This window comes from Halobacillus sp. 12SKB (assembly GCF_052941655.1).
Genome location: NZ_JBRFWR010000001.1, coordinates 75001 through 132671 on the forward strand (window position 1 = coordinate 75001; position 57671 = coordinate 132671).

A 57671-nucleotide genomic window follows, 5' to 3' on the forward strand; every position below is an offset into this window, starting at 1 on the left:
TCGCGTTTGCTTTCTCTTCCTCCGGGTACTTAGATGTTTCAGTTCCCCGGGTGTGCCTGCCTATACCTATGTATTCAGTATAGGATACTGTTCCATTACGAACAGTGGGTTTCCCCATTCGGAAATCTCCGGGTCAAAGCCTACTTACGGCTCGCCGGAGCATATCGGTGTTAGTCCCGTCCTTCATCGGCTCCTAGTACCAAGGCATCCACCGTGCGCCCTTATTCACTTAACTATCTTCGTGAAAAGACGTTTACAATTTCAATTAGATGTCTTGTCATCAAATGTCTCATCGTTAGATGAAACAATGATTCCTTATCCAGTTTTCAAGGTTCACAAGTTGAAAGATCGTTTGATCTCTCAAAACTGAACAACCAACACAGTACGTTTCCGTAATATCCTTAGAAAGGAGGTGATCCAGCCGCACCTTCCGATACGGCTACCTTGTTACGACTTCACCCCAATCATTGGCCCCACCTTCGGCGGCTGGCTCCAAAAAGGTTACCTCACCGACTTCGGGTGTTGCCAACTCTCGTGGTGTGACGGGCGGTGTGTACAAGGCCCGGGAACGTATTCACCGCGGCATGCTGATCCGCGATTACTAGCGATTCCGGCTTCATGCAGGCGAGTTGCAGCCTGCAATCCGAACTGAGAATGGTTTTATGGGATTTGCTACACCTCGCGGCTTCGCTGCCCTTTGTACCATCCATTGTAGCACGTGTGTAGCCCAGGTCATAAGGGGCATGATGATTTGACGTCATCCCCGCCTTCCTCCGGTTTGTCACCGGCAGTCACCTTAGAGTGCCCAACTGAATGCTGGCAACTAAGATTAGGGGTTGCGCTCGTTGCGGGACTTAACCCAACATCTCACGACACGAGCTGACGACAACCATGCACCACCTGTCACTTGATCCCCGAAGGGAAAGTCCTATCTCTAGGATTGTCCAAGGATGTCAAGACCTGGTAAGGTTCTTCGCGTTGCTTCGAATTAAACCACATGCTCCACCGCTTGTGCGGGCCCCCGTCAATTCCTTTGAGTTTCAGCCTTGCGGCCGTACTCCCCAGGCGGAGTGCTTAATGCGTTAACTTCAGCACTAAGGGGTGGAAGCCCCCTAACACCTAGCACTCATCGTTTACGGCGTGGACTACCAGGGTATCTAATCCTGTTTGCTACCCACGCTTTCGCACCTCAGCGTCAGAAACAGACCAGAGAGTCGCCTTCGCCACTAGTGTTCCTCCACATATCTACGCATTTCACCGCTACACGTGGAATTCCACTCTCCTCTTCTGTCCTCAAGTTCCCCAGTTTCCAATGACCCTCCACGGTTGAGCCGTGGGCTTTCACATCAGACTTAAGGAACCGCCTGCGCGCGCTTTACGCCCAATAATTCCGGACAACGCTTGCCCCCTACGTATTACCGCGGCTGCTGGCACGTAGTTAGCCGGGGCTTCCTCGTTAGGTACCGTCAAGGTACCGCCCTGTTCGAACGGTACTTGTTCTTCCCTAACAACAGAACTTTACGATCCGAAGACCTTCATCGTTCACGCGGCGTTGCTCCGTCAGACTTTCGTCCATTGCGGAAGATTCCCTACTGCTGCCTCCCGTAGGAGTCTGGGCCGTGTCTCAGTCCCAGTGTGGCCGATCACCCTCTCAGGTCGGCTACGCATCGTCGCCTTGGTGAGCCGTTACCTCACCAACTAGCTAATGCGCCGCGGGCCCATCTGTAAGTGATAGCGAGAAGCCATCTTTCAACTTTCCTTCATGCGAAAGAAAGTATTACCCGGCATTAGCCCCGGTTTCCCGGGGTTATTCCGATCTTACAGGCAGGTTGCCCACGTGTTACTCACCCGTCCGCCGCTCGTTCCACGAGCTTCACCCCGAAGGGATCCACTCGCTTCCCGCGCTCGACTTGCATGTATTAGGCACGCCGCCAGCGTTCGTCCTGAGCCAGGATCAAACTCTCCATAAAAGTTAAGTTTGACTTGCTCATTTGCACACCGAATGTGCTTTGTTTCAAATCTCTTCTATAAAGAAGAAATGTTTTGACGTACTGGTTGGTTCGTTCAGTTTTCAAAGATCAAATGTTTTGTTCGCCGCTTAAAAACAGCGACTCAATCATTATATCGCGTTCGGTTGTTTGTGTCAACAACTTTTTGCAATTTATTTTTCTGTGAGCCGTTCGCGGCTTGCCACTCTCTTAATGCGACAAGTAATAATTTATCATGTCTGTTGTTTTGTGTCAACAACTTTTTTCATGATTTTGTTTAGCTCGTTGCCGCTCTCTTAATGCGACGCTTATTAATATAGCATGGTGTGAATTATCCCGTCAATAACTTTTTATAAAAAAGATCCCCTCTCCTGTTTCGAACTCAGAAGAGGGTTTCTTTTACTGATCTACATATTTTTCGACAGGCTTGTATCGTCTATGGAATATTTGCGGTCCCTTTGTATCTTGAGGTACAACTTCAATGACATCATGATCTACAAGATATTCAATCATTGAGGATAAGTCCAAAATGTATTCTTGTATTTCAGGATGCACTTTCAGCTCTCCAAATGACCAAGGCTCTTCTCTTTCACTCATAAGCTGCAGTAAATGCTGCGCACTCGCTCTGGATCTTTTACTAATTGAGTGTTCAACAGCCAGGATCATGAGCTGTATTCTTTTTTCTGTCGGTTCACCACTTTCAATAAGTTCCTGGTAAAGTTTATAGATTTCTGGTTCAATCCGCTTCACCTGGTTCCATACTGTCACTTCTGGATGGAACCCTTTTTCAATTATGGATAACCGTGCTAGATAATGGAGAGAGTTAACCATGCGACTATAAGAATCCAGATACTGCTTGGAATCATACAAATCTTTTGATTCGCTGTAACTACGAATCAACTTAGCAAATTCAATCGCCTTCTTTAAGTTGCGGGTTTGTTGTGGGAACTCCCGCAAATGTTCCTTCAGGATCGTTAGATACTCATTTCTCTCAAAAATGATGTTGCCGTTAATGACCCATTCTACAGCTCGACGATATGAACTTGTATCGATCCAATGCTGAAGAAGCTTTTCATCCACTATATGCATCGCTGCTGATTTATTTTCAAATTCATAATGTTTTACATACCATAATTCCTCCGCGTCCCTAACAATAATGAATAGAATAACATCAAAATTATCTGTTACAGGACTAATCGGTTTCTTCTTTTCTAATATAAGAATACCCAGTGTGTTACTTTGACTGGCTTTTTCTTGATAAATCGGGCGCAATAGATCTTCCATATTCTTTCCCCCACATTCAATTTCCCTTTCTTTGTGTTTATTCGCTATGTTTAGGCAAAATCCTTTTTTCCTATTATATTTGCCTGAAGAAAATATGCTATACTACGTGGTAGATAGTAAGGAGGGACCCTGAGTGGCGTTAAAATACAGCAGCAAAATCAATAAGATTCGTTCCTTTGCTTTCTGGCTGATCTTCCTTGGTATAGGAGTCATGTACATCGGATTGTTATTCAAGGATACGATGTGGGCAATGGCTACATTCATGATATTAGGCGTGGGTTTTGTCGGCCTCAGTACAGTTGTGTACTTCTGGATCGGGATGCTGTCCACGAAAACTGTACAGATTGTTTGTCCATCCTGTAAAAAACCGACCAAGATGCTCGGGCGTGTGGATGCGTGCATGCATTGTGATCAGCCACTGACGATGGACAAGTCTTTAGAAGGAAAAGATTTTGATGAGAAATACAATAAAAAACGGTATCAGAAGGAAACGCAAGGCCAGCAATAAATGACTGGTTAAAAGCGACTTCAATCAAAAAGCTCCACTGCAGATGCAGTGGAGCTTTTCTTTTATAGTTCAGCAATAAAAAACTGAAAGCCTAGCGCTTCCAGTTTTAGTGAGCGTTATTCGATTGGCATTCTGTGCACGTTCCATAGACTTCCATGCGATGATGACTTACATTAAATCCAGTCACCTGTTCAGCTAATGATTCCACTTCGTTCAAACTTGGATAGTGGAAGTCAACGATTTTACCGCATGATTCGCAAATCGCATGATAGTGATCACTTGTATTACAATCAAAGCGGCTTGAAGAATCACCGTAAGTAAGCTCCCGTACGAGTCCGATTTCTCTGAATACACGGAGATTGTTATAAACCGTAGCTACACTCATATTAGGAAATTTACTTTCTAAAGCTTTATAAATTTCATCAGCTGTTGGGTGAGTCATAGAATTCAGCAGGTATTCAAGCACCGCATGACGCTGTGGAGTAATTCGTACACCAGAGCCTTTCAGTGTATCAATGGCATCTTGGAGTCGATGGTCTGACACAGTCATGCACCTCGCTTTCATAAACTGATTCTTGATTTATAATATTATTAAATTAGAATCCTTACAATTAGTGTAACCTCTCCATTAAGGAATTGTCAATATAAAGCACTGCTCAAAAAGTTGGTTTATCATACATCCGGATCTAGAGGTGTCTCAGTTCCTCCAAGTTGATGATTCACATAACGAGCCGCTACGAAGAGAAAATCTGACAGTCGATTCAAATAAGACACCACTAACTGGTTATCTAATTCGTCTTCTAAAGCCACTGTTATCCTCTCTGCCCGGCGAACCACCGTACGAGCAAGGTGAAGAGCAGCAGATGCCTGATGCCCGGAAGGTAAGATGAAATTCTTCAAAGGCTCAAGTGACTGATCCCATTCATCAATTTGTTTTTCCAACTCATCAATATGCTCTTTTTTCAGTTTCCACATGACATCTTTCCCTTTAGGCGTAGCCAGTTCTGCTCCGACATGAAACAAGATCGTCTGGATTTTCTGGAAGGTTTGCAAAAAGGCTTCCTTTTCCGTCCACTCTTCATGATTCAAGTGGCTGAGAGCAAGACCGATCATTGAGTTCGCCTCATCACATGTGCCATACGCCTCTACTCGAATATCATTTTTAGCTACTCGTTGACCATATATTAAAGAAGTTTCCCCTTTATCCCCTGAACGTGTGTAAATTCTCATCCTTAATACCCCCGTTTTGGATCAATAATATTTCTTAATTCCCCTTCTCCACTTATAAAAACAGACAGGTTCTTTTCAAAGAGATCGAACCCTCTCGGAACATACTGAGGAGAGATTCCTGATAAGTGCGGTGTTACCGTTACATTTTCTTCCCGCCACAGCGGGTGGTCTTCAGGTAAGGGTTCCTCCTCAAAGACATCAAGCACAGCATGTGTAATTTCTTTTTGACGCACCGCATTCAGAATCACTTCTGTTGAAACTAAGTCCCCTCTTCCCATATTTAGAAAAATAGAGCGTTTAGGCATTTCTTTAAAGTGTTTCTCCTCAAGTAGATATCTAGTGCCCGGCGTACTCGGGAGCGCAGCTACAACGAAATCAGCTAGAGGAAGGACAAGTTCCAATTGTTGCACCGGGAAAGTCTGGTCGAAATTCGGCTTCTTTTTCCCTGACTTTGATACACCAATCGTTTTCATTTGAAAGGCTTTTGCTAAACGGGCGACTTCCTGCTGAATGGCTCCTGTTCCGAGGAGAATCATTGTCCGTCCGCTTATTTCATTCATTACGGGGCGTCGGCTCCATTCTGCTTTCACTTCTTGTTGCATGAGGGTCTTCGCTTTACGAGAGACTTGCAGCAACATGGAAATCGCGTACTCTGCCATAGGTTGTGCATGAATGCCCCTTACATTCGTCACGAGAATGTCTCTTTTGGCAATTTCTTCAAATGGCATTCTGTCCATTCCTGCAGATAACACCATAATCCATTTCAGTTTCTTGGCTGACTGAATCTTTTCTCTGTCCAAGTCTTCTCCATATGTAATGAAGACGTCCGCTTCCTCAAGATAGTATTTCGCTTCCCCCATTCCATGACAAAAAATGAAAGAAGCCTCGGGAAAACGCGTTTGAAGCCTCAGTTGGATTTCATCCGGGACTCTTTTTATGGCAGAAACAATCTTCATGAAATCAACTCCTTCCCCTTTTCTTCTATATTAGACGATAAAGAAACCATAGTCACTTGTAGACTATGGTTCGGTTGATTTTACGATAAGTTTTCTCTGATATACTCTAGAGCGGATTCGACGTGTCCTTGAACCTTAACTTTTCGGTACTCTTCTGCAAGTTTACCTTCTTTGTCGATGATAAAGGTGGAACGTTCGATGCCATAATATTCTTTTCCGAAGTTCTTCTTCAGTTTCCAAACACCAAACTGTTCAGCCACTTGATGATCCTCATCTGCAAGCAGAAGGAATGGCAGATCATGCTTGTTGATGAATTTTTCATGGGATTCGACTGGATCAGGGCTGACACCTAAGATGACGGCATCGAGATCTTCAAAGCTTTCGTGATGATCACGGAAATCACAAGCCTCCGTCGTGCAACCAGGAGTCATGTCTTTAGGGTAAAAATAAAGGACTACATTCTTCCCTTTATAATCAGAAAGGGACACGGATTCGCCGCTGTTTGCTGGTAGTGTGAAGTCTTGTACTTGTTTTCCTTTTTCAACTGTCATGGTAAGACCCTCCTAAATGGTTTCTACCACTTAGGTTACCTTAAAACTAGACAAACTTCCAACTTCAGCGTTCCTCTTTATGCTTCAACCAAACTTTAGCAACCAGAGCAGCCGGTAATGTATACCCCACCATCGCCTCGGTAATTGCAATCCATTTTCCAATCCCTACAGGTGTCAAATCACCATAGCCGACAGTAAATAAAGTCACACCGCTGAAATACACACTCCTTATCATCTCCTGGGTCCAGTTCTCCTGTAGGAATGGAGTGTCTGCCTTGTACACTTCTACCCCTTGAAGGATCAGCGCAGCATAGATTATCCCAAAGCCAACCATGACAATCGTATATAACATCATCACGGACACAAAGAGTTGAACAGAAAATATTTTGTGTTCGAATTCAAGGGAGTGAAAAATCTGTCTTAGGCTCACTCCAATTAGTGCGAGGGAAAGAGTAGAAATAATGATCGTAATCATAGATATGCCCCTTTTAAAACGAGTAAACAAGCCCTACTTGTTCATATGAATGCAAGGGGTCTTTTATGCCCTGCCTTTCAGCCGAACTGGTTGAAGGTCCATTTTTCAGACAAAACCGGGCGAACGCACAGCCCGCGGATGAAAGTCTGCATAAGATACAGTAAACAATGGAAAGGGGGAATTGTGAATGGGTTACGGATATGGCGGAGGCTTTGCGCTAATCGTTGTTCTTTTCATCCTTCTAATCATCGTTGGTGCAGCATTCCTATACTAAGAACAGCTCGCACTGAGCCCCATGTGCGCTCAGTGTAACTTTCCTCGTAATCGATCGGACTACTGTTTCAACGCTCTAGAGTGAAGGAACCTTTCAAAGAATGCTTTCCGGGTCCATGATCCGGGAAGCACCTTTGTAATATATGATGGACAAGCATGCTACAATAATCTGTGAAAAGGATTGTTTAGGAGGCAAATGATGAATTTCAATAAGTCGGAACACTTATATAATGAAGCAAAAGAACATATCGTCGGGGGCGTCAACTCTCCTTCCCGCGCGTATAAAGGCGTAGGCGGCGGAACTCCTGTTTATATGGACAGGGCTGAAGGGTCCCGTTTCTATGATGTCGACGGAAATGAATATATCGATTACTTAGGTGCATATGGCCCTATTATTACGGGACATGCTCACCCGCATATCACAGAAGCCATAACCACAGCTGCGCAGAATGGTGTACTATACGGAACCCCGACCGTTCTCGAAAACCGCTTTGCTAAAATGCTTAAAGATGCCATTCCTTCACTGGATAAAGTAAGGTTCGTCAATTCCGGTACAGAAGCAGTCATGACAACCATACGAGTTGCCCGCGCCTATACCGGAAGAAACAAAATCATTAAATTCGCCGGATGTTATCACGGTCACTCTGATTTAGTCCTCGTAGCTGCAGGTTCTGGTCCATCAACTTTAGGTACACCGGATTCCGCAGGTGTACCTGCATCGATTGCTCAGGATGTCATTACAGTTCCTTTTAATGATATCGAACCTTTCAAACAAGCGATTGAAAAATTCGGCGACGAAATTGCAGGTGTCCTTGTCGAACCAATAGTAGGAAACTTCGGAATCGTAGAACCTAAACCCGGTTTCCTGCAAGAAGTGAATAAACTGACTCACGATGCCGGAGCTCTTGTTATTTATGATGAAGTCATCACCGCTTTTCGTTTTACATACGGAAGTGCTCAGCAACTGTTAGATATAGAACCTGACATGACAGCGATGGGCAAAATCATCGGTGGCGGACTTCCGATTGGCGCATACGGTGGCCGTGCAGACATTATGGAACAAGTCGCTCCACTGGGACCAGCCTATCAGGCAGGGACGATGGCAGGGAATCCTGCTTCCATGTCTGCTGGAATTGCTTGTCTTGAGGTACTCCAGGAAGAAGGGGTATATGAGGAAATGGACAGGCTTGGCGAACGTTTAGAAGAAGGCATTCTAGCACATGCCGAAGATAACGGCGTACAAATTCAGATCAATCGCTTGAAAGGTGCTTTAACCGTATATTTCACGGATGAAAAAGTCGAAAATTATGAGCAGGCAGAGAATACGGATGGTGATCGATTCGCCCGCTTCTTCAAACTTATGCTCGCTGAAGGAATCAATCTCGCTCCATCGAAATACGAGGCATGGTTCCTGACCACCGCTCATACAGATGAAGATATCGATCAAACATTAAAAGCCGTCGAGAAAACCTTCCGAACCATGGCCAATGATTAGCCTGCCCCTCCCCTGTCCACCAGGGGAGATTTTTTCCGCTGTTTTTTCTGAATATTTTGTTGATTATATAAAATCTTCATGCTATTATATATACATAATTCTGAATATTCCCACGAATTATGATCTTTGTTTCATTTCTTTCCCTTTTCATAGGTTCCAGCTTAGGCTGGTTCCCCTTTGGCTTATGCGGATCGCGCATAAGCTTTTTCTTTTGTTTTCCTCCTTATGAAATGATGTATAATGGGAGCATCCGACTTTTCATTATGAGAGTCTCTTATGGGCGATTTTTGTTCATAAGATATTTTTACGTTTAAAGGATGATGTCTTCCATGAAATTAGGCGCACGTATGATGAAGACAGGGTTAGCTGTAGGGATTGCCCTTTATATTGGGCATTTGATCGGTTTCGTATCCCCTCTACTCGCTGCGATCGCTGTCGTCTTTTCCATTCAACCTTCCATTTATCGTTCCTATCAATCCATCATCGAGCAAGTACAAGGAAACACAATCGGTGCGTTGATTGCTATTGTTGCCGTCTTTACTCTCGGCAACGACCCATTCATCGTAGGGTTTGCAATCATCCTTGTCATTGGATTAACAACGACATTGAAAATGAACGAAAACACGATCGCTCTAGCGGTTGTTGCTGTCATTGCCCTAATGGACTCGACGGACCAAACCTTTTTATACTTCGCAGGTTCCAGGTTCACTTCCATGCTGCTCGGGATCCTTGCGGCATTTATCGTCAACCTTGTCTTTCTTCCACCACGATACGAAACAAGGCTGTTCACGAAAATTGACCGTGCGACCAATGATATTTTGCAATGGCTGAGAGTGACGACAAGGAATTTATCTGATGAACCAGCTCTTAAATATGAAATCACCAGAATTCAGGATGATATGCGTTGGGTTGACCATACCTATCTTCTCTACTCAGAAGAAAGAACGTATTTCAAAGGGAGTCATTTCTCTAAAGGGAGAAAAATGGTGCTTTTCCGTCAATTGATTACAACGACCAAAAAATCTTTCGATGTCCTGAAAGCTTTTTACAGGTTGGAACACAAAATTGAACAAATTCCAGAACAGTTTCAAGATGCTGTTGTACAAGAACTGGATAAACTGATCAACGCACATGAAAAATTAATTCTGAGTCTTAAAGGCCGCATTAAGAACACGCATAAACAATCATTAAGACGGATTGAAGAACCCGACATTCCTATGCTCGTTGAACGACTGATGAGCGTTTACGAAGAAAGCAACAATCCTGATAAACTGGTCTTCCTTCCCCTTGCCTCGCAATTGATGGAGTACCACTATCAGTTGGAGCGGCTCAAGAAGTTACTCAAAAGTTACCAGGCACACCATCAGGATGACTTTATCCAGACATCAGAAAAATAAAAAACACAAGCCGAGTATGTCAGACATACTCGGCTTCTTTTGTCTCCCATAAAAAATAGCTCAAGGTTTAAACCTTGAGCTATTGATTACGTCCCCATATATTCCTGTTTATGATCATCCAGTTCCTGCACTTGATACAGGTCATAATAATGACCTTGTTTCTTCATTAACTCCTGGTGAGAACCGACCTCTACGATTTCCCCGTTCTCAATGTGAACAATTCGGTCCGCATGAGTAATGGTAGAAAGTCTGTGAGCCACGATAAAGGTTGTCCGCTCAGAAGCCAAGCGTTCAAGAGCATTTTGAATAAGGTGCTCACTTTCCAAATCAAGAGCAGAAGTCGCTTCATCCAAAACGAGCAGCGGTGGGTTTTTCAAGAATACCCGCGCTATTGCGACCCTTTGCTTTTGCCCTCCAGATAATTTAACTCCTCTTTCACCGACTAACGTATCATAGCCGTTTGGAAGTTCCATGATGAAGTCATGGGCATTAGCTGCTTTAGCAGCCTCGATCATCTGTTCATCGGTAGCATCCGGGTTTCCCATTCTAATATTCATCGCAATGGATTCACTGAAGAGGATATTATCCTGAAGCACCATTCCGATGTTATCTCTGAGAGATCTGGCTTCAAAGTCTCTAATATCTGTTCCATCAATAGAGATGCTCCCTGCAGTGACATCATAGAAACGAGGGATTAAACTAATCAGCGTCGACTTTCCTCCTCCACTCATCCCGACAAAAGCGATGGTTTCGCCTTGTTTAATGTCCAGGTTGACATTTTTAAGGACAAGTGGGTCCTCTTCATCATATCTAAAGGAAACATCCTCTACTTTGACATCGCCTCTCACATGTTCCATTTTCTTTGCACCCGGTTTATCGACGATGTCATATTTTTCATCCACGAATTCAAAAACCCGATCCATGGAGGCGATGGATTGAGTAAGCACGGTCGCTGAATTGACGAGGCGGCGAAGCGGATTATACACCCGATCCATATAACCGACAAAAGCAACCATTGTACCGACGGTCAGGGAACCTGTAATGACTTGATACCCAGCGAAGGCAATGACTAATAATGGAGCTAGATCTGTAATTGTATTGGTCACAGAATAGGTGTAGGCATTCCAGTTGGTATGGGTGATCGCTTTATCAAGGAAGTTCTTATTCTTCACGTCAAACTGTTCCTGTTCATGATCCTCCAAAGCGAAACTCCTAGTTACAGGAACTCCCTGTACCCGCTCATGCAAATGCCCCTGTACTTCTGCAAGCGCCTGCGAACGATCGCGGGTAAGCTTTCGTAACCTCGCGTAAAAATATTTGACTGCAAATCCGTAAAAAGGAAACAAAGCAATAGATACCAACGTCAACCATGGGTCCATCGTCAACATGATAATGATCGCAATAACAATGGTGATCATATCAAGCCAAATGTTCATAAGGCCTGTAATGACGAAAGTTTTCGTCTGCTCCACATCATGAATAACGCGGGAGATGATTTCGCCCGTTTTCGTTCTAGAATAAAAGCGTAAACTTAAACGTTGGATATGGTCGAAAAGCTTCTCTCTAATATCATATAAAATGTTACTCCCAATCCATTGCGCCAAGTACTGCCTAATATATTCAATCGGCGGTCGCAAAATGAGGAAAATGAGAAACGCTCCTCCTAAAATGAGAAGCAATTGATCCAGTCGTTCCGCCTGAGTCATATCTTCCGCATTGATAATATCATCAATGACATATTTAATAATGAGCGGCATTAACAAAGGGATAGAGAATTTAACAATTCCAATAAGTACAGTGAAAATAATTTTCCCTTTGTAAGGCTGCACAAATCGTAAATACCTTTTTATACTGTCCAAAACAACACCTTCTTTCTAAACCTATCTAACAACAACGAAGCGCACTTTTTATAAGTGCGCAATCGGTCATTATCTATACGTTAAGTACCTTTCATACCACTGATCGATGAATTCCGGAGAAAACGGTCCTTTTCGCTGACGAATCCACCTGATTAAAATATCGATGTTGTTATAGAGGATACGATCCAACACATGAGGATAGTTCATCCGCATTTTATGAAGTTCATATTCGTCTTCATCAAGTATTTTATAGGTCATATCAGGGAAAATTTTCACGTCCAGGTCATAATCAATATATTTGATGGTTTCATCTTCATAAACGAAGGGAGAACTAATGTTGCAGTAGTAATATACTCCATCATTCCTTAACATACCGATAATGTTGAACCAATATTTAGAGTGGAAATAGCAGATGGCCGGTTCTCTGGTGATCCATCTTCTGCCATCACTTTCTGTTACTTCCGTACGGTCATTAGCTCCGATGATCACATGTCTTGTCCCTTTTAATATCGTGGTACTGTCCCAAACTCGGTGTAACTGCCCATTGTGCTTATAGCTCTGGATTTCTATCCGTTTACCTGCTTCTGGGCCGGGCATACAATCCCCCCTTCCCTTTCTATTCCATTTCACCTTCTACCTATTATAACGACAAATGAAGTGGATTGAAAACAATTGGACCAGAGACAGGAGTATCCACCATAACCACCCCCTTTTTCCAGAAAAGCTCCCTATAGTGGAAGACTCAGTATAGAGATGTTTCGGGGTTCGTTGCCAAGTTTGAGCTTCAGGGGTCGCTGGGAAGCTACTCGCTTTCCTGTGGGGGAGTGGCGAGCTTCCTCGGGCTAACGCCCTGCGGGATCTCGCCTATCTCCTTTCTCCCACGGGAGTCTCGCAGCTTCCCAACCACCCCATTCGATATGTACGTGAAACGAACCCCTTACCGAGTATAAGAATCTTTAACAAATCACGATCTATAGTCATAAAGCGCTCTATATTATGCTTTTTAATTTATATTTGGGGTGAATATGCATATTGCATCTCTTTCCTTGCAAGATAAAAGCTCCTTTTTCCGCAAGTGGTTTCGAGACACTTATAAAGGTAAGGGGCGGAGGGAAGGGGCGGAGGGAAACGGTGAGACTCCTACCTTAAGTGTGGAAGCGCCTCGATCAGCGGCGTATGGACTGGACTGAGCTGGCGGAGATAAAGGAAACACGGAGAGCGTAGCGATTCGATGTTGACTTATCCTACAGAAGCGAGGGAAGTCTCACTAGCCGCTAGGCGCCGGAACCGGATAACCAAAAGGACGTGTGGGACAGGTGAGACCCCAAAGGACGAAGTCCGAGGAGGCTCACCGCCCGCCCCATGGAAAGCGAGCTGTTTCCCGGATCCCCTAAATCCACACAAACACCTCGAAATCGAGTCTTCCACAATCCTGCCGTATAGTTGAATAACATGAAAAAAAGTATGTAAATAAAAGAAGCCGCCCGCTAAAGGGGCGACTTCTTCAATCGGGGGATTGATACAGGCTAAAAGGCAGCCTGGCCAACCTACCAACCACTCAGGTTATTTTTTCTTAGCCTGAGATTTTTGGTTCTGCTGCTGTACGTGCTGCGCGTCAGTTTGTTGAGCGAATTCAGCACCGTATTGGGATTTCCCTTGTGCAGCTTGTTGGTTTTGTTGTTTCACGTGGTTAACGTCTGTACCAGCTGCTGTTTTGTTTTGTTTCGGTTGCTTAGCCATGTTTATCACCTCCGCAAAAATTATTGTGTACAGGAGGTGGTCGTTTCATTCCAAAAAACAAAAATTTTTATATAAAAAAACCGCTCCTCGTATTGGGAACGGTTTTAAAATTAATGGGATAATCTCTTCGTACCGATATAACGTTGACTCCAGTAGTTGCTGGACAATGAACTAATTTCAACACCATTTGTAGACCCAGTGTGGATGAAACTGTTATTACCTACATAAATCCCGGCATGGGAAGCACCTGGCTTATAGGTTTCAAAAAACACAAGATCTCCTACCTGACGATTTGAACCACTTACAGCATCCATTCTGCTATCCGCATAGATCGATGCTACCGTACGCGGTATACTTATCCCTTCTTGAGCAAATACGTATTGAAGGAAACCACTGCAATCGAAACCTGCCGGGCTTGTACCTCCCCAGTGATAGGGTGTTCCTATATGCTTTTTCGCCTCGGCTATTAAACCTGTGCTCGAATTCGTATCATTTTTTGTAGAAGTATGTGTTGGAGAAGAAGTGACTTCACCCGAAATCTTTAATTGTTGACCAGAATAAATCACATTGCTGGATAGGTCATTCAGACTCTTAAGATGAGAGACAGACATTCCATATTTTGTAGCAATTAACCATAGGGAATCTCCACTCTTCACAGTATATGTATCTTTGGCTTCTTGTTTAGATTCGGACTTCTGTTCATCAGCTGTTTCTTTTTGATCAGGAGCGGATGGTTTTGTATGACCCGCTTCTCCTGTCACCGTTAATTTTTGCCCGGAATAAATGACGTCACTTGTCAATCCGTTCAATTCTTTCAACTTTGACACAGACACACCATAACGAGTAGCAATGGCCCATAGAGAATCTCCGCTCTTCACTTTATAAGTAGTAGTTGAAACGGTTTCTGTCTTTTCTGAATGTGATTTAGGTGCATCATCAGATCCTTTTTCGACGACCAGGGTTTGTCCTACACGAATAAGGTTTGAGTCAAGTTTGTTCCATGTTTTAATCTCGGATACGGAGGCATCATACTTCGTGCTGATCCTCCACAACGTTTCCCCGGATTTCACCTTATGTAATTCATCAGCAAAAACGGAACTTCCCCACAATGACGCTCCAATCAAAGACCCACAGACAGCGGTGACCACTTTTGTTTTATTCATCTATAAAACCCTCTCATATGTATGGCATTAGTCAAAATGGATAATCGTTATGTTCTATTACTTATTATTCATAAACGACACTGAATTGTAAATAGTCTAAAACTTCAGCAAACGAAGGCGTTTTTTGTCTAATCCTTGTCACATAAAGGGCGGGATAGTTACGTTACATTTACATTACAAGTTTGTTACGTTTCATCAGGTGACTATTTACATGTATGAGGAGGTCAGATGTACATAAAGTATCTAGGAAGGAGGATGGAATGCAATGTATGTGGGACGAGATTTATCCGCTTTATCTATGGAACCAAAACAAGAGTGGCAGGAAAAAGAGCTTGGTTACTTTCACTATGCTCTTTCACAGTCTTCTCCGTATTTGAACTCAGAAGGAATTACCCTGTTACGTGAAATCAATGAGGAGATTAAGCGCCGCGGTGGCTTGGAGCAGCAAGAAGCTACTTGGACCACCGGCACTCATCCTGTCATCGATTAATATGAGGGTGGGCTTTTTGATGGGATACCGGAAATGGAAAGTCATCCATGTCTTCAGGTGCAATGAATTTTGCGCGCTCATGGTCAAGCGTTCCTTCTTTTACAGTAACCTTGATGACTTCCATTTCCCATATCAAATGGGAAAATACATGCTTGATGTGATCTACGGATTCTCCAACTTCTACTTTCAAACCATATTCACCATAAAACCAATGCTCAACCGCGTCATGACCCACGTCTTCAAGAGGGACCATTGGGTACTGCCATAAGGAAGCGAGCAGACCCATGTCCGGTCTTTGCTCGATCAGGACCTCCCCCTTTTCATTTTCCACGAGAAGCAGCAAATATGGAGATTTTTTCTGTTTCTTTTTAGAAGCTTTAACTGGGAGCTCTGTTTCTACTCCTTCATCGAAAGCTCTGCAGTGTTCCTGAACTGGACACAGCATGCAGGAAGGGGTTTTAGGTGTACATACCAGGGCTCCAAGTTCCATCAATCCCTGATTAAAAGAAGAGGGATCCTCTTCTGATATCAATTCACTCACAAGCTCTTCAAAAAGCTTCCTCGTACTTTGTTTGCTAATGTCATCTTCAACATAAAGAATTCTTGATAAGACTCTCATCACATTCCCGTCGACCGCTGGTTCTGGTATATCGTAGGCAATACTTAAGATAGCCCCTCGCGTATAGGGGCCTACGCCTTTGAGGCTGCCTAATTCTTCAGCATCAGCTGGAACAACTCCCCCGTATTCTGAAACAACCTCTTTCACAGCGTTTTGCAAATTTCGCGCACGGGAATAGTATCCTAAGCCTTCCCACGCTTTCAAGACCTCCTGTTCATCTGCCTGAGCTAAAGCGTCAGGTGTAGGAAACTTATCCATAAAATGATTAAAATAGGGAATGACCGTATCAACACGTGTTTGTTGGAGCATAATTTCTGATACCCACACCCGGTAAGGATCTTGATTTTCCCGCCAAGGGAGAATCCGCTGCTCTTCTTTAAACCAATGAATGAGGTCCTTTCTGTAGGATTCCTTGTCGAAGTTATTTAAAATATGTTTAACTCTTTCAGCTCTTTTCATCTTTCTTCACCCTTCGTGATAAACTACTGTTGAAACGTCCGACCTGCCAAAGGAGGTATGAAACTTGGATACAGGCACACATGTCGTCATGGGCGTCGCATTAGGGGGCCTGGCCACGCTTGATCCCGTTGTCAATGCAGACCCTGAGCTTTTTAATGCGGTTCTTATCGGAACAATGATTGGCTCACAGGCGCCCGATTCAGACACGGTACTGAAATTGAGAAATAATGCAGTCTACATCCGGCACCACCGGGGCATCACACATTCTATTCCTGCTGTGATTCTTTGGGGGATCAGCATCCCCAGCATCATTTATCTGTTCACTCCTGAGGTAAACTTTGTGCACCTTTGGCTTTGGACTTTTCTTGCTGTCATACTACATGTGTTCGTTGATATATTTAATGCTTATGGTACCCAAGCGTATCGTCCTATTACAAAAAGATGGGTAGCTTATGGGTTTATCAATACATTCGACCCCTATATTTTCACCCTGCATATTGCAGGCATTGTCGCATGGAATTTAGGGGCAAACCCTGGAACTTTATGGCTGATCTTATATTTTGTCATCGCTCTCTATTACCTGAAAAGGTACTTTGACAAAAGAGAACTTGTTCGTCTGATTCATGAAAACATCAAGGACGTCAAACAGATTGCGACCTCTCCTACCATGAAGCAGAATGTTTGGAGAATTGCGATCACTACTCCTACTCATTATTACGTAGGAAGGGCAGAGAATGGTCATTTAACTATCCTTGATACATTCACCAATAAACCGATCGATTATGATGATCCGGTCATTCAAAAAGCTTTAACCGATCATAACATCAAAGCCTTTTTATCCTTTTCCCCTGTGTATAGGTACGAAATGAGCTACTATGATGAGTACACAGAAGTGAGGTTCATTGATCTCCGCTATCGCTCACGGGGACGTTACCCGTTTGTTGCACTGGCTCAAATTGACGATGAGCATGGAGACAATTTAAAAATTCTTAATTCCTATACAGGATGGGTGTTTACAGAAGAGAAGCTGCAAAACAAAGTAAGCCCGATGTGAAAGGGATCGTTAGTGTAAGGAGAACATAAAGAAGGAGTCTCTCAAGATGAGAGGCTCCTTTTTAAACCATGCGCTTTTTTAATGAAGATACCCTTTTTTCTCAAGCATTTCTTTGTATTTGGGATTTGTTGCTACAAACTCATGAAGCTTCGGGCCGTAATGTTGAATCCACTGCAAAACGATCTGTTCTGTGACTTGTTTCCCTTGATAATCATGACCGGCCTTTGCTCGCGTTGATTCAAAATCCTCCCATAAAAGTTCCACCCATGTGCGCGCCTCATCTATTGTCAGCTCCGGATTCTTCTCGTATAATCTTTCAGCTAACCGCTGGTATATTTCATTCATGTGACCACTCCATATTTGGCAATGTTTACACTGCCATTGTAACACATACGGACTCTAAGAAGGTACATACTAATACTGTCTCTCCATAGAGACTCATGAGGAGGATGACTGATGCGTAATAAGGCAAAGAATTTCCCTAATGTAAAAATGACGCACTCACCAGATGACCAAAGCGAATATCTCGCGAAGCGTCCAAACGGTACGATCAATAGTAAACCTCAAGAAAGAGCGGCTAGATCGAGACACCGTGACGTCAACGATGTAGGGAGGAATTACCATGGGTAAACGTAATTTCAAATCAAAAGCCTCTACCAACTATTCACACCGCAGCATCAAACATTTGAGCAGTCGTGTGAATGGGGAAACAGAACAAACGCAAGCAGACCAAATCACTGAAATCCAAATGCGTAAACGCAACTAAAAATACCGGGCACGTTTAAACGTGCCCGGCTCCTTTATTCTTAAACCACTTTTTGCCCTAACATAGAAATCGGCAGAGCTTCTTCTTCATCGCTGGCTTTCACACCTTTTCTAGTTTTCCTGTATCCCCAGGCAAACACACCGTTCATATATTCAATATAAAACAAATGCTCGGGATCACTTTCTACTTCGTATGTTTCCCCCGCCTTAAAATCACCTGGATTCATCATGTAGGATCTAGCCATAATGATTTTTCGTTCATGAACAGCAAATTCATTTACCATCCCTAATTGTTCCGCCTTTTGCGCTTTTTCCGTCAACTCCGCAATCTCAGAACGTAACTCTTCTTGTGTATATTCACTATATCTTTTTTCCATGTTGTAACCTCCTCTATTCGAGCTCTCTTTACATTCTAGCAGGGTTTGTTCACAATGAATATAAAGCAACACAGATAAGGAGAGATGAGGATGAAGAATGTTTGGATTACTGGAGCCGGAACAGGCTTAGGACGTGCTCTTGCTCGGATTTACGCAAAAAACGATTATAAGGTCTTCCTCTCTGGAAGAACAGCAGAGCACTTACAGGTCACTCAAAACGAGATCCTAAACGAAGGTGGAAAAGCAGAGGTTATTATATGCGATGTAACGGAGCAATCATCCATTCGAGAGGCTGTTAAACAAATCGATTCCTTACATGTATTGATCAACAACGCTGGGATCGGGCATTTCGGAGAGCTTTCCTCCTATACCGAAGAAAATATAGATCAACTGCTCAACACTAACGTCAAAGGGACGGTTCTGACCACACAGCTTGCTGTTCCAATGTTAGAAACTACAGGAGGCCGTGTATTGAACATCATCTCAACCGCTGGTCTACGTGGGAAGAAGAACGAAAGTATATACTGTGCAAGTAAGTTTGCTGTACGCGGATTTACTGAGAGCCTGCATAAAGAATGGGAGGGCTCCCCATTGACCGCGACCGCCGTGTATATGGGTGGTATGAACACCCCATTCTGGAGCGAAACAGACCATGTGGGAAATCCAGAAAGACTAAAAGGGCCAGAAGTTGTAGCTGAGCAAATCTTTGCAGAAGATGACGGTAGAAACGAGATCTTCATCGATCGCTAATTGTAAAGAGGATAAACTCGAATTCATATAAGTATCGTGCGGCTGTTTCGCGCGATACTTTTTTTGGTGCAAATTCTCATGCTCTTTAGTGCGACTCGCTTAACATTTAGCGCGGTTCGTTTATCCTTTGGCGCGATTCGTTTATCCGCACAAAAAAAGGCTTGCCTTATAGGCAAGCCCTTTTTTTCTTGAAGAAATTACTCTCCAAGACCTTCTTCTTTTGCTTTAGCTACTACAGCTTCTACAGCTTCCGCTTCGTCAGAACCTTCCGCTTTGAACGTTACTTCTGCCCCGTTTGGAATCCCAAGGGACATTACGCCCATGATGGACTTCATGTTAACAGATTTACCTTTGTACTCGATGTTTACATCGGATTGGTATTTTCCTGCTACTTGTACAAGTGCTGTTGCTGGACGTGCGTGCACACCGTCAGCTGCTGTAATTTTCATTGTTTGTTCTGCCATGTTAAACTCTCCTCTTTATTCAGTAATTTCAATGATGTCTGGATCATTGTGATTGACTTGACCTGATGCCTTAATATTTACAGACTGACCTTCTTGAAGGTTCGTAAAGACAATTGGCGTTACGATTGATGGAGCATTTTCTTTTACGAAATCCAGATCCACTTCCATCAATGCCTGACCTTGCTTAACTTCGTCTCCTTCAGAAATCTTCGCTGTAAATCCTTCCCCTTTCAATCCGACCGTATCAATTCCGATGTGGATCAGGATTTCCATGCCGTTCTCAGCTTCGAGGCCAATGGCATGTTTTGTAGGGAATACATTTAAGACTTTACCATTAATCGGTGAAACAATATTACCATCTTCCGGCTCAATTGCAAAGCCATCACCCATCATCTTACCAGAGAATACTTGATCCGGAACTTCAGTGATTGGCATGATCTTTCCTTTGATCGGACTTACAAATTTCAGTTCACCTTCAGTGACCGGTGCTTCTGCAGCTTTTTCAGCGTTCTTCATTTCAGAAGCATCTTCTCTTGATCTAGGTGTTTTACCATCCATGATATCTTGCATTTGGCCACGCAAGGTATCAGAAACTGGTCCGAAGATAGCCTGAATGTTGTTCCCGACTTCCATTACACCGGAAGCGCCAAGTTTTTTCAAGCGGTTTTTGTTTACATCGTTTTTATCATTCACAGAGACACGTAGACGTGTGATACATGCATCCAGGTGGGCGATGTTCTTTTGTCCACCCATCGCTTCAAGAATTTCAAATGGAAGATCTCCGACTTCGCCGTCTTCTTCTGCATCTTCTGCTTCATCTTCACGTCCAGGTGTCGCCAGGTTGAACTTGAGGATCGCCCAGCGGAATCCGAAGTAGTAAACCACAGAGAATACGAGACCAACGATGATGACCCACCACCAGTCGGTACGGTTTGGAAGAACACCGAACAGAATAAAGTCAATCAGACCACCAGAGAATGTCTGTCCGATTTTAACTCCAAGAATCTCCATAATCATAAAGGAGAAACCAGCAAATACAGCATGAATCGCGAACAATAGTGGTGCTACGAATAGGAATGAGAATTCAATTGGTTCTGTAATACCTGTCAAGAAAGAAGTCAAGGCTGCAGAAGCCATGATTCCTCCGACCACTTTTTTACGTTCAGGTTTTGCTGTGTGATAAATCGCAAGTGCAGCAGCTGGAAGACCGAACATCATGAATGGGAATTTACCTACCATGAATGTTCCGGCAGTGAATTCAACACCGTCTCTCAACTGTTCGAAGAAAATCGTCTGGTCACCACGGATCACTTCACCGGCAGCATTAGTGTAAGAACCAAATTCAAACCAGAATGGTGAATAGAAAATGTGGTGCAGGCCAAACGGAATCAAGGAACGCTCAATCAAACCAAAGAAGAAAGCGGAAATGGTTTGGTTCCCTTCCAACATCAAGTGGGAAAGAGCATTCAATCCTGTTTGAGCAAATGGCCAGACCCAAAGCATGATAATCCCTAAGAAAAGGGATGTAAAAGCAGTGATAATTGGCACGAAACGCTTCCCGGCAAAGAACCCGAGAAATTGCGGCAATTCGATATTGAAGAACCGGTTATAGAGAGAAGCGGCCAAAATACCGACAATAATACCACCAAACACTCCCGTTTGAAGCGTCGGTATACCGAGGACTTCGGCATAGGCAGGATCTGAGGTCATGTCGGCGTCAACATTTCCTAGTACCCCCATAACCACGTTCATGATCAAATAACCAATGATGGCAGCAAGACCCGCTACCCCGTCTCCTTTCGCTAATCCGATGGCAACACCGACAGCGAAGAGCAACGGTAAATTCGCAAAGACAATTCCCCCGGCTTCAGCCATTACTTGCAGCAATGTTTGAACCCAAGGTGTTCCGAAGAATGGCACTTTATCAACAAAGTTGTCTTGAGCAAAGCTTGTACCAAAAGCTAGAAGAATACCAGCCGCAGGCAAAAGTGCGACAGGAGTCATCAAAGCTTTACCGACTTTTTGCAATGTGCCGAAAGCATTCTTGAACATTATGTTTTCCTCCTTTTTATTTGTGACGCAAGCCTCTGGCCCCATAAAATCCATTTGTCAGAAAAATAAAACGTTTTCAACAAAAAGGGAACGATAAGCGTCCAATTAAGGACGCCGATTATGGATAATAGCTCGACCTGCTATTCAGCAGGACAATAAAAAAGCATGAGCACAAGAGGTGAGTGGGCTCCATAAGGATAGTCCTATCCCTATGATAACCACTTCACCTTCATGTACTCATGCCTGATCGTGTCAGTAACACGTACGTTTTAGGTTTTATGGGTTAAACGCTGCAAATGGATCGTCAAATAAATCGCTTCCGACTCATCTACAGGTTTATTCAGTTGCCGTTGCATCACTTTTATCAGTTTCCATGCTAGATTATAGCACACAGGATATTCTTCTTTCAACATGTTAGCTAAACGAATTTCATCTCCCACGTTTTCATCCTGGTAAACCCGATCAATAGCCCTGTGCAAATGCTGAACAAGCCTATGGTAGTCCACACTCTTTTTATCTATTTGAACGTCCATCGTATCCTCAACCAGCTTAACAAGATGTGTGATGAGCTGGTTATGACGGTTGAGTTCCCTTAATGTCTTGTCTGTTACCGCACTATGAATATGGAGAGCGATGAACCCTACCTCTCCTTCCGGAAATTGAATACCCATTTTATCGTAGATCATCGTCACGACTTCCATCGCGATTTGATATTCCTTCGGATAAAGGGATTCAATTTCAAGTAAGAATGGGTTTGAGAACTGAAGGTCCTTTTTTGCTCGATTGATAGCAAAAGCAAGGTGATCCGTCAGCGCAACGTGAATGTGCTGGTTGAGCTCTTGTCCCATCCGCGATTCAACGTGATGGAGGATATCACTCATGAAGTCAATCAAATTTTCGTCGATGTATGGCAATAAACTCACATATTGCTCTTTTTCCTGTTCATTACTCAGCAAAAATGTCTTGTCGGCTTTTTCGGAAGAAATTTCGTCTCCCTTTTTCCGGTTATAACCGATTCCTTTCCCAATTAATACCACTTCTTCATAAGTTGGGTGGGAAGCAATGACTACATTATTATTGAGCACTTTTTTTATCTTTATCTGCTTTTCCATAATGGTCCCCCACTTAAATAACACTAAAAGCGTTTTCAATCATCTCATAACTTCTATCCTATATTTGATTTGTTTTTTTTACAAGTGGCAGGCTAAGGAATAAGCTTTCCTCTTTGTGTGAAAGCGATTACGTCGTGTACAATCATTTAGGTGCTGGGAAACGACCTGCACGGAGAGGAGATGAATCAATGATTAAACTATTTGTCACAGACCTTGATGGTACCCTTCTTGGAGAAGATCATTATATTAAAAACGAAGATATTGATGCATTGAAGCGATTGGTGGAAGAGGGCCCGCCTCTTGCTGTCGCCTCCGGCCGTATGGACCATGAGATTATCGAGGTTCTAAAGCGCGTAGGTGTAAATGGTCATCGCGTCAGTCAAAATGGAGCGTTTGTGTTCAACGATGAAGATACACAGATCCACGCCAAAACATTTGAATCCGAACTAGCTCAACGAATTATTCAGACGATCGACCAAGAACCGATGATAAAAACAGTCTCTACAGCAGATGAAACGTTCACGAAAGAATCGAACGCCTTCGTGGATATGATTTCTGAGCAGATGTTTCACGAAATCATCGTCAAACCTGAATTGAATGAACAGGTCGGCCAAACGATTATCCCTTCAAAAATCGCGTTGCACGGGAAGGAAGCCGATGTCATGAAAGCTGCTGAAAGAATTAAAGAGACGTTCGGAGAGGAAATTGACAGCTTCATCTCTCATGAAACATGTGTCGATATGATGCCTAAATCGATCAACAAACAAAGCGGTCTCAGGCAGTTAATTGAAGGTCTCGGCATTCAACCTGATGAAATCGCATGTGTCGGAGATTCTTTTAATGACTTGAGCATGTTTGAAATGACTCCATACAGCTATGCCATGTCTACGGCTCATGATCAGGTGAAGGAAAAAGCAAGTGCAGTTGTCGATCATGTGCATGAGGCAATTGAGAACTTGGATAAAAAAGGACTGTTGAGCAAAAAAGAACAAGCGGCTGACGTTTAAGTCAGACGGCTTGTTCTTTTTTTATTCCTTTATATTTTCGTCAATAAAACGGTCAATGAGATCAAATGTGAAACCTTTTCTGTAAAGACCAGACTTAACTTTCTGCTTCAACTCATACCCTTCAGCTTTGGACTGAAATTTGCGAAGCAGTTTTTCCCCCTGATAGACGACCGCTTCCCATTCTGCGTCCTTATCCTCATCTTCCGGTAAATTAGCAATCACTTCCTGGATAACGTCTCCCTGGAACCCTTTTTGCATCAGCGTCTGCTGTACATTTTGAACTTGCTGACGGAAAGATTTCCGACCATCATTCCTCAGTTTCTTTTCAGCAAATTTCATAGCTTTTTCAAATTGCTTATCAAAAGAATAATGCGTGATAGCTTCATCCGCTTTCACTGCAGCTACCCCTTTATCCAATAATTCTTTTTTCAATAGGAGCGGTCCTTTGCTCGAAGTCATGATGCGTGTCCTCACAAGGGAATTCGCGAACTCCTGATCATCCAATAACCGTTCCTTGTTTAACCGTGAAATGATCTCTTCAATATGCTCAGGATCGGTCTCTTTGTCTTTTAAATAATCCCGGATCTCTTTTTCTGAGCGCATACGATAGCTTAAATAATTGATTGCAAGGGTATAGGATTTGTGAAGAGTATCGGTCTGAATCAGCGCGTTAATCAGTGACTCATCAAGTTCCATGTTTTTTTGGAGACGATATTTCACAAGTACGTCTTCATCGACACTGAATCCGTACTCTTCCCCCTTCCCTTTATCCAGGAAGATATTGTATCGACTTTTATGTTTTTTCTGTGTGGTAATTTTCGTAAGTTTAGCCATCCGCTTCACCTCTTTGACCATATTTTATCATGAATTCGGCTGGCGTATCGTCAAACCGAACCAAATGGAGTAAACTATTGACAACCTCACGCAGACAGGAGGAATAAACATGAACATCGCCATTTCAGGAGGTACTGGTTTTGTTGGTACCCAATTAAAAGAAAAGCTCGTACAAGAAGGGCATGACGTGTACATATTGACACGGAGTCCAAAGAAGTACAAAGACACGGATCAAGTGACTTATGTCGGTTGGTTGAAAGAGGAATTCCATCCAGAACAAGAACTCCCTGTTCTTGATGCCATTGTAAACTTAGCAGGAGAATCATTGAATAGTGGACGTTGGACAGAGGAAAGAAAGCAGTCCATATTGGAAAGTAGAATCAAATCGACAGAAGGCGTATTGGATTTAATCGATGCACTTCCGGAAAAACCAGAGGTGCTCGTTAACGCTTCTGCTGTAGGGTATTACGGCCAATCAAAAACCAAAACATTCACAGAAGAAACCACTGAACCCGGAAATGATTTTCTAGCAAATGTCGTGGAGGAATGGGAGGCACGCGCGTCACAAGCAGCCGATAAAGGAGTTCGCACGGTTTATGTCCGCTTCGGCATTATATTAGGGGAAGAAGGCGCGCTCCCGAAAATGATTCTTCCCTATAAAATGATGATTGGCGGCAATTTAGGGTCAGGAGAACAATGGATGTCCTGGATCCATATCGCTGATGTGGTCGGAATTGTTCATTTTGCAATCGAAAATAACAATATTCACGGCCCTTTAAACGGGACAGCGCCCAACCCGAAAAGAAATAAAGATTTTGGGCAGACACTTGGAGAGGTGCTGAATCGCCCCCATTGGATTACAGCTCCTTCCTTTGCTCTTAAAGCGGCACTAGGTGATATGAGTACTCTTCTTTTAGATGGACAATGTGTCATCCCTAAAAAAACGATGGCCTCTGGGTACACCTTTCATTATCCGGAACTTCAACCGGCCCTATCCTCCATCTTAAATAAATAGACGATGTTAAACCTGGGTGGTGATTATTCATATATGTAATGCTTATCAGTCGTCTGGTGAATCATTACGTATGAACATTTTATAGCGGTATGAGAATAATAAGATCCCCTGAACAAGCGAACTAAATCCAAGGAGGACTTTTAATGTTGTACACTGTGATTACGGGAGCAAGTTCTGGAATCGGTTATGAGGCAGCTTTGGCTTTTGCAACACGGGGAAAGAACCTTATCCTGACAGCCAGGCGAGAGAAAAACCTTGAAGAGTTAAAATCGAAAGTCACTGAAATGAATACAGAAATTGACGTGGTCATCATGACAGCAGACCTAGCTGAAAATGAGGAAGTGTATGATTTTTATGAACGAACAAAAGAGTATGAAGTTGAAACCTGGATCAACAATGCCGGTTTCGGAAACTTCGACTCGATTTCACATCAAGAACTTCCTAAAATTGAAAAAATGCTTCGTTTGAATAATGAAGCATTGACGATCCTGACCTCCTTGTATGTGAGAGATTACGCAGAACAACAAGGAACACAATTGATAAATGTTTCTTCAGGTGGAGGATACACCATTGTCGGTGGTGCCGTTACCTATTGCGCAACGAAGTTTTTTGTGAGCGCTTTTACTGAAGGACTTGCTCAGGAGCTTCAAGCTCAAGGAAGCCCTATGCAGGCGAAAGTGCTGGCACCAGCGGCAACAGAAACGGAATTTGTAAAAAGGTCTATGGATGTCAATCAATTCAGCTATGAAGAAAACGTTCCCCAATACCACACAGCTGAAGAGATGGCTCAGTTCATGCTTGATCTTTATGATAGCGATAAGGTGGTAGGTATTGTTGATGGAGAAACCTATGAATTTCACTTGAAAGACCCCCTCTATCCTTACGTAAATAGAAACAGAAAATAAAAAAAAGTCGAGGTCTTGGCTATACAATCCGTCCTGATCAGTTTTAACCATAGGTCTTGTTAAACATTTCTTTTATTCACGCTCACTACACAACATGAAGTCGAGTCTTCACCTATTCATCCATCTTAGACAAGTAAACGGTCAATGAGCAAAGCTTAGCTTTGCTCTTTTTGTTATCCAAAAGGGTTTTTTAAAGTATAATAATTGTATATCGAAGGGAAAGGCTGTATGTCTATGAACACTGTAATAAAGAATGTCAATATCCACCCCATCACATCTCCTTCTATAAAAAATGGATGTGTGCATGTGGTCGATGGAAAAATACACGATTACGGAAAAAGCATGGAGATGCCGAAACAAGCAGAATTTATTGATGGCAAAGGGTTGGATCTTTACCCTGGATTCGTTGATGTTCACACTCACCTTGGCCTTTACGATGAAGGGACCGGCTGGGCCGGCAGTGATGCAAATGAAACGATCGAGGCCGTTACCCCGCACCTGAGAGCCATTGACGGGGCCCACCCTCTCGACCCTGCATTTTTCAACGCGAGGAAAGCTGGCGTTACCACAGCTCATATAATGCCAGGGAGCGCAAATATGATCGGGGGTACAACCTCTGTTATTAAGACGGTGGGCCATACGATCAACGATATGATTCTAAGAGAGACGGCGGGCCTTAAACTCGCTTTAGGGGAAAACCCTAAAAGGATCCACTCCCAGTCTAAAAATGCTTCCATAACCAGACTTGGAATTATGGGGACACTAAGGGAGACCTTCTATGCAGCTATGAAAGACCCAGAACCCGGCCTCCGTGTAAAACCCATTCTTCAAGCATTGAATAAAGAGATACCCGTAAGGATCCATGCCCATAGAGCGGACGACATCATAACAGCCTTACGCCTGGCAGACGAATTTGACCTTGATCTGCGAATTGAACATTGTACAGAAGGACATTTAATAGCGGATCAACTTGCAGGCAGAGAATTACAAGTCTCCGTGGGACCAACATTCACAAGGGCCTCCAAAATCGAGCTTAGAAATAAAACGTGGCAGACATATAAAATCCTGCATGATCACGGAATCCGCGTTTCCATTACGACGGACCACCCTTATACACCGATACAATACTTGAACATATGTGCAGCACTCGCAGCCAGAGAAGGTCTTGAAATCGAGGACGCTCTTCGGGGGATCACCATCACACCAGCTAAGAATCTTGGTGTCGATGACAGGGTCGGTTCAATTGAAAAAGGGAAGGATGCTGACCTTGTATTATGGAGCGGACATCCATTCGAGTACCTCTCTAAACCCATATGGACAATGATTGACGGAAAAATGGTATATTTCCAAGAATAGTGAAGCACTCTAACACCGGAAGGAATTTCCGGTGTTTTTCTATGTTCTCAAAAAACATATTGAGCATAGCAAAAGGTTTGAAAGTTGTACAAAGGGTGTATATGCTTAATATACAAAACTTGTACAAGAGTTTTACAACGCGTTGTAAGAACCCCTATTGTAGAAATTGCCGTTCCAGCGTTCGGCAATGGATATAAAAAAATTAAGGAGTGGGAACATGAAAAAATTATTTTCTTCATTAGCTGCTGTTGTTTTGATTTTGGGAATCTTCGCACCTTCTGTACTGGCTGACAGCCATGATCAGAATGCTATGGTCCGCGTCCTGCACGCATCGCCTGATGCCCCTGCCGTTGATGTTTATTTGAATGATGAAGCTGTTGTGGAAGGTGCAGAATTTAAAGCAGCTACCGATTATTTGGAAGTGCCGGCCGGTGAACATACGGTAGAGATTTATGCAGCTGGAACAAAAGGTGAACAAGATCCTGTCATTTCTACCACGATAAATGTAGAAGCAGGCATGGCTTATACGGCTGCAGCGATTGATAACTTAGAAAACATTCAATTGAAGGCCATCCAAGACTCTATGGAAGCAACGGAAGGTATGGCCAAAGTCCGTGTCGGTCACTTCATTCCTGGTGCACCAGCCGTTGATGTAGGTCCTATTGGTGGAGATGCTTTATTCTCTGGTGCTGAATTCCCAATGGTCACTGATTATATGGAAGTTGATCCAGGTTCCTACGACCTTGAAGTTCGTACGACAGATGGAACACAGTTGATCGACCTTTCAGGTACGAACCTTGAAGCAGGAAAAGTGTACAGTGCTTTCGCTGTTGGCACAGCAGATAACCCAGAAGTATTGCTCCTTCAAGATTCTGCTGCAATGCCGACAATGATGCCTGCGACTGGTTTAGGCGGAACAGCAGATTCCACTTCGAACGCTTGGATGTATGCAGCTCTTCTAGGTGTACTAGCCATGGGTGCTGGCTTTATGCTTACTCGTAAACGTTCAGAAGCGTAAGAATGGTAAGAAGACTTTTCCCTTTAGCCCTGGGTCTCCTCGTATTTTTCATCAGTTTCCATTGGCTGAATGAAGAACCTGCAGAGGAATCCAGGGTTCTTTCTACATCAGAAACCATACGCACCCAGGATGTAGAAGTTAAAAAGGAACCTTTTGTCAACGATCAATCAGAGAAAGCCCCGGTTAAACAAAATTACACGCCGGCTGTTATAGCTTCTTCTGAACAAACTGGCATCACACCTGATCGTATTCATATCCCTTCAATTAATGTGGAAGCTTCAATCATGGCTCTTGGGTACACACCGGAGGGCGGTATGGCGGTTCCAAAATCCTTGATCGATGTCGGGTGGTTTGAACCAGGAACGATGCCCGGAGATCAAGGGAATGCTGTCATTGCAGGACACGTGGATGGCAATAGCGGGCCAGCTGTTTTTTATGACCTTAAAGATTTAAAGCCAGGAGATGAAATTCATGTTTATGGTGATCACATGAAGCTTACCTTTGAAGTAAGCAGAATGGAATCCTATCCTTACGAAGATGCCCCAATCAGGGAAATCTTTGGTCCCACAAATTCACGCGGTTTAAATCTCATCACTTGCACCGGAGCGTATGATAAAGAGGCCTCCACTTATTCAGAGAGATTAGCTGTATTTACTGTTTTAACAGATCGGCAGAAACTATAAAAATTTGTAAAAAAATCCACGTCCATTTTACAAAGTTTTTATTCACTTTTTCCTCGGAGTGGATTATTATAAGTTTAGATGATATTTTATAAGCTTTTGGTGTAGGGAAGGCAAATGGTGCGCCACCAGTATTGACGCTGGTTCTAGTGGGTTCGATTCCCACCCCGAATTTTTGTGAGCAATTGATAAAAATTCGAGGGTGGTCCGAACCGGCCAGTGAACGCCTATTTCCTATGCGTTTGGATCACCCTCCTCATTCAAGGAGGGATTTTTTATGCTAAAAAAGCGTGATTTACATGACGCCCCGGTTTTATTTGAGTTGATGAGCCACCCTGAAGTGTTTCCTTACGTCCGACACAAAGCAGCTTCCAGTGACGAGTTCTACTTTTTAACCAAACAAACTATAGAAGCTGAAGATCGGGGGGAATTGGTATCACGTACCATCCTTGATGAGTGGGGGCAGCCTATTGGCACCATCAATCTTTTTGATGTACAAAACGGAAAAGGTTTTTTAGCAACATGGATCGGCCAGCCTTATTTTGGGAAAGGGTATAATAAAATAGCGAAGGAAGCGTTTTTCGAGGAATTGTTTTTCCAGCTGAATATAGAAGCTGTATTCATGAAAATCAGACGCACTAATGTCCGTTCCATGAAAGCGGCTTTAAAAATCCCTTATGTATCCTGCGGAAATGAGGCTTACCCGGAAGTACTTTCGTGGATCAACCGTACAGACGATGTCTATGACTTGTATGTCATTACAAAAGATCAATATTTGTTTCATTACTACGGAGAACAGAATGAAGAAGAAATGTTGGAAGCATAAGCAACGCTTATGCTTCTTTTCTTTATATGTTATTAACATTATCCACAGGGTTGTGCACAGTGTTAGTAAATGAACCAAACTACTGCTGTGAAGATATTCTTGACTGGAAACATATGTGGGTAAAACACCCCCGACCAATTGTTGATTATGTGGATATCCTATAAATAAACCCACGAATACTACATTCCAGGTGTGGATAATGTATAGGAAGGTAAAGGAGGCACTTTCTTCTCTAATTCTTCTTTAAGAACCCCTTTTAAAGGCACTGAAATCTCAGGAGTTCCATGGACACCAGCAGCGACCTCAAATTTATTAAATACGAGTACGAGGCGTTCATCCTTCACATAAAAAGCGGTATTATCCCTTACACCAGCAAAGGGCTCCTGCAAATACGTATCCGGGTCAGCTTCCAACGCTTTCTTCACTTCCTTATTTAATCGATCGATATATACAAGGTCTTTCAATTTCTTTATCTCCCCTCCTCTGTCATCTTGAAAATTGATGGAGGTGACGGTTGAATTATAGCGATTTCCTCTGGATATATGGGAGGTCATCACTACAGAATAAAAGGTCTTTTCTTTAAATACTGCTGTTTCTTCATAATAAAGGTAAGGGACTCCCATCATTTCCCCTGCCCCTCTCTTTACGTCTCTCAATGTATCTTCAAGCTTCTGTACGATTTGAAAATTAACGGTATCTTGCAGACCTTTACTTTCCAAATGCTCAAACCTCGGATAATCGACATGGACTTCCCAATCTTCCGTAACCTTATCTTTATGGACGATTTTATATTCACTTTCAGCCGTAACCGACTGCCCTGACACCAAAAGTGTTCCAAAAATAAACAAAACGATTGAAAAGCGCTTCAATGAGCATCCCTCCTGTACCTTTTAGTTTGACCTAAATCATAAAAACTAAAGGGATGTTTTCAACATTATTGCCTTTTTCCATGCGTAGTGTTCTTCGAGAATTAAACGTAAACAAAAAAAGAGACGGGTGCAAATACCCGCCTCTTCCTCAATTATTCAAGGAAACTTGTGTCAACCAAACCAGTCAAGTCCGGCTTTTCTTTCAAAAATTCAAGATCATAAGAAGAATCAGCGAACTTCTGAAGATGTTCTTCATTCACATCATACGTGAAATCGATACGCTCCCAGGCACGGTCGATGACTTCTTTGGATAGTTCTTGATCGGTGATGTCTTTAATTTTATCAATAGCGATCTGTTTCGCTTCCTCTGGGTTTTCATTTATGAAGTCTGTCGCTTTTTTGTGAGCTTCTACAATGCTTTCCACCATATCAGGATTCTCATCCACAAGTTTTTGAGAAGTAACGAACACGGCTGCTGGCAAGGTTTCCCCAAAAGCAACATCCGGAGTGTCGACAAGGACTTTACCGCTTCCTTGTTCCTCTATAGAAGATGCCCAAGGTTCAGGGACAGTCGCCACATCAACATTTTTCGTCTCAAACAAACTTGCATAAGTCGCTGGTTTTCCTGTGACATGTTTCATTTCTCCATCAATGCGGTCGGAAGTCAATCCGAATTCCTCTTTCATCATCGTTTCAAATTGTACATCGTGTGTACAACCTACCCTCGGAGAAACAAATGTCTTCCCTGCCAGGTCTTCCGGAGACTCAATATCTGCTCCTTCTCTAGCCATAATCACTGTACCGCCTGTTGATCCTGCAGCCACAACATTAATTTCGGCTCCACTTGTAAAGTGATTCATCGCTGGACCGGGTCCTACAAGCCCTCCTTGGATGTCACCTGTTTCGATCGCTGTCATAAACGAGGATCCATCCGGGAAGTATTGGTAATTCACTTTTGTTCCGTCCGGCAATGTTTCAGAATACAAATCCTTCGTTTCAGCTACCATACCCGCTACGTGGTTGATATTCGGGAAGTAACCAATGGTAATTTCTTCGGTCGTGCCACCATCATCAGAATTCGCTCCTGCATCACTACCGCATGCAGCAAGCACCAGACTCATGACAGCAAGAGCAACAATGGATAACCATTTTTTCATATTCTCCTCATCTCCTATCTATGATTTCAATAATCCCCAGCGTTTCCTTACATTTCTTTCTAATTTAGAAAAGACAATTTGATCGACGACTGCACCAATGACACCAATGATAATGATAATAGCAATCACTTGATCCATGCGTGCATAATCCTGAGCGTACCTTAAAGAGTACCCCAATCCAGGACCATTGCTTAACAACTCACCAGCCATAAGGGCTCTCCAACTGAAGGCCCAGGCTAGCCTGAGACCTGTCATAAAATACGGGATGCTCGATGGAACTTCCACTCTGAAAAAAAGAGGAATGCCATTGGTACCCATCGTCCGCGCAGCACGGACCAAATGTGGTGGAACACTATAAATAGCGGTCCGTACATTTAAAGCCATGACGAACGTACCTCCAAGTACCACGACAAATACAACGGCAAATTCAGAAAAACCGAAAAGCATAATGGCAAGTGGCACCCATACAATGCTAGGAATACTCTGTAAGGCAATCAGGTACATCCCTGCCGTTTCATCTGCCTGTTTCGATTTCCCAAGCAGAACCCCAATAACGGTCCCGAACAATATAGCAAGGGACAAACCCATGAATAAATGACGAAAACTCGCGCCCAATGCTTTAATAAAATCACCATCAGCAAATCCTTCATACAAAGCGATGCCCACTTTGATTGGTGATGGGAAGACGATATCTTCAAAGACACCGATAGAATACACCAACTGCCATAAACCTAAAACGACAACTAAAAAACCAATTCTCTTAATAGCTAGCTTCATGATGAAGTTCTTCCTTCAAAACTTTATTGATTTCACCTTCCAAGAGATCCATGACCTTCCGCTCAAGTTCGATAACCCTTTCATCATCCCTCTTCCTGGGCCGAGGAAGGTCGACGGTAAAGTCAGCGATGATCCGCCCTGGTCGTGTTCCCATGACGACCACCCGATCAGATAATTTGATTGCTTCCTGAATGCTGTGAGTAACGAACAGAATCGTCTTTTGCGTCTCCTGCCAGATTTTCATCAGTTCTTCATGAAGAATATGTCTCGTTTGTTCATCAAGCGCGCCAAACGGCTCATCCATGAGTAACACTTTAGGATCCATGGCAAGCGCTCTTGCAATCGCTACCCGCTGCTGCATTCCACCAGAAAGCTCATGGGTGTAATTTTCTTTAAACCTGCTGAGGTGAACCATCTGTAAGAAACGGTCCACCCTCTCCTCCGCCTCTTTCTTTGACCCGTGCCCTTTTAACGGAAAAAGGACATTTTCCTTTACATTCAGCCATGGAAAAAGCGACGGTTGTTGAAAGACCATCCCCCGGTCGGGTCCAGCTTTCTTAATTTCTTCTCCCTCCAACCGGATAGCGCCGGATGTGACACCTTCCAGGCCTGCAACCATTGAAAGGAGCGTTGATTTCCCACATCCGGACGGTCCTAGAAGTGAGACAAATTGATTTTCTTCAATATTCAAATCGATTCCAGAAAAGACTTCAAAACCATCTTTCCCTTTACCATTAAAGGTCTTCCCAACTTGATCTATGGATAAAAACAATGCGTCACACCCTTATGATTATAATTCCTATAGAAATAGTATGTTTTAATTATATGTTTTAGATTATACAGATGTTCGGAATTGTGTGTCAACGATTAGATAGCAATCTTTTCTAATCGCTCCGCCCTATGTGTTAGGATGAAAAGGAAAGGTGGGATTTCCATGGATCAACTAATGTTTATTCAGACCGGAATGGGGACAGATGTCCACGGTCAAAATGTCACAAAAGCCGCTGTACGTGCAATCAAAAATGCTATCCATACAAACTCCATGCCAGGGATCCGCTCGGTTTTACCAGAACAATCCCTGGATAATATGAAGATTAATGTCAAGCTTGCTCTTCCATGCGACTTCGATCAACTCGACCATGAAGAAGTGAAAAAAGCCATCCCTTACGGTGAGGTGAACATTGAAGTGATGGAAGGCGGAATGTTGACAACAAGCGGAATTGTACTAGAAGAAAAAGAAGATAAGAATGACTTGATGTATATCGTGAACGCAGCCATCGAAGTAGGATATTAATAAAAAAGCCTGAGAGTATCGCCATACCCTCAGGCTTTTTCCATCAGTACGTATCTTCCGCTTCGTCCTGACTATCCATATACTTATCGTAATGTTCATTACGTTGAAAACTAACATCATCTGCACCTGTGTAACCATTCATATCTGTAGAAACAAATGGTTCGAACTCCTCTACATAACCTACGCCATCCTCGTTGTCCATCAAAGATGAATCATCATACGTCATACTGCTCTGGTTGAAGGATGCCACTTGTTCATACGCATTCTGTTCATTGTATTCCGGATCATCATGGTTCCGTCCATAATTCGCTTCTAAATCTGAAAGTACATCTTCTTCTACTGGACGATCCATGGAAATATCCTGGTTGGAGGACGCCGACGCAATCGTTCTTGCTGTTGGAATAGCTTCCAATCGTTCTTTAGGAATCTGCTCCCCCGTTTCCTCACAAATTCCATATGTTCCTTTGTCCATTTGCTTAAGGGAATATTGGATATCGGACAATTCTTCTTTTAAATGTCCCAGCAAAGCAATATCCTTTTCTCTTTCGTACAACTCGGTTCCAGAATCCGCCGGGTGGTTATCATATTGTGACAATTCCCCTGAGGCCATATCACTTGCAAAACCACGTTCCAACCCGTACTGGTCATTGTCCATTAAGCGCTGCTCAATTTCCCTTTTTCGCTCTTCCAGTTGTTTTTTATAATGTGTATAATCCATATGCTTTTCCACTCCTGATTGAATTTCCTTTTTAGTGTGGCTCAGGCGCGAATGACCTATGCAAGAGGAGAGATATTAAACTAAATGGCAGGATTGTGGAAGACTTGATTTCGAGATGTTTGTGTGGATTTAGGGGCTCCGGGAAAAGGTTCGCTTTCCGTGGGCGAGTGATGAGCCTCCTTAAGCTAACGCTCTGCGGGGTCTCATCTACCACGCACTTCCCACAGGAGTCTCACCGTTTCCCTCCGCCCCTTTACCAAATGAGGTTCTCGAAATTCCTCTTATAGTAACCTGCATAATAGTGTTGTGAAATCCTGCTTAATCTGCATCGGTATAGGATTCTTAACTACAAAAGCTCTTATTACTGGAAGGTAGTTTCGAGAATGTCTTACGAAAAGTGGGCGGAGGGGAATGGCGAGACTCCTAATATAAGTGTGCAGGCGTCTCGATCAGCGGCGTATGGACTGGACTGAGCTGGCGGAGATAAAGGAAACACGGAGAACGAAGTGATTCGATGTTGACTTATCGTACAGAAGCGAGGGAAGTCTCACTAGCCGCTAGGCGCCGGAACCGGATACCTAGGGGGAAAAAAGTGCAGGGTGAGACCCCACAGGACGAAGTCCGAGGAGGCTCAAAGAATAGTTGAAGTTCGATTAAGTTCGGCACGTCCTGTGCCAACATCGAACGACCCCACCTCGTGTGGGGCCCCGCGGAAAGCGAGCTATTCCCCGCAGTCCCATCCACTCAACAAAAGTCTCGAAACTGAGTCTACAACAAACGGGAGCTTTTGTGAAAGAAAAAGGAGCACTGGTGGAGTGCTCCTTTTTGGGGATTATTTTCTTAAGGCTTGGAGAAAATCTTCTTTAAGGTCTTCAATATCTTCAAGCCCGATGGATACACGGACGAGGCCATCTGTGATACCAAGTTCAGCTCGCCGCTCTTTTGGAATAGAAGCGTGAGTCATCATCGCAGGAACTGAGATAAGGCTTTCGACGGCTCCAAGGCTTTCTGCCAAAGTGAAATATTTTACATTGCGGAGAACTTGATCCGCTTTCTCTCCACTGCCGACATCAAAGCTGATCATACCACCGTTACCACGCGCTTGTTTTTGATGAACCTCGCTTCCTCTATGATCGTCCAGGCCTGGATAATAAATGTCTGTCACTTCCGGAAGATCTTGGAGAAACTCTACGAACTGCCTTGTATTCTCCTCAATTTCTTCCATGCGGATCCCGAGTGTTTTGATTCCTCTCATAAGAAGCCATGAATCCTGGGGTCCCAAAACACCACCCGTAGAGTTCAGCACAAAGTGGACATCCTCTGCCAGCTGCTCACTGTTCACAACAACGAGACCAGCTACGACGTCACTATGTCCTCCTAAATATTTGGTTGCACTGTGCAAGACGATATCGGCGCCAAATTCAATCGGATTCTGCCAATATGGCGTGCTGAAAGTATTATCAACAATAAACGTCAAATCTTTTTCCTTCGCTAAAGCAGACACCTTTTCTAAATCTGTCACTTTAAGCAAAGGGTTTGTAGGGGTTTCGACGTAAATTGCTCTTGTGCGATCTGTAATCGCTGACTGGATATTATCCAAATCGCTGGTATCAACAAAACTTGCTTCTAGTCCAAAGCGGTTGATGATCTTAGATACAAGACGGTACGTCCCCCCGTACACATCATCGGTGAAAATCACATGATCTCCATGATTAAAAGTCATTAATACGGCTGTAATGGCTGCCATACCTGATCCGAAAGCGAAACCTTTATGGCCACCTTCCAAGTCCTTGATCAATTCCTCCAATGCAAAACGTGTCGGGTTTCCCGTTCTTGAATATTCATACCCGCGGTGCTGACCGACTCCATCTTGTTTGTAGGTACTTACCTGATAAATGGGTACACTGACAGCTCCAGTCTTTTCATCACCCGTGATTCCCCCATGGATCAGCTGTGTTTTTTTTCTCATGTCATCACTCCTCATATATGCCTTGACTTAAATATCGCTCACTACTGTCAGGAAAGATGGTTACAATTTTTGCTCCTGGCTGTGCCCTTTCAGCTTCTCTCCACGCAGCTTCAAAGGCTGCTCCCGATGAACTGGCTACGAGCAAACCTTCATTTAAAGCCAGCTCTTTTACACGGCGGAAAGCAATCTCATCTGATATGGTATGAATCGCATCAAAATAATCAGGATTCATGTAAAAAGGGAGAAACTCCATCCCTATCCCTTCTGTACGATGCGGGCCAGGGTCTCCCCCGTTTAATATGGAGCCCTCCGGTTCAACAATCACGGTTTTGACATTCTCCATTCGCTCTTTTAAATAACGGGAAGTTCCCATAAATGTCCCACCTGTACCTGCACCAGCGACGAAAATATCCACTTCTCCATTCATATCGTGAAAGATCTCCGGACCAAGAGTTTCGTAATAAGCGTCTGGGTTCGCTTGATTATGAAACTGCTGCGGACTGAAGGAATCAGGAATTTCCTCAGCCAGTAAATTCGCTTTCTCTATGGCTCCCTTCATTCCTTTTTCAGTAGGAGTGTTTACGACTTGAGCTCCTAAAGCTCTCATCAAGGTTTGTTTTTCCTGACTGAACTTCTCTGGTGTCACAAAAATGACGGTGATTCCTTTTCCGATCGCAGCAAGGGCGAGGCCAATGCCTGTATTTCCTGCCGTGGGTTCAATAATGGTTCCCCCCGGTTTTAACAATCCACGTTCTACCGCATCCTCAATCAGTTTTAAACCCAGACGGTCTTTGATGCTACCGCCTGGGTTCATGAATTCAAGCTTAGCGAAGATTCTAGCTTGATTCGGGATTTCGGAATGAGTGAGTTCGATCATCGGTGTCTGACCAATCAATGATTGTATGTTCTTCACGTAACCCATCGCATTCTCAACTCCCGTTATTTATTGAAAAACTTCCGTCCATTCCTCACGTTTTTCAAGTAATTCTTTTGCCAGTTTCTGAGCTCCTTCCAGGCTGTGGCTCGCAGCAAATCCGCACTGAACTTCGTTGCATGCAGGAACTTCGTCTGCTTCCAAAACATCCTGAAGAGTCTTCTCGATTACATTAAGCACGTTATCATAGCTGTCGTCGTTGAGGATGGCAATATAGAAACCTGTTTGGCAGCCCATCGGTCCAATGTCGACAATGCGGTCATGGTGATTCCGGCTGTTTTCCGCCATCAAGTGCTCAAGAGAATGAAGGGCTGGCATTTCCATATGTTCCTGGTTCGGCTGCTTGATACGAAGGTCGTATTTGTAAATTTTATCTCCCTTTTCTCCTTCAGTTACTCCTACTAGTCGTACATACGGGGCGCTCACTTTCGTGTGGTCAAGATTAAAACTTTCAACGTTCATTTTTGGCATGTGATCATTCTCCTTTTTTTGCCTGAATGAGCCAGGCGTATTTGTTCAGCTGTTCAAAAGTTACATCGAATCCGTTAAGGACAAACATCTCTCTTAGTTCTTCTAGAAATGGGTAGTATTCTTCCTGCAAATCCTGCGCTAAATTTAAAAATCCTTGTCTCTCCGCAGTTTTGATCAACTGTTGCTTATGTTCCTTGTCTTTAAAGATCGTGTCTATAAAAACTACCTTCCCATCATCTTCGAGACGATCTCGGAAGCTCTGGATGGCTTCAACTTTCTCGCTACTCGTCAGGTGATGAAAAGCAAATGAACTAATGATGGATCGGATCGGTGTAAGAAGTTTCGGATACTCGAGAAAGTTCCCATCATAGATAGCAGCTTCGGGACATTTCACTTTAGCAATCCTCCGCATTTCAGAGGAAGGTTCAATGCCAAGAACGACCTTATTTTGGTCGATGACCTTTCTCGTTAGATTCGCTGTACCTACTCCGAATTCCATAACCGGGGAAACGGAAAGCTTGGCTAAGCGCCCCAACATTTCATCGTACCCTTCAAACACTTCGCGATATTCCGGATCCTTACCAGCTACTGTATCGTCATATGAACTCGCCCATTGATTGAATAGGTCGACAAATTCCATCCCCATAAAGTTCATCTCTCCTCATTATTTATAATTCCAATGAGTTAACTCGGAATTATGTTTATAATGTATCATATTTCACAACTCTCCTCAATGTTATTGTTTTTTTGCAGTAATTTTCTAAATTAACTCACAAAAAACCAGAGTCTAGAGAGGACTCTGGTTTTTGGCTTACCTTCTTCGTTTTTTGTAGCGTGATGGTTTCTCTTCTTCTTTTTCTCTTTTTCCCGGAGAAAGCTTCTCCAAAGATCGTCTTTCTAACTTTTGTTTGATATGCTGTTCAATTTGTTTAAGAGCGGGCTTATCTTTAGGCGCGGCAAAAGTAATCGCCAACCCCTTACCTCCCGCTCTCCCTGTTCTGCCGATTCGGTGGATATAGCTTTCAGGGTCTTGTGGGATATCATAGTTGAACACGTGGGTGATTCCTTCCACATCAAGCCCCCTCGCCGCCACGTCCGTAGCTACAAGGTACTGAATTTTCGCATCACGAAAACGCTGCATGACCTTTTCTCTTTTGGCTTGAGATAGGTCTCCGTGGAGCTCATCAGATTCATAACCTTTGGCCATCAGTGCGTCATTCAGTTTTTTCGCTCGGCGCTTTGTCCTACAGAAAATGACCGCAAGAAATGGTCTGTGTTCACTCATAATCTGAATTAGAGCGTCTTGTTTTGCTCGATCGGTCGTTTCATATAACAGTTGTTTAATGTTAGAGACCGTCACTTTTTCCTCTTTTACTTCAATCCGCTTTGGATTATCTGTAATTTTTTTTGCTAAAGAATGGACTTGTGATGTGATGGTTGCTGAAAACAACATCGTTTGCCTTTCTGTCCCACACTGGCTAATTATATCCTGTACATCAGGCAGAAACCCTGCTTCCAACATTTGATCGGCTTCATCAATGACCAGTTGATGAATGTGGTTCAAATCAACCGTTTCTCGTCTTAAATGATCCAATAAACGTCCTGGTGTAGCAATAACTACATGGGCCTTCCCGTTCAATTTGTTCGCTTGTTTAGCTACGTCCTGACCACCGTACACAGCTAAAACATGGGTGTCCTCATTTTTAAGCTTGTTCACTTCATGCGTAATCTGTAAAGCCAATTCCCTCGTCGGGGTGACAATCACTGCTTGAACAGCCTCCGAGGACGGATCTACTTTTTCTAAAATAGGCAAAACGAAGGCGAACGTCTTCCCTGTTCCCGTCTGAGCTTGGGCTATCATATCTTTTCCATCCATAAGGGGTGGAATAGCCTGCTCCTGTACAGGTGTCGGTGACGTAATCCCCTGCCGCTTCAGTTTTTCAGTCAACTCTCTTGATATTCCTAATTTTTCAAATGGCTTCATATATTTTTCACTACTTTCTATAAAATTAAAACCCGTCATTCATTCCACATAAGCTCCCTTTATTTTAAAACTCAGTTTCGAGACGATTGTGTGGTTCTGGGGGCTCCCGGAAAATATACTTGTCAAGCAAGCATTCTGATCCTGAAAGTTCGATATAGAGATTTTTTTAAACAAAGAGCCGCGGTTTGGAAGTTGTTCTACCCTGTATGTGGGTTCCACTTCTCACAACCATACAAGTTGATTTTCCAGAAGTGGTTTCGAGACACTGATATAGCTAAGGGGCGGAGGGGAATGGCGAGACTCCTGCGGGAAAAAAGTGCAGGGTGAGACCCCACAGGACGCAGTCCGAGGAGGCTCACCGCGCTCCCGCGGAAAGCGAGTTATTCCCCGTAGCCCCCATCCACTCAACAAACGTCTCGAAATCAAGTCTTCCACAAACCTGCCAGTTAGTTGAATAAGGCCATTCCTTTATTGTACCTGAAAAAAAGTGACTATGTTGGGATTCATTAAAATTGGTCGAGAGATGATTGTTCATCAAACCAACCATTTTCCATATAGTTATAAAAAGGACTGTAAAAAAAGGGGGCCTCTTATGGACGTTAAAGTAAGAAGTGGTGACACGTTATGGTACTACTCCAACCTTTTCAACGTACCGTTAGATTTAATCATAGATTCGAATCCACAAGCGGGACCATCTTCCCTTCAAATTGGACAAACGATTCGCATACCAGGATATGAAACAAGCCAATACCGGGTACAATCCGGAGATACCTTTTGGAAAATTGCCAGCGAGCGTCGAATCTCCCTGGATGCAATCGCATTATTAAATCCTTCCGTCAATCCTAGAATGCTTCAAATCGAGGAGGTTTTATCCCTTCCCGTCCAAGTGACCTTTCGAGTCGTCGATGGAAACCGCCCTTATAACTTCAATGTACTAACTACTGATTTGAATGAACTTTACGAACTATATCCTTTTGTCAGAAGAGAGACGATCGGGAATAGTGTGATGGGAAAAGAACTTGTTGAACTTCAAATCGGGCGCGGACCGAAAGTGGTGCATTGGAACGGTTCTTTCCATGCGAATGAATGGATTACGACAGCAGTGATCATGCAATTTTTGAATGACTACTTGCTGGCACTAACAAATAAAGAGACCATCCGCGGCTTAGAAATCAATCCTTTTTATAATGAAGTGACACTCTCTATTGTTCCCATGGTCGATCCTGATGGTGTTGATCTCGTTTTGAACGGACCACCTGACGGGGAGTTTGGGGAGATGGCATTAAGTATCAATGATGGCAATACTGATTTCTCCGAGTGGAAAGCCAATATCCGGGGCGTAGATTTGAACAACCAATACCCTGCCAAATGGGAAGTGGATGCTGCAAGGAAGCCGACATCTCCTGCTCCAAGAGATTTTCCAGGCTATCAACCACTAACGGAGCCTGAAACGGTTGCGATGGCTGAGCTTGCGGGGGCGCGTAACTTTGAAAAAATGCTTGCTTTCCACACGCAGGGAGAAGTGATCTATTGGGGATACGAAGGGCTTGAACCTCCTCGGTCCATGACGATCGTCAATGAGTTTGAACGAGTGAGCGGCTACAAACCCATCCGTTTTGTAGATAGTTTTTCCGGCTATAAGGACTGGTTTATCCAGGAGTTTCGACAACCAGGATTCACGGTAGAATTAGGATTGGGGGTAAACCCTCTCCCCCTTGAACAGTTCGATGAAATCTATCAGGAAACGATGGGAATCTTTTTGGCAAGCTTGTATATGTAATGGAGCATTCATTGAAAAACCCCTGCGACCTTATACATTTCCGCAGGGGTACCTTGTTTTTAGAAGTCTTTTTTGTCCATATGACCATTGTGCTCTTTAATCACTTGTATCGCTCGATCGTACTCCTCTTCCTTAATTGAAAAATGAAGCACATGTGTTAAATGCTTTTTGTCAGATAGCGCGCTGTCCCGATCATGTTTAGGCGAGACGACCTCTGTGAAATTGAAGGTCCCTCCGCCTGAATTTGTCGATCCTGCTACAGGGACAACAGGAGTCATATCTACATCCTCAGGGATCGCTTCTACTGTATCCTGATCGACCGATAAAGATTGCAACGATGCCTTTGCACTTTCCGCATCATTTTCTGTGGAAAAGTAAGCTTGAACTGTTTTTGCCATACGATCATCCCTCTCTATAAAAGGTGGTATGGATATAGTATCCTTCCCTGCTCCTTTTCAAACCTTAGATGACCCTCTTGAGGACATAACAAAAGAACACCCTTCATCAAGAAAGATGTTCTTTTGCCAGTTGTATTTGCTTGTGCACTTGATCGAACCCTGTTCCACCTTCACTGTTTCGTGCAGCTACGACTTGATTGGGGTTCAACTTTTCATATATATCCGCTTCAAAGAGTGGAGAAAAGTCCTGGTATTCTTCCAATGTCAAATCCAACAAGTATTTTTCCTGTTGAATAGAGTACAGTACAATTTTCCCAATCACTTCATGGGCTTCTCTGAAAGGCATACCTTTGACAGCCAGATAATCCGCGATATCTGTGGCATTCGAATAGTCTTCATTTACAGCATTCTTCATCTGATCCCCTTTCACCTGCATCGATGCAAGCATAGGCGCCAACAACGACAATGCCCCTTCTAATGTCTCAACCGTATCGAACATTCCCTCTTTGTCTTCCTGCATATCTTTGTTGTAAGCGAGAGGCAGTCCTTTCAGCAATGTCAGCAATCCCATCAAATGACCGTAAATTCTTCCTGTCTTTCCTCGAAGGAGTTCAGGTACATCAGGGTTTTTCTTCTGAGGCATGATGCTTGAACCTGTGCAAAAGGCATCATCTAATTCTACAAATTGGAACTCCTGACTCCCCCACAAAATCAGCTCTTCAGACAAACGTGAAATGTGTGTAATCATAATAGAAGAAACAGATAAAAACTCAAGAATGAAATCACGATCACTGACAGCATCCAATGAATTCGGATAAGGCTGATCGAACCCTAAAGCATCGGATGTCATTTGTCTGTCAATCGGATAAGGCGTCCCCGCAAGAGCCGCTGCCCCAAGCGGGGACCAGTTGATCCGCTTCAAACTATCCTGCAAACGCTCCTTATCTCTTTCAAACATCCAAAAGTAAGCCATTAAATGGTGACCAAACGAGACGGGCTGAGCACGCTGCAAGTGGGTGTACCCTGGTAGAATCGTCTCCACATGATTTTCCGCCTGTTCCACGAGAGAAGATTGAACGGCTTCTACAAGCTCCATCAATCCTTTCGTTTTTTCACGTAAATAAAGGTGCATATCGGTGGCCACTTGATCGTTCCTGCTTCTCCCGGTATGCAGCTTTCCACCAACAGGTCCAATCTCATCAATGAGCAATTTTTCTATATTCATGTGAATATCTTCATGCTCCACAGAAAAGATGACGTCCCCATTCTTCACTTTCTCTTGAATCGTAAGTAGCCCTTCCTTGATTTGCATCACTTCGTTCATTTGAATAATGTCACAGGCACCAAGCATTTCCACATGAGCGATACTACCTTCGATATCCTGAAGCGCAAGTTTTTGATCAAAGTTGATGGAAGAGGTGTACTCTTCCACCAATTTATTTGTAGGCTTTGTAAACCGACCGCCCCACAGTTTAGTCATGCTGGCTCACCACCGCTTGATCCAGTAACTTCTCTCCTTTATGAACGTCCGCATGGACTTTCGTCGGCAATCCCCACAACTTAATGAATCCGACAGCGGCATTGTGATCAAATGCATCTTCTTTGGAATAAGTGGAAAGCTCTTCGTTATACAGACTGACCGGTGATTTCTTACCAATCACTGTATGATGTCCCTTGAACAACTTCACTTTAACGGTTCCAGTGACCACTTGCTGCGTAGAATCAATGAATGCGGATAAAGCCGGTTGTAGTGGTGAATACCATAGACCGTCGTATATAATTTTGGAAAGCTGCTGATCAACATTGGCTTTGTATTGAGATACTTCTCTTGTTTGGGTCAAAAATTCCAATTCTTTGTGGGCATTGATCAAAATCATAGCTGCTGGGTTTTCATACACTTCTCTCGATTTAATACCTACAAGGCGATTTTCTGTATGATCAATTCTGCCAACCCCGTGCTTGCCTCCAAGTTCGTTCAAGTACTCAATTAAAGGAACAAGCTCCATTTTTTCTCCGTTCAGTGCGACAGGCTTTCCTTCTATGAAATCAATTTCAATGGTCTCTGGTTGATCAGGCGTCTTTTCAATCGGATTGGTCCAGGCATACGCCGCTTCCGGAGCTTCTTTCCAAGGATCCTCAAGTACACCCGCTTCACAGGCACGCCCCCAGATGTTTGCATCGATGGAGAATGGATTTTCAAGATTGACTGGAACCGGAATTCCTTTTTCTTCAGCGTAAATGATTTGCTCATCACGTGTCATTCCCCATTCACGAACTGGAGCGATGACTTCAAGGTCAGGATTCAATGCTTGTATAGAAACTTCAAAGCGAACCTGGTCATTCCCCTTTCCAGTACAGCCGTGAGCGACAGCAACTGCTCCCTCCTGTTCTGCAACTTCAACGAGCAGTTTAGAGATGAGCGGACGTGAAAGAGCAGAAGATAATGGATACTTTCCTTCATAAAGAGCATTTGCTTTAAGAGCCGGCATCAAATATTCTTCAGCTAAAATTTCCTTGGCATCCACCATAATTGCCTTGATTGCTCCTACATCCAGTGCCTTTTTACGAATGGTTTCCAAGTCTTTTCCTTCACCGACGTCCAATCCTAAAGCGATGACATCATACCCATACTTTTCTTGGATCCACTTAATAGAAATCGATGTATCCAATCCACCGGAATAAGCTAATACTACTTTTGGTTTTGTCATATGAATAACCTCCTCAATTATTGTCCATAAAAAAATCCGTCTCCTACCTGGGGTAAGAGACGGATTTTGAATCATCCGCGGTGCCACTCTCATTGTCTGTATGTCAGACCAACTCGAAGCTGATAACGGGTGCTCCCGGTTCTGGCTACTCTTTTCACCGAACATCTCAGAAGTGCGTTTCCGTATCAACTGTCACCAGGCTTCCACCGCCCCCGGCTCGCTGTCGATCAGCTTCATACGTACTCTCTTCGTCCACGAATGTATTTTTATAATGAATTGTTTATAATTATACAAAATCATATGCAGAAGTCAACACAATAAACACATTCTTCGTAAAAGTTTTTTAGATTCCCATTTTCATAACCCCTTCTTCCACTATTGCTCCCTATTCTTGAAGACTCAGTTTCGAGATGTTTGTGTGGTTCTGGGGGCTCCGGGAAAAGGTTCGCTTTCCATGGGGCGGGCGGTGAGCCTCCTCAGGCTACGCCTTCCGGGGTCTCACCTGTCCCACACGTCCCATAGGAGTCTCACCGTTTCCCTCCGCCCCTTTACTTTATAAGTGTCTCGAAACCACTTCTAAAAGGGACAGCTAGTATGGTTGAAGGAAGTGGATGATTAGAACACATGTATTCATAAGTAAGGTTCCTATTCTTCTCCCCCGGGCGGGCATATAGTGTGTTGTATCAAGCATTCGCGTATCCTAAACGTCAATGGGATAGAGTTTATATCATTCACTACTCATAACCATACAAGTGATTTTTTAAGTAGTGGTTTCGAGAACCTTACTTGGTTAAGGGGCGGAGGGGAATGGCGAGACTCCTAACTTAAGTGTGCAGGCGCCTTGATCAGCGGCGTATGGACTGGACTGAGCTGGCGGAGATAAAGGAAACACGAAGAACGGAGGGATTCGATGTTGACTTATCGTACAGAAGCGAGGGAAGTCTCACTAGCCGCTAGGCGCCGGAACCGGATATCGAAGAGGAAAAAAGTGCTTGGTGAGACCCCACAGGACGCAGTCCGAGGAGGCTCACCGCGCTCCCGCGGAAAGCGAGCTATTCCCCGCAGCCCCCATACTCTCAACAAAAGTCTAGAAACTGAGTCTTCAAGAAACCTGCCAAATTGTTTAACAGAGCTGATGTGGTAAATTGTATAGGCGAGGGTTTCCAGAGGCATATTGTCGTGTTAAGATGAGTAGGGTAAATTAAATAAAGTCTGCTTCAGGGCAGGAGAGGTTCTAGCGACACCCTCTATAAAAAACTAAGGATGGAACTGTACCTTGCCTTAGGTGCGGTTTTTTTAATGGTTTTGGGTGTGTAGAATTCTCTTTTTCGATGATGAAAGGAGAATTTTTTTATGGAAAAAAATAATAAAGCTGTGGTTGTATTCAGCGGCGGCCAGGACAGTACGACCTGTTTGTTCTGGGCACTGAAAAAGTTCGAATCTGTTGACGTCGTTACTTTTGATTACAACCAACGTCATAAAGAAGAAATCGAAGTGGCGAAAGAAATTGCTGAAGATCAGAAGGTGCGTCATCATATCCTTGATATGTCTTTACTCAACCAACTCGCCCCTAATGCTTTAACTAGAGATGATATTGAAGTGAAAGATGGCGAAGATGGTGAACTTCCTTCTACCTTTGTCCCGGGAAGGAATCTATTATTCTTGTCTTTTGCCACTATTCTCGCTCGTCAAATCGGCGCAAAACATATTGTTACAGGCGTTTGCGAAACAGACTTCAGTGGATATCCAGACTGTCGTGATGTTTTTGTTAAATCCTTGAATGTCACACTGAATTTATCGATGGATGATGAATTTGTCATTCACACTCCACTCATGTGGCTCGATAAAGCAGAAACATGGGAAATGGCTGATGATTTGGATGCCTTTGAATACGTGCGTGAGAAAACGTTGACTTGCTATAACGGGATACGCGGTGATGGCTGTGGGGAATGTCCCGCTTGTGAACTTCGAAGCAATGGCCTTCATACTTATGTCGCTAAAAAAGAGGTGAACGAATAATGTTTGGGTTTACCATTGTAGAAAACTTGCAGAAAATCGATCAGGACATCAAGCGTCACGAGTTAAAGTACCACCAAAAGCGTGTACTCGTCAGTAAAGAATTCACCTTTGATGCGGCCCACCACTTGCATTGTTATGAAGGGAAATGTAAAAACCTTCATGGACATACGTATAAAGTGATCTTTGGTGTCAGCGGATTTGTTGATGATATTGGGCTTGTCATCGACTTCGGTGACATTAAGAAAATCTGGAAAGAACAGATCGAAGTCCACCTCGATCACAGGTATTTGAACGATACACTTCCAAAAATGAATACCACAGCTGAGAATATGGTCGTTTGGATTTATGAAAAAATGGAAGAAGCTTTGAAAAACGATCCGAATCAGTGTCGAGTTGAATTTGTAAAACTTTACGAAACACCGACAAGTTTTGCGGAAGCAAGACGGGAGTGGATGACAAATGAATAAATTCCCTGTCCTCGAAATCTTTGGCCCTACCATCCAAGGTGAAGGAATGGTTGTCGGGAGAAAAACGATGTTTGTCCGTACGGCCGGATGTGATTACAGTTGCGCTTGGTGCGATTCCGCATTTACATGGGATGGAAGCGCTAAGCATGACATTGAGAGGTTGACGTCTGAAGAAATTTTAGACCGCCTTTTGGACATTGGTGGAGAACAATTCGACCATGTCACGATATCAGGTGGCAACCCTGCTCTTTTAAAAAATCTGCATGAGCTCATCGTTCCTCTCCATGAAAGAGGCATCGAGGTAGCACTTGAAACACAGGGAAGCCGTTGGCAGGAATGGTTCACTCAAATTGATGATCTGACCATATCCCCAAAACCACCCAGCTCCGGAATGAAGACGGATTGGAACGTTCTCGATGATATCTTAAACCGCCTGGAAGCCGCTGACCGACTTCAGAACACAAGTTTAAAAGTGGTTATTTTTAATGAAGAGGACTTGACTTATGCCGAAAAAGTCCATGAGCGTTACCCTAATGTCCCCTTCTTTTTACAGGTGGGAAATGATGATTTGGAAGAAAATGAAGCAGGAACATTGGCCAGTCACCTTCTCGACCAATACGAATGGCTCATCGACCAAGTTGTTGCCTCATCCAAGCTGAATAAAGTTCGCGTCCTCCCACAAGTTCACGCACTTGTCTGGGGTAATAAGCGAGGGGTATAAAAGAAAAAAAGCCTGACAGCATATCACATGCTTTCAGGCTTTTTTTCATCCACGTTTCTTACTGTCATAATGACCCTTCACTACTACAGCCGCATGGACCGCTCCTGGAACATAAAAAATTAGAGTTAGAATCAAATTCAATAGGGCTTTTAGTGGTTTCCCTGTAAACAAAACAGCTAAAGGTGGTAGAAATATGACTAAAATATACAACATGACTCAATCACCCTTTCTCTTGCTTCCTTTCAGTTTTCCCTTTTGCAAGAGTTTGAACACTCCCTGATTGTCTTCTTCTCTGATTCCATATCGTGATTTCCAGTGCCGCTATGCAGATAAGAAGCCATGCGAGGCCAAATAACATACCTCCAACGACATCCGTGAAAAAGTGCACCCCGAGGTAAACACGGGAAAGGCCGACAAGTGCAATTAACAATCCCAGCGCTATATTTATTGCCCATTTCCTAGGCTTCTTCAACGGGCTGATGACGATTAAGTAAATGAGAAATCCGTAAAATACAAAAGAACCTGTCGTATGTCCACTCGGAAAGCTGAAACCAGTTCCATCATATTCTGCCAGCACTTCTGGACGTTGGCGCTCGAAAGTAACTTTCAGCAGTTTAGTTAAGGAGCTAATCCCGATCATGACAATGGCAAAATAAATTCCTACCCACCGGCTGAATGGAGAAAAAAACAATAAAAAGATAAGCAGTGCCACAGATGCTATCGATATGAATAAAACGGATCCCAAATCCGTAATCCATCCCCAAAACGTATCCATCCACGGGGTAGTGATCGACCTCACTACATCTGTCGCTGCCTGATCCACAACGAATTTTTCCTGTTCTAGGACTTCTGCCGCAAGTTCAGTAAAGAAATAAACGGCTCCACCTACCAATACGAAGCCCGCCAAGATGAGAATAATAGACGCTTTTGAAAGGTCTGAAAGCTTCGTTCCTGAAAACAACATCACAATTCCTCCTGACTGCCAATCACTCTTAATTCAACCCTTCCCCTAATCTCTATAGGTTAACCTTGAAATACTAGCTTCAATACTCTATAACCCCAAATCATGTGCCTCTAAAGTAAGGACCGCTCACATTGCTTCTACAAGTATTCCATTCATGTAACCACTGTTTTTTAGCAGTTTTCATATATCTTCTTCCATCCATCGACATTTCATCCTTTTCATAGAGGTTTTTCAAAAATAAAACTCGGATGCTACCCTCCGCATCCGAGTTTTATTTTTTTATGCTGTTTTCTCTTTCTTCATTAATTCTTTTCGCTTTTTCCGTTCATCCACCTTCGTCAGAATGGATACCACCAGAGCGATAACGAATAAACCAGAAAAGAAAATGAGGCTGTTCTCATAGCTTCCTGTCGTATCTTTCATCCATGCCGCAAAGATGGGACCGGCAAGTCCAGCAGCCGCCCATGCTGTTAAAATATATCCATGAATGGCACCAAGTTCTTTTGTACCAAATAAGTCTCCGATAAAAGCAGGAATTGTAGCAAAGCCGCCACCATAACAAGTGTAAATAATAGAAAAAGCAATAACGAAAATCCAAGTCGCCGTTGTCCAAGGCAGAACGAGGAATAATCCGATTTGAAGAACAAAGAAAGTAATATACGTATTTGCACGACCTATATAGTCGGATGCACTTGCCCAACCGATCCTTCCGAGTCCATTAAAAATGCCCATCACACCAACGAGAGTGGCGGCAGTAGCTGTCGATACCCCGACACTTTCCTCCAACAACGGTTTAGCGGCGGAAATAACAGCTATTCCACACGTAACATTAATGAATAACATCGTCCAAAGGTAATAAAAACGCTTTGTCTTTAACGCTTCTTTTGCACGCAGGTTTGCTAAATCTTGATTCTCCGTATCCGTCTCTTTATTCGGATCATAACCTTTAGGTGTCCAACCTTCAGGAGGGCGGGACATGTAAAGGGATGAGCCGATCATAACGACAAAATAACTGATCCCTAAAATATAAAAGGTGGCTGCAATGCCAACTGAATTAATAAGAACGTCCATCAATGGACTTGCTATAGCGGCTGCAAAACCAAACCCCATAATCGCCATCCCTGTTGCTAGACCTCTACGGTCAGGGAACCATTTGACTAATGTAGAAACAGGTGCAATATAACCTACACCTAAACCTATCCCTCCAAGAACCCCGTAAAATATGTACAGCATCCATAAAGACCCTGCGCTTACAGCGATCCCTGATCCAGCCACACCAATTCCGAAAAAGATGGCAGCTGTGATCCCGGCCACCCTCGGCCCATATTTTTCCACGAACCACCCTAAAAAGGCTGCAGATAATCCTAAGAATAAAATTGCAATACTGAAGGTCAATTGTACTTGACTTGCTGACCAGCCAAACTCTTCACTAAGTGGGCCTGTAAAGTTACTCCAGGCATAAACAGAGCCGATAGAAATATGAATCCCCACCGCTCCTAAAGCGATCAACCACCTGTTCTTCACTTTTCGTTCTGACATTTTTTCACCTCTTCTCCTTTAATTACCATTCTTTTTCCTTTAACCTCAATTTCTAAACAAAATTCCATTTATTATGACACATTCTGTCCATATTCTGTCTCGCTTGAAATATTTCCTGGACAATAAAAAAACACCCCCTATTCAGGAAGTGTCCATTAAGTATAAGCTCCCGTATGTGGAAGACTCAGTTTCAAGATGTTTTCTGGATTCGTTGCCCATGTTGAGCGCCAGGGGTGGCTGGGAGATACGACCCCCTTTAACAAGTTGGATTGTTATCCGCTATTCCGATGGTTAAAAGGTTAAAACACTCAGTATATCATTCTTTCAGGGTTCAAATACCTGGCCGTGGAATTTTCAACCTTATACTCCCATCAAACTGAATAGCTGATTATTCGGGAAGTGGCTTCGAGAAACTAATATAGAAAGGGGCGGAGGGGAATGACGAGACTCTTAACTCAAGTGTGCAGGCGCCTTGACCAGCGGGGTATGGACTGGACTGAGCTGGCGGAGATAAAGGATACACGAAGAACAGAGTGGATTCGATGTTGACTTATCTTAAAGAAGCGAGGGAAGTCTCACTAGCTGCTAGGCGCCGGAACCGGATAGGGAAGAGGAAAAGAGTGCTAGGTGAGACCCCGCAAGGCGTAGCCTGAGGAGGCTCAAAAGAATAGAGGAAGTTCGATTAAGTTCGGCACGTCCTGTGCCAACATCGAACGACTCCACTTCGTGTGGGGCCCCGCGGAAAGCGAGTTATTCCCCGCAGCCCCATCCACTCAATAAAAGTCTCGAAATCAAGTCGTTGAAGATTATCTTCCCAGAAAGTTCTCTTTCTAAATCCAGCGTTGTTTTTTCCGATAGGATTTTACGTCTCTGTAATTTTTACGTCCTTCTTCATTCATACCTAAATAATGTTCCTGTACTTCCTGGTTCGAAAGCAGCTCTGATACACGAGCTTCCAAAACAGAGCGTCCATCTTCAATGATATATCCATAATCAGCGATGGAGAGCGCTACATTGGCATTTTGCTCAACGACAAGAATGGACACCCCTTCCTCTTCATTGATCTGTTTAATGTTTTGAAAGATTTCCTTGACGAGAAGCGGTGCAATTCCAAGAGATGGCTCGTCCAACAACAATAACTTTGGTTTCGCCATTATTCCTCTGCCAATTGCGAGCATTTGTTGTTCGCCTCCTGAGAGCAACCCAGCATGACGGGAACGTAACGTTTTCAACTTTGGAAAATAATGATAGACACGCTCCATATCTTTCTTTATATTCCTTCGATCTTTCCTTGTGTGTGCCCCTGCTGTTAAGTTTTCCTCGACCGTGAGATGAGTGAAAACTCTCCGTCCCTCCATACTTTGAAAAATGCCTTTTTGAACAATTTTATCCGGACTCATTGAGGTGATGTCTTCCTCTTGATACGTAATTTTCCCTTTCGTCACTTGACCGTTATCTCCCCCAAGCAAACCCGAGATCGCCTTCAGTGTCGTAGATTTCCCCGCCCCATTACTTCCTAACAGAGCAACAATATCTCCATCCGGCACCTCGATCGACATTCCTTTTAAGACTAGAATCATCTTCGAATACACGACTTCTATATTATCGACTCTTAACAAGCTGATTCACCTTCCTTTTGAAAAATGGGGCCTCTTTACGAGACCCCACCCTCTTTTAGTCTTCATAACTGAAATAATCCGTGATGACTTCAAATTTCCCATCCTTAACCTCTGCTAGACGAACTTGGTTCGTTCCGGCATGGTTGTCTTCTGAGAAAGTGACAGGAGCGGCCAGACCACCGAGATCCATGTCTTTAATTTGTTCGATTCCTTTCCTGATCCCTTCTCCATTCAACTCTTCAGCATTCCCTATACCCTCAGCCATAATCTTAGCGGTTACCCAACCTTGTACGAATTTTTGACTGACATCTTCAAGACTTTCTCCTTCAGACTCCAGGTACTCTTTCATTTCAGCCAGTCCTTCCAAGTCTTCATATGGAAAAGCGTGGGTAACAACGCCTAACATTCCTTCTGCCGCGTCCCCTGCAATTTCTACCACCCCTTCTCCAGTCGCCCAGTTCAAACCGATGAATTGTGTATCAATGCCAAGGGTCTGAGCTTCACGTAAAATCGTGGCTGTTGCTCCCCACGTTTGCTGAATAATTGCATAATCCGGAGCTGCTTCCTGCATATTCAACATTTGTGACTGCGCTTCTGTAGCCGTCACAGGAATGACTTGTTCATCCACCACTTCGACGCCAACTTCGGCCGCGTAGGCTTTAATGTCTTCAATTGGGGAACGTCCGAACGCTGTATCGTTATAAAGAAGGGCAAGCGTTGGATTTTCTCCCTCGTGATTCTCCTTGATCCATTTCACAACAGCTCGTCCCTGGTCAGAGTATGTAGCTGCTGTTAAAAAGTTGTATGGACTTTCCTCTAAATTTTTCAGATTTTCTGAGTAAGAAGCAGAGAAGTAAGGAAGTTGATCATTGGCGACTTGCTGGCGGAGTGCTTCTGTATCCGCCGTCCCCCATCCAAGGATCGCCGATACATTGTCTTTATCACGTAACTCTTGATACAATCGCTGACCTTTTGCCATGTCATAGGCGTAATCGTCACCAATCAGTTCAACTTGAACGCCATCAATGCCACCCTGACTATTCAAGTACTCATAGTAAGCTTTCTCACCTTCGGAATACGGAGTCCCGACATCCCCCGTTCCGCCTGTAATATCAAAAAGCGCTCCAATTTTTACGGTATTGCCATCAGAAGCTTCTGCATCTCCACCAGCCGCTCCTTCATCTCCACTACAAGCAGCCATTATCCCCACCAAAAATATGAAACACAACAAAAGCATCGTCGACTTTACGTACGTTTTAATCAAATTCTCGACTCCCTTTCTATTTGTTTTATAGTTTTGAGTAAAGAGTGCAGAACCCTCCCTCGACTTACTAATAAGAAAATGGCCAAACTTTGAAGTAATTTTTGATATTACTCCATATATGTGCCAGCCCGCCTGGTTCAAAGATAAGAAACAGGATGATCGCTGCACCAAAGGCAAGTTCCTGGAAAGCCGCTAACGTGTTTTGCATATCCGGCATATAGACAGCGATATAATCCATGACAAAACCAAGGCCCACAGGCAAAAGCGTTATGAATATGGCTCCAAGGATGGACCCAAGGATACTCCCGAGACCACCAACAAGAATCATGGCCAAGTATTGAATTGATACTGTGATGCTGTATAGTTCCGGGCTGACAATCATCGTATAATGAGCAAGTAATGCGCCAGCGATCCCAACAAAAAAGGAGCTGATGGCGAAGGAAAGCACTTTGTAAGTGAACAAGTTAACACCCATAATTTCCGCCGCTACGTCACGATCACGGACAGCTAAAAAGGCTCTACCCGTCCGGCTGCGGAATAAGTTCAGAGCATAAACAATCGTAAAAAGCAGAATGATGAGGCACAAATAGTAGTAACTGCTTGCAGACATAAAGGAAAACGATCCAATGGATGGTCGTTGAAGGACCATACCAGAAGTCCCACCTGTTAAACCTGTCCACCTGCTAATGATAAACAAAATGATGAACTGTGCCGCTAAAGTCGCAATCGCCAGATAAAGCCCTTTCAATCTTAGGGACGGAATCCCGAACAGGGCCCCCACTGAAGCTGTAATAAGACCTGCAACAGGCAAAGCCACCCAAAAGCTCAAGCCTAACGTACTTGTTAGAATAGCAGATGTATAACCACCTACACCTAAGAAGGCTCCAACCCCGATGGATATTTGTCCAGTGAAGCCTGTCAAAATGTTCAATCCAATGGCTCCTATGGAAGCAATTGCACATAAAGTTGCAAGACCGATCACGTAATTATCAGCCAGCAAAGGGAACAGGAAGGCTAGAATGGCAAGTCCAAGCATCCTGATTTTCACCCGTTTGATTGAAAAAATAGCCATATCCTTTTCGTACTTGGTTTTGTAATTGCCACATTCCATGACAAATGGATTTTTCAAATCCTCACACCCTTTCCATTCCACCTCTTCCAAAGAGGCCATAAGGCTTAATCATTAATATTAAGATAACGACAATGAACGGGAACACTTCCTTCAATCCTCCTCCTACAAGGGGATCGATGTATCCACCCGCCATACTTTGCAATATGCCGATAATAAACCCACCAACAATGGCTCCAGGGATACTATCCAGCCCTCCCAGTATCACCACGGGCAGAACCGTAAGGCCAATCACGCTCATCGTTGCATTCACTCCGTTAATATTCCCAAGCAGTACTCCTCCAACAGCTGCGACGATACAAGCAATCGCCCAGGTGATAGCAAATACTCGTTTCACATTGATCCCCATACTGGCGGCTGCCTGAAGGTCATCGGCAACAGCACGCATCGCTACTCCCATTTTTGAAAATTTAAAGAAGATAGTAAAAGCAAGGAGCAGAGCCATAACAATAATGAACGACCATAAATAAACGGGTGTAATAAGGACTTCACCAAAAGTCACAGGGGTGTTCGGGAAGAGGTTTGGATACACGCGCGTCTGGTGTCCCCATACCATATGGACCAACCCTGCGAGCAAGTTACCGAGACCAATTGTCGCCATAATGACAGAAATGGTCGGCGCATTCAGTAACGGTCTTAGTACGACTCTCTCAACCAATAATCCAAGTACACCACATACGCCCAGGGTAACCGCAAGGGCCACTAGAAAAGGCAGCTTCAAGGCAGTGACGAGTGTTAAACAAATATACGAACCGATAAGTACGAATTCTCCATTTGCCAGATTCAGAGCATCGCTAGCTTTATAGATCAGGACGAACCCTAATGCTACGAGCGCATAAATACTTCCTACTACGATTCCACTGACCAGCATTTGCATAAAGAAAGTCAACTCAAGCCACCCCCTGTGATCGATCCAATAAGATGACGGGCACGATTTCCCCCTCGTTCGTTTCTTCAGATGTTAGATTTGATAGGGTATCAAACTGTCCGGCATCGTTATATAACGCAGCTAAATAACGTTTATAATTTTTTTCCACATTTCTTCTTACCGTTTTCTGTGTAGACGTCATCTCACCTTCACTAAGTCGCAACTCTTCAGGAAGGATGACGAACCGTTTGATGCGACTTTCTTCAGGTAAGGATGCCATCATTTCAACAACTTCATCCTTTATGAGGTCAATGACCTCTGGATGCATCGTCAAATCCCGATAGCTTGTATAGGAGATTTGATTTTTCTCTGCCCAACGCCCTACGCTTGCCCGATGGATGGTGAGCATGGCCGTCAGATAAGAGCGACCTTCACCGAAGACTACAGCTTCTTGTAAATAATGACTCTTACGAAGCTCAGTTTCTATCTCACTGGAGGATTGTCCAACCGTCGAATCCAAAGCCAATCGCTCTTCCATTCTTCCGCGGATTTCCATTTCCCCAGTATCAAGGATTTGGCCGTAATCTCCTGTGGAAAATTCCGTAACCGGATGGCCTCCTAAATAACCAGCAAAAACCTGAAGACCTTCGACTTGCACTTCTCCCCTGGAAGCTATATTCATAGATAGGCCCGGCAATGGTTTCCCCGCACCTGCCGGCGACCATTCATAATCCCTCTGAATAGAAGCGTACCCTGTAGTTTCAGTCATTCCATACGTTTGTTTCACGTTTACCCCCAACCCTTGGAAAAACTCAAAAGCATCCCTATTTAACCTGCCGCCGGTCACATAAGCTCTTTTCAAACGCGAAAGTCCTAAATGGTCGCGTATAGCACTGTACATGAAAAAGTCATTCAAAGAGTAACTCACCTTCGATAAAAAAGAGACCGAACGGTTGCTCAATTTTGCTCGTGCGTATTTTTCTATACCAGATTCAGTAAGTTCATATATTTTTTTCTTCAAACGTGTGGAATCATTTATTCGAATTTGGAAGCGGGTCAACATGTTTTCATATGTCCGTGGAGGTGCTTGAATTAAGTGAGGTCCAATTTCTCTTAGATCATTTAAAATGGTGGAAGGTTCTTCAGGAAAATTAATGGTCATTCCTCTCGTCAGGGAGAGTCCGACCGCCATCACTTGTTCACAAATCCAAGCGAGAGACAAGAAGGATAAGTAGTCGTCATCGGCTTTTACAGCATCTACTTCATGAATAGATAAAGCCGTTTGAATCAGGTTGGTATGTGTGAAGGTCGCAGCTTTTG

General features: G+C 43.6%; 59 protein-coding genes, 2 rRNA genes, 1 riboswitch and 1 other annotated feature (2 of these 63 only partly in view). Of the genes, 21 read left to right on the forward strand and 40 right to left on the reverse strand.

Translation table 11 applies throughout. The features are described from left to right. The 3 genes from ACQ4XT_RS00385 to ACQ4XT_RS00395 form a co-directional block, all read right to left on the reverse strand. Positions 1-235, reverse strand: a 23S ribosomal RNA gene (locus ACQ4XT_RS00385); it reaches 2681 nt to the left of the window's first position. A gap of 170 nt (positions 236-405) precedes the next feature. Next, positions 406-1970, reverse strand: a 16S ribosomal RNA gene (locus ACQ4XT_RS00390). The 16S and 23S rRNA genes sit together here, the layout of an rRNA operon. A gap of 417 nt (positions 1971-2387) precedes the next feature. Continuing rightward, positions 2388-3272 (reverse strand): nucleotidyltransferase-like protein, encoded by an 885-nt coding sequence (locus ACQ4XT_RS00395; RefSeq protein ID WP_446852011.1) that lies wholly within the window; start codon positions 3270-3272, stop codon positions 2388-2390. Between the two features lie 133 nt (positions 3273-3405). On the opposite strand from ACQ4XT_RS00395, the gene ACQ4XT_RS00400 reads away from it, so the two are divergent. Beyond that, positions 3406-3780, forward strand: coding sequence for a YgzB family protein (locus tag ACQ4XT_RS00400; RefSeq protein ID WP_446852012.1), 375 nt, complete (start codon positions 3406-3408; stop codon positions 3778-3780). A gap of 106 nt (positions 3781-3886) precedes the next feature. On the opposite strand, the gene perR is transcribed toward ACQ4XT_RS00400, so the two are convergent. The 5 genes from perR to ACQ4XT_RS00425 all read right to left on the reverse strand — a co-directional run bounded on the left by perR (position 3887) and on the right by ACQ4XT_RS00425 (position 6992). After that, positions 3887-4330: a peroxide-responsive transcriptional repressor PerR gene (gene perR, locus ACQ4XT_RS00405; protein WP_089653921.1), complete on the reverse strand. Its 444-nt coding sequence runs from the start codon at positions 4328-4330 to the stop codon at positions 3887-3889. Positions 4331-4452: 122 nt separating this feature from the next. Beyond that, entirely contained in the window at positions 4453-5010 is a 558-nt protein-coding gene (locus ACQ4XT_RS00410) for a cob(I)yrinic acid a,c-diamide adenosyltransferase (RefSeq protein WP_446852013.1), read from the reverse strand. Between the two features lie 2 nt (positions 5011-5012). Continuing rightward, complete coding sequence (locus ACQ4XT_RS00415; protein ID WP_446852014.1) at positions 5013-5966, reverse strand: D-2-hydroxyacid dehydrogenase; 954 nt, start codon at positions 5964-5966, stop codon at positions 5013-5015. 80 nt (positions 5967-6046) lie between these two features. After that, positions 6047-6517, reverse strand: a complete 471-nt coding sequence (bcp, locus tag ACQ4XT_RS00420) for a thioredoxin-dependent thiol peroxidase (RefSeq protein ID WP_089653776.1) — start codon at positions 6515-6517, stop codon at positions 6047-6049. Positions 6518-6581: 64 nt separating this feature from the next. Continuing rightward, complete coding sequence (locus tag ACQ4XT_RS00425; RefSeq protein WP_446852015.1) at positions 6582-6992, reverse strand: potassium channel family protein; 411 nt, start codon at positions 6990-6992, stop codon at positions 6582-6584. Between the two features lie 187 nt (positions 6993-7179). Between ACQ4XT_RS00425 and ACQ4XT_RS00430 the strand changes: the two genes are divergently transcribed. The 3 genes from ACQ4XT_RS00430 to ACQ4XT_RS00440 all read left to right on the forward strand — a co-directional run bounded on the left by ACQ4XT_RS00430 (position 7180) and on the right by ACQ4XT_RS00440 (position 10157). Continuing rightward, positions 7180-7266: a YjcZ family sporulation protein gene (locus ACQ4XT_RS00430; protein WP_085030712.1), complete on the forward strand. Its 87-nt coding sequence runs from the start codon at positions 7180-7182 to the stop codon at positions 7264-7266. 198 nt (positions 7267-7464) lie between these two features. Beyond that, positions 7465-8760, forward strand: a complete 1296-nt coding sequence (locus ACQ4XT_RS00435) for a glutamate-1-semialdehyde 2,1-aminomutase (protein ID WP_446852016.1) — start codon at positions 7465-7467, stop codon at positions 8758-8760. A 329-nt stretch (positions 8761-9089) separates the two neighbouring features. Next, a complete protein-coding gene (locus ACQ4XT_RS00440) occupies positions 9090-10157 on the forward strand; it encodes an FUSC family protein (protein ID WP_446852017.1) in 1068 nt (355 codons plus the stop codon). An 86-nt stretch (positions 10158-10243) separates the two neighbouring features. On the opposite strand, the gene ACQ4XT_RS00445 is transcribed toward ACQ4XT_RS00440, so the two are convergent. The 4 genes from ACQ4XT_RS00445 to ACQ4XT_RS00460 form a co-directional block, all read right to left on the reverse strand. After that, positions 10244-12016: an ABC transporter ATP-binding protein gene (locus ACQ4XT_RS00445; protein ID WP_446852018.1), complete on the reverse strand. Its 1773-nt coding sequence runs from the start codon at positions 12014-12016 to the stop codon at positions 10244-10246. A 69-nt stretch (positions 12017-12085) separates the two neighbouring features. Next, a complete protein-coding gene (ntdP, locus tag ACQ4XT_RS00450; RefSeq protein WP_446852019.1) occupies positions 12086-12613 on the reverse strand; it encodes a nucleoside tri-diphosphate phosphatase in 528 nt (175 codons plus the stop codon). A 966-nt stretch (positions 12614-13579) separates the two neighbouring features. Then, entirely contained in the window at positions 13580-13756 is a 177-nt protein-coding gene (locus ACQ4XT_RS00455) for a gamma-type small acid-soluble spore protein (protein WP_089653790.1), read from the reverse strand. Positions 13757-13866: 110 nt separating this feature from the next. Next, entirely contained in the window at positions 13867-14919 is a 1053-nt protein-coding gene (locus ACQ4XT_RS00460; protein WP_446852020.1) for a C40 family peptidase, read from the reverse strand. A 265-nt stretch (positions 14920-15184) separates the two neighbouring features. Here ACQ4XT_RS00460 and yfhS point away from each other — a divergent pair, with 265 nt between their 5' ends. Next, positions 15185-15409 carry a mother cell protein YfhS gene (gene yfhS, locus ACQ4XT_RS00465; protein ID WP_446852021.1) on the forward strand — a complete coding sequence of 75 codons (225 nt, stop codon included), beginning with the start codon at positions 15185-15187 and terminating at the stop codon, positions 15407-15409. On the opposite strand, the gene mutY is transcribed toward yfhS, so the two are convergent. After that, positions 15399-16487 (reverse strand): A/G-specific adenine glycosylase, encoded by a 1089-nt coding sequence (gene mutY / locus ACQ4XT_RS00470; RefSeq protein WP_446852022.1) that lies wholly within the window; start codon positions 16485-16487, stop codon positions 15399-15401. The genes yfhS and mutY overlap by 11 nt on opposite strands. 64 nt (positions 16488-16551) lie before the next feature. Here mutY and ACQ4XT_RS00475 point away from each other — a divergent pair, with 64 nt between their 5' ends. After that, the gene (locus ACQ4XT_RS00475; RefSeq protein ID WP_446852023.1) at positions 16552-17541 is read left to right on the forward strand and encodes a metal-dependent hydrolase; all 990 of its coding nucleotides are present in this window, start codon (positions 16552-16554) and stop codon (positions 17539-17541) included. 78 nt (positions 17542-17619) lie between these two features. Here the strand turns inward: ACQ4XT_RS00475 and ACQ4XT_RS00480 are convergent, their stop codons facing one another. Further along, on the reverse strand, positions 17620-17886 hold the full coding sequence (locus tag ACQ4XT_RS00480; RefSeq protein ID WP_446852024.1) for a YfhJ family protein: 267 nt from the start codon (positions 17884-17886) through the stop codon (positions 17620-17622). Between the two features lie 111 nt (positions 17887-17997). On the opposite strand from ACQ4XT_RS00480, the gene sspK reads away from it, so the two are divergent. After that, positions 17998-18171 (forward strand): small acid-soluble spore protein K, encoded by a 174-nt coding sequence (gene sspK, locus ACQ4XT_RS00485; RefSeq protein ID WP_446852025.1) that lies wholly within the window; start codon positions 17998-18000, stop codon positions 18169-18171. After that, positions 18164-18307 carry a YpzG family protein gene (locus ACQ4XT_RS00490; RefSeq protein ID WP_226587603.1) on the forward strand — a complete coding sequence of 48 codons (144 nt, stop codon included), beginning with the start codon at positions 18164-18166 and terminating at the stop codon, positions 18305-18307. Before sspK ends, ACQ4XT_RS00490 begins: the two co-directional genes overlap by 8 nt. Before the next feature lie 40 nt (positions 18308-18347). On the opposite strand, the gene ACQ4XT_RS00495 is transcribed toward ACQ4XT_RS00490, so the two are convergent. Next, positions 18348-18683, reverse strand: coding sequence for a YfhH family protein (locus tag ACQ4XT_RS00495; RefSeq protein ID WP_446852026.1), 336 nt, complete (start codon positions 18681-18683; stop codon positions 18348-18350). Between the two features lie 90 nt (positions 18684-18773). Between ACQ4XT_RS00495 and ACQ4XT_RS00500 the strand changes: the two genes are divergently transcribed. Next, positions 18774-19433: an SDR family NAD(P)-dependent oxidoreductase gene (locus ACQ4XT_RS00500; protein WP_446852027.1), complete on the forward strand. Its 660-nt coding sequence runs from the start codon at positions 18774-18776 to the stop codon at positions 19431-19433. Positions 19434-19630: 197 nt separating this feature from the next. Here ACQ4XT_RS00500 and ACQ4XT_RS00505 read toward each other — a convergent pair whose 3' ends face one another. The 3 genes from ACQ4XT_RS00505 to glcT all read right to left on the reverse strand — a co-directional run bounded on the left by ACQ4XT_RS00505 (position 19631) and on the right by glcT (position 23061). Further along, positions 19631-19897: a phosphocarrier protein HPr gene (locus ACQ4XT_RS00505; protein ID WP_089653809.1), complete on the reverse strand. Its 267-nt coding sequence runs from the start codon at positions 19895-19897 to the stop codon at positions 19631-19633. 15 nt (positions 19898-19912) lie between these two features. Beyond that, positions 19913-21949, reverse strand: coding sequence for a glucose-specific PTS transporter subunit IIBC (ptsG, locus tag ACQ4XT_RS00510; protein WP_446852028.1), 2037 nt, complete (start codon positions 21947-21949; stop codon positions 19913-19915). Between the two features lie 269 nt (positions 21950-22218). Beyond that, positions 22219-23061 (reverse strand): glucose PTS transporter transcription antiterminator GlcT, encoded by an 843-nt coding sequence (gene glcT, locus ACQ4XT_RS00515; protein WP_446852029.1) that lies wholly within the window; start codon positions 23059-23061, stop codon positions 22219-22221. Positions 23062-23249: 188 nt separating this feature from the next. On the opposite strand from glcT, the gene ACQ4XT_RS00520 reads away from it, so the two are divergent. After that, on the forward strand, positions 23250-24068 hold the full coding sequence (locus tag ACQ4XT_RS00520) for an HAD family hydrolase (RefSeq protein ID WP_446852030.1): 819 nt from the start codon (positions 23250-23252) through the stop codon (positions 24066-24068). A 21-nt stretch (positions 24069-24089) separates the two neighbouring features. On the opposite strand, the gene recX is transcribed toward ACQ4XT_RS00520, so the two are convergent. Continuing rightward, a complete protein-coding gene (gene recX, locus ACQ4XT_RS00525; RefSeq protein WP_446852031.1) occupies positions 24090-24902 on the reverse strand; it encodes a recombination regulator RecX in 813 nt (270 codons plus the stop codon). Between the two features lie 109 nt (positions 24903-25011). Here recX and ACQ4XT_RS00530 point away from each other — a divergent pair, with 109 nt between their 5' ends. The 6 genes from ACQ4XT_RS00530 to ACQ4XT_RS00555 all read left to right on the forward strand — a co-directional run bounded on the left by ACQ4XT_RS00530 (position 25012) and on the right by ACQ4XT_RS00555 (position 30702). Then, the gene (locus ACQ4XT_RS00530; RefSeq protein WP_446852032.1) at positions 25012-25917 is read left to right on the forward strand and encodes a TIGR01777 family oxidoreductase; all 906 of its coding nucleotides are present in this window, start codon (positions 25012-25014) and stop codon (positions 25915-25917) included. 143 nt (positions 25918-26060) lie between these two features. Continuing rightward, positions 26061-26822 (forward strand): SDR family NAD(P)-dependent oxidoreductase, encoded by a 762-nt coding sequence (locus tag ACQ4XT_RS00535; protein ID WP_446852033.1) that lies wholly within the window; start codon positions 26061-26063, stop codon positions 26820-26822. Positions 26823-27056: 234 nt separating this feature from the next. Further along, a complete protein-coding gene (locus ACQ4XT_RS00540) occupies positions 27057-28178 on the forward strand; it encodes an amidohydrolase (protein ID WP_446852034.1) in 1122 nt (373 codons plus the stop codon). 217 nt (positions 28179-28395) lie between these two features. Then, positions 28396-29196 (forward strand): DUF4397 domain-containing protein, encoded by an 801-nt coding sequence (locus ACQ4XT_RS00545; RefSeq protein ID WP_446852035.1) that lies wholly within the window; start codon positions 28396-28398, stop codon positions 29194-29196. A 2-nt stretch (positions 29197-29198) separates the two neighbouring features. Then, a complete protein-coding gene (locus ACQ4XT_RS00550) occupies positions 29199-29879 on the forward strand; it encodes a class F sortase (protein ID WP_446852036.1) in 681 nt (226 codons plus the stop codon). Positions 29880-30153: 274 nt separating this feature from the next. Further along, on the forward strand, positions 30154-30702 hold the full coding sequence (locus ACQ4XT_RS00555; protein WP_446852037.1) for a GNAT family N-acetyltransferase: 549 nt from the start codon (positions 30154-30156) through the stop codon (positions 30700-30702). Positions 30703-30881: 179 nt separating this feature from the next. On the opposite strand, the gene ACQ4XT_RS00560 is transcribed toward ACQ4XT_RS00555, so the two are convergent. The 4 genes from ACQ4XT_RS00560 to ACQ4XT_RS00575 form a co-directional block, all read right to left on the reverse strand. Next, entirely contained in the window at positions 30882-31571 is a 690-nt protein-coding gene (locus ACQ4XT_RS00560; protein ID WP_446852038.1) for an RsiV family protein, read from the reverse strand. A 152-nt stretch (positions 31572-31723) separates the two neighbouring features. After that, on the reverse strand, positions 31724-32728 hold the full coding sequence (locus ACQ4XT_RS00565) for an ABC transporter substrate-binding protein (protein WP_446852039.1): 1005 nt from the start codon (positions 32726-32728) through the stop codon (positions 31724-31726). 18 nt (positions 32729-32746) lie between these two features. Then, entirely contained in the window at positions 32747-33505 is a 759-nt protein-coding gene (locus ACQ4XT_RS00570; RefSeq protein ID WP_446852040.1) for an ABC transporter permease, read from the reverse strand. After that, a complete protein-coding gene (locus ACQ4XT_RS00575) occupies positions 33489-34277 on the reverse strand; it encodes an ABC transporter ATP-binding protein (RefSeq protein WP_446852041.1) in 789 nt (262 codons plus the stop codon). The genes ACQ4XT_RS00570 and ACQ4XT_RS00575 overlap by 17 nt, the downstream gene beginning before the upstream one ends. A 162-nt stretch (positions 34278-34439) precedes the next feature. On the opposite strand from ACQ4XT_RS00575, the gene ACQ4XT_RS00580 reads away from it, so the two are divergent. Further along, complete coding sequence (locus ACQ4XT_RS00580; protein WP_220585610.1) at positions 34440-34799, forward strand: Lin0512 family protein; 360 nt, start codon at positions 34440-34442, stop codon at positions 34797-34799. A 43-nt stretch (positions 34800-34842) separates the two neighbouring features. On the opposite strand, the gene ACQ4XT_RS00585 is transcribed toward ACQ4XT_RS00580, so the two are convergent. The 6 genes from ACQ4XT_RS00585 to ACQ4XT_RS00610 form a co-directional block, all read right to left on the reverse strand. Next, positions 34843-35517 carry a TraR/DksA C4-type zinc finger protein gene (locus ACQ4XT_RS00585; protein WP_446852042.1) on the reverse strand — a complete coding sequence of 225 codons (675 nt, stop codon included), beginning with the start codon at positions 35515-35517 and terminating at the stop codon, positions 34843-34845. An 832-nt stretch (positions 35518-36349) separates the two neighbouring features. Continuing rightward, positions 36350-37486 (reverse strand): bifunctional cystathionine gamma-lyase/homocysteine desulfhydrase, encoded by a 1137-nt coding sequence (locus ACQ4XT_RS00590; RefSeq protein ID WP_446852043.1) that lies wholly within the window; start codon positions 37484-37486, stop codon positions 36350-36352. A gap of 4 nt (positions 37487-37490) precedes the next feature. Next, on the reverse strand, positions 37491-38408 hold the full coding sequence (locus ACQ4XT_RS00595; RefSeq protein ID WP_446852044.1) for a PLP-dependent cysteine synthase family protein: 918 nt from the start codon (positions 38406-38408) through the stop codon (positions 37491-37493). A gap of 21 nt (positions 38409-38429) precedes the next feature. Next, on the reverse strand, positions 38430-38891 hold the full coding sequence (locus ACQ4XT_RS00600) for an S-ribosylhomocysteine lyase (protein ID WP_226587645.1): 462 nt from the start codon (positions 38889-38891) through the stop codon (positions 38430-38432). Between the two features lie 4 nt (positions 38892-38895). After that, the gene (locus tag ACQ4XT_RS00605) at positions 38896-39537 is read right to left on the reverse strand and encodes a class I SAM-dependent DNA methyltransferase (RefSeq protein ID WP_446852045.1); all 642 of its coding nucleotides are present in this window, start codon (positions 39535-39537) and stop codon (positions 38896-38898) included. 165 nt (positions 39538-39702) lie between these two features. After that, the gene (locus ACQ4XT_RS00610; protein ID WP_446855530.1) at positions 39703-40875 is read right to left on the reverse strand and encodes a DEAD/DEAH box helicase; all 1173 of its coding nucleotides are present in this window, start codon (positions 40873-40875) and stop codon (positions 39703-39705) included. A gap of 592 nt (positions 40876-41467) precedes the next feature. Between ACQ4XT_RS00610 and ACQ4XT_RS00615 the strand changes: the two genes are divergently transcribed. Further along, positions 41468-42655, forward strand: a complete 1188-nt coding sequence (locus ACQ4XT_RS00615; RefSeq protein WP_446852046.1) for a M14 family metallopeptidase — start codon at positions 41468-41470, stop codon at positions 42653-42655. A 59-nt stretch (positions 42656-42714) separates the two neighbouring features. Here the strand turns inward: ACQ4XT_RS00615 and ACQ4XT_RS00620 are convergent, their stop codons facing one another. From ACQ4XT_RS00620 to ACQ4XT_RS00630, 3 genes are all read right to left on the reverse strand, one after another. Next, the gene (locus ACQ4XT_RS00620; protein WP_220585616.1) at positions 42715-43053 is read right to left on the reverse strand and encodes a hypothetical protein; all 339 of its coding nucleotides are present in this window, start codon (positions 43051-43053) and stop codon (positions 42715-42717) included. Positions 43054-43159: 106 nt separating this feature from the next. Then, positions 43160-44533, reverse strand: a complete 1374-nt coding sequence (argH, locus tag ACQ4XT_RS00625) for an argininosuccinate lyase (protein ID WP_446852047.1) — start codon at positions 44531-44533, stop codon at positions 43160-43162. After that, positions 44526-45761, reverse strand: a complete 1236-nt coding sequence (locus ACQ4XT_RS00630) for an argininosuccinate synthase (protein WP_446852048.1) — start codon at positions 45759-45761, stop codon at positions 44526-44528. Before ACQ4XT_RS00630 ends, argH begins: the two co-directional genes overlap by 8 nt. A 52-nt stretch (positions 45762-45813) precedes the next feature. Next, positions 45814-46025 (reverse strand) — a binding site (T-box leader). 958 nt (positions 46026-46983) lie between these two features. Beyond that, positions 46984-47028, forward strand: a riboswitch (PreQ1 riboswitch). Between the two features lie 86 nt (positions 47029-47114). On the opposite strand from ACQ4XT_RS00630, the gene queC reads away from it, so the two are divergent. Genes queC through queE form a run of 3 tightly spaced genes read left to right on the forward strand, consistent with a single transcriptional unit; the run spans position 47115 to position 48968 of the window. Beyond that, positions 47115-47780, forward strand: a complete 666-nt coding sequence (gene queC, locus ACQ4XT_RS00635; protein WP_446852049.1) for a 7-cyano-7-deazaguanine synthase QueC — start codon at positions 47115-47117, stop codon at positions 47778-47780. Beyond that, a complete protein-coding gene (gene queD / locus ACQ4XT_RS00640; RefSeq protein WP_446852050.1) occupies positions 47780-48247 on the forward strand; it encodes a 6-carboxytetrahydropterin synthase QueD in 468 nt (155 codons plus the stop codon). The genes queC and queD overlap by 1 nt, the downstream gene beginning before the upstream one ends. Further along, on the forward strand, positions 48240-48968 hold the full coding sequence (queE, locus tag ACQ4XT_RS00645; protein WP_446852051.1) for a 7-carboxy-7-deazaguanine synthase QueE: 729 nt from the start codon (positions 48240-48242) through the stop codon (positions 48966-48968). Before queD ends, queE begins: the two co-directional genes overlap by 8 nt. Before the next feature lie 45 nt (positions 48969-49013). Here queE and ACQ4XT_RS00650 read toward each other — a convergent pair whose 3' ends face one another. The 8 genes from ACQ4XT_RS00650 to ACQ4XT_RS00685 all read right to left on the reverse strand — a co-directional run. Then, complete coding sequence (locus tag ACQ4XT_RS00650; RefSeq protein WP_146818851.1) at positions 49014-49181, reverse strand: YqaE/Pmp3 family membrane protein; 168 nt, start codon at positions 49179-49181, stop codon at positions 49014-49016. Positions 49182-49188: 7 nt separating this feature from the next. Continuing rightward, positions 49189-49932, reverse strand: coding sequence for a phosphatase PAP2 family protein (locus ACQ4XT_RS00655; protein ID WP_446852052.1), 744 nt, complete (start codon positions 49930-49932; stop codon positions 49189-49191). 279 nt (positions 49933-50211) lie between these two features. Beyond that, positions 50212-51471 (reverse strand): L-lactate MFS transporter, encoded by a 1260-nt coding sequence (locus ACQ4XT_RS00660; RefSeq protein WP_446852053.1) that lies wholly within the window; start codon positions 51469-51471, stop codon positions 50212-50214. An 830-nt stretch (positions 51472-52301) separates the two neighbouring features. Further along, positions 52302-53090 (reverse strand): ABC transporter ATP-binding protein, encoded by a 789-nt coding sequence (locus ACQ4XT_RS00665; RefSeq protein ID WP_446852054.1) that lies wholly within the window; start codon positions 53088-53090, stop codon positions 52302-52304. A gap of 55 nt (positions 53091-53145) precedes the next feature. Continuing rightward, positions 53146-54327 carry an ABC transporter substrate-binding protein gene (locus ACQ4XT_RS00670; RefSeq protein WP_446855532.1) on the reverse strand — a complete coding sequence of 394 codons (1182 nt, stop codon included), beginning with the start codon at positions 54325-54327 and terminating at the stop codon, positions 53146-53148. Positions 54328-54421: 94 nt separating this feature from the next. Next, entirely contained in the window at positions 54422-55483 is a 1062-nt protein-coding gene (locus tag ACQ4XT_RS00675; protein ID WP_446852055.1) for a branched-chain amino acid ABC transporter permease, read from the reverse strand. Positions 55484-55487: 4 nt separating this feature from the next. Continuing rightward, entirely contained in the window at positions 55488-56372 is an 885-nt protein-coding gene (locus ACQ4XT_RS00680) for a branched-chain amino acid ABC transporter permease (protein ID WP_226587671.1), read from the reverse strand. Between the two features lies 1 nt (position 56373). Next, positions 56374-57671, reverse strand: the 3' portion of a protein-coding gene (locus ACQ4XT_RS00685; RefSeq protein WP_446852056.1) for an AMP-binding protein. 586 nt of this gene lie beyond the right edge of the window; only the last 1298 of its 1884 coding nucleotides appear in the window; the start codon falls outside the window, past its right edge — the gene reads right to left on this strand; its stop codon occupies positions 56374-56376.

Coding starts and splice junctions, on each gene's coding strand:
- ACQ4XT_RS00460 (WP_446852020.1), bottom strand. CDS start 14,919: ATGAATAAAACAAAAGTGGTCACCGCTGTCTGTGGGTCTTTGATTGGA.
- ACQ4XT_RS00565 (WP_446852039.1), bottom strand. CDS start 32,728: ATGAAAAAATGGTTATCCATTGTTGCTCTTGCTGTCATGAGTCTGGTG.
- ACQ4XT_RS00415 (WP_446852014.1), bottom strand. CDS start 5,966: ATGAAGATTGTTTCTGCCATAAAAAGAGTCCCGGATGAAATCCAACTG.
- yfhS (WP_446852021.1), top strand. CDS start 15,185: ATGTATGTGGGACGAGATTTATCCGCTTTATCTATGGAACCAAAACAA.
- ACQ4XT_RS00410 (WP_446852013.1), bottom strand. CDS start 5,010: ATGAGAATTTACACACGTTCAGGGGATAAAGGGGAAACTTCTTTAATA.
- ACQ4XT_RS00630 (WP_446852048.1), bottom strand. CDS start 45,761: ATGACAAAACCAAAAGTAGTATTAGCTTATTCCGGTGGATTGGATACA.
- bcp (WP_089653776.1), bottom strand. CDS start 6,517: ATGACAGTTGAAAAAGGAAAACAAGTACAAGACTTCACACTACCAGCA.
- ACQ4XT_RS00455 (WP_089653790.1), bottom strand. CDS start 13,756: ATGGCTAAGCAACCGAAACAAAACAAAACAGCAGCTGGTACAGACGTT.
- glcT (WP_446852029.1), bottom strand. CDS start 23,061: ATGGAAAAGCAGATAAAGATAAAAAAAGTGCTCAATAATAATGTAGTC.
- ACQ4XT_RS00670 (WP_446855532.1), bottom strand. CDS start 54,327: ATGCTTTTGTTGTGTTTCATATTTTTGGTGGGGATAATGGCTGCTTGT.
- ptsG (WP_446852028.1), bottom strand. CDS start 21,949: ATGTTCAAGAATGCTTTCGGCACATTGCAAAAAGTCGGTAAAGCTTTG.
- ACQ4XT_RS00600 (WP_226587645.1), bottom strand. CDS start 38,891: ATGCCAAAAATGAACGTTGAAAGTTTTAATCTTGACCACACGAAAGTG.
- queD (WP_446852050.1), top strand. CDS start 47,780: ATGTTTGGGTTTACCATTGTAGAAAACTTGCAGAAAATCGATCAGGAC.
- ACQ4XT_RS00620 (WP_220585616.1), bottom strand. CDS start 43,053: ATGGCAAAAACAGTTCAAGCTTACTTTTCCACAGAAAATGATGCGGAA.
- ACQ4XT_RS00495 (WP_446852026.1), bottom strand. CDS start 18,683: ATGGAAAAAAGATATAGTGAATATACACAAGAAGAGTTACGTTCTGAG.
- ACQ4XT_RS00650 (WP_146818851.1), bottom strand. CDS start 49,181: ATGTTGTATATTTTAGTCATATTTCTACCACCTTTAGCTGTTTTGTTT.
- ACQ4XT_RS00615 (WP_446852046.1), top strand. CDS start 41,468: ATGGACGTTAAAGTAAGAAGTGGTGACACGTTATGGTACTACTCCAAC.
- ACQ4XT_RS00520 (WP_446852030.1), top strand. CDS start 23,250: ATGATTAAACTATTTGTCACAGACCTTGATGGTACCCTTCTTGGAGAA.
- ACQ4XT_RS00545 (WP_446852035.1), top strand. CDS start 28,396: ATGAAAAAATTATTTTCTTCATTAGCTGCTGTTGTTTTGATTTTGGGA.
- ACQ4XT_RS00440 (WP_446852017.1), top strand. CDS start 9,090: ATGAAATTAGGCGCACGTATGATGAAGACAGGGTTAGCTGTAGGGATT.
- ACQ4XT_RS00570 (WP_446852040.1), bottom strand. CDS start 33,505: ATGAAGCTAGCTATTAAGAGAATTGGTTTTTTAGTTGTCGTTTTAGGT.
- ACQ4XT_RS00530 (WP_446852032.1), top strand. CDS start 25,012: ATGAACATCGCCATTTCAGGAGGTACTGGTTTTGTTGGTACCCAATTA.
- ntdP (WP_446852019.1), bottom strand. CDS start 12,613: ATGCCCGGCCCAGAAGCAGGTAAACGGATAGAAATCCAGAGCTATAAG.
- ACQ4XT_RS00480 (WP_446852024.1), bottom strand. CDS start 17,886: ATGAATGAAATATACCAGCGGTTAGCTGAAAGATTATACGAGAAGAAT.
- recX (WP_446852031.1), bottom strand. CDS start 24,902: ATGGCTAAACTTACGAAAATTACCACACAGAAAAAACATAAAAGTCGA.
- ACQ4XT_RS00550 (WP_446852036.1), top strand. CDS start 29,199: ATGGTAAGAAGACTTTTCCCTTTAGCCCTGGGTCTCCTCGTATTTTTC.
- ACQ4XT_RS00505 (WP_089653809.1), bottom strand. CDS start 19,897: ATGGCAGAACAAACAATGAAAATTACAGCAGCTGACGGTGTGCACGCA.
- ACQ4XT_RS00500 (WP_446852027.1), top strand. CDS start 18,774: ATGAAGAATGTTTGGATTACTGGAGCCGGAACAGGCTTAGGACGTGCT.
- ACQ4XT_RS00585 (WP_446852042.1), bottom strand. CDS start 35,517: ATGGATTATACACATTATAAAAAACAACTGGAAGAGCGAAAAAGGGAA.
- ACQ4XT_RS00655 (WP_446852052.1), bottom strand. CDS start 49,932: ATGTTGTTTTCAGGAACGAAGCTTTCAGACCTTTCAAAAGCGTCTATT.
- ACQ4XT_RS00430 (WP_085030712.1), top strand. CDS start 7,180: ATGGGTTACGGATATGGCGGAGGCTTTGCGCTAATCGTTGTTCTTTTC.
- mutY (WP_446852022.1), bottom strand. CDS start 16,487: ATGAAAAGAGCTGAAAGAGTTAAACATATTTTAAATAACTTCGACAAG.
- ACQ4XT_RS00425 (WP_446852015.1), bottom strand. CDS start 6,992: ATGATTACGATCATTATTTCTACTCTTTCCCTCGCACTAATTGGAGTG.
- queE (WP_446852051.1), top strand. CDS start 48,240: ATGAATAAATTCCCTGTCCTCGAAATCTTTGGCCCTACCATCCAAGGT.
- perR (WP_089653921.1), bottom strand. CDS start 4,330: ATGACTGTGTCAGACCATCGACTCCAAGATGCCATTGATACACTGAAA.
- ACQ4XT_RS00555 (WP_446852037.1), top strand. CDS start 30,154: ATGCTAAAAAAGCGTGATTTACATGACGCCCCGGTTTTATTTGAGTTG.
- ACQ4XT_RS00535 (WP_446852033.1), top strand. CDS start 26,061: ATGTTGTACACTGTGATTACGGGAGCAAGTTCTGGAATCGGTTATGAG.
- sspK (WP_446852025.1), top strand. CDS start 17,998: ATGCGTAATAAGGCAAAGAATTTCCCTAATGTAAAAATGACGCACTCA.
- ACQ4XT_RS00490 (WP_226587603.1), top strand. CDS start 18,164: ATGGGTAAACGTAATTTCAAATCAAAAGCCTCTACCAACTATTCACAC.
- ACQ4XT_RS00610 (WP_446855530.1), bottom strand. CDS start 40,875: ATGAAGCCATTTGAAAAATTAGGAATATCAAGAGAGTTGACTGAAAAA.
- queC (WP_446852049.1), top strand. CDS start 47,115: ATGGAAAAAAATAATAAAGCTGTGGTTGTATTCAGCGGCGGCCAGGAC.
- argH (WP_446852047.1), bottom strand. CDS start 44,533: ATGACTAAACTGTGGGGCGGTCGGTTTACAAAGCCTACAAATAAATTG.
- ACQ4XT_RS00540 (WP_446852034.1), top strand. CDS start 27,057: ATGAACACTGTAATAAAGAATGTCAATATCCACCCCATCACATCTCCT.
- ACQ4XT_RS00595 (WP_446852044.1), bottom strand. CDS start 38,408: ATGGGTTACGTGAAGAACATACAATCATTGATTGGTCAGACACCGATG.
- ACQ4XT_RS00580 (WP_220585610.1), top strand. CDS start 34,440: ATGGATCAACTAATGTTTATTCAGACCGGAATGGGGACAGATGTCCAC.
- ACQ4XT_RS00435 (WP_446852016.1), top strand. CDS start 7,465: ATGAATTTCAATAAGTCGGAACACTTATATAATGAAGCAAAAGAACAT.
- ACQ4XT_RS00395 (WP_446852011.1), bottom strand. CDS start 3,272: ATGGAAGATCTATTGCGCCCGATTTATCAAGAAAAAGCCAGTCAAAGT.
- ACQ4XT_RS00590 (WP_446852043.1), bottom strand. CDS start 37,486: ATGAGAAAAAAAACACAGCTGATCCATGGGGGAATCACGGGTGATGAA.
- ACQ4XT_RS00605 (WP_446852045.1), bottom strand. CDS start 39,537: ATGGGGATGGAATTTGTCGACCTATTCAATCAATGGGCGAGTTCATAT.
- ACQ4XT_RS00660 (WP_446852053.1), bottom strand. CDS start 51,471: ATGTCAGAACGAAAAGTGAAGAACAGGTGGTTGATCGCTTTAGGAGCG.